At 39.1% G+C, this 57,671-nt stretch carries 55 protein-coding genes, 1 pseudogene, 2 riboswitches and 1 other annotated feature (1 of these 59 running past the window's edge); of the genes and pseudogenes, 42 read left to right on the plus strand and 14 right to left on the minus strand.

Annotated features, from left to right (window positions below):
- From PI85_RS22250 to PI85_RS22285, 9 genes are all read left to right on the plus strand, one after another.
- The coding region (locus PI85_RS22250; RefSeq protein WP_039392472.1) for a baseplate J/gp47 family protein at positions 1 to 891 on the plus strand (891 nt) is incomplete at its 5' end.
- A complete protein-coding gene (locus PI85_RS22255) occupies positions 884 to 1,525 on the plus strand; it encodes a DUF2612 domain-containing protein (RefSeq protein ID WP_036126179.1) in 642 nt (213 codons plus the stop codon). The genes PI85_RS22250 and PI85_RS22255, both read left to right, overlap by 8 nt.
- Before the next feature lie 11 nt (positions 1,526 to 1,536).
- Complete coding sequence (locus PI85_RS22260) at positions 1,537 to 1,734, plus strand: hypothetical protein (protein ID WP_036126177.1); 198 nt, start codon at positions 1,537 to 1,539, stop codon at positions 1,732 to 1,734.
- 83 nt (positions 1,735 to 1,817) lie between these two features.
- On the plus strand, positions 1,818 to 1,991 hold the full coding sequence (locus tag PI85_RS24485; RefSeq protein WP_158499491.1) for a hypothetical protein: 174 nt from the start codon (positions 1,818 to 1,820) through the stop codon (positions 1,989 to 1,991).
- A 141-nt stretch (positions 1,992 to 2,132) separates the two neighbouring features.
- Positions 2,133 to 2,381 carry a hypothetical protein gene (locus tag PI85_RS22265; RefSeq protein WP_036126176.1) on the plus strand — a complete coding sequence of 83 codons (249 nt, stop codon included), beginning with the start codon at positions 2,133 to 2,135 and terminating at the stop codon, positions 2,379 to 2,381.
- A 12-nt stretch (positions 2,382 to 2,393) separates the two neighbouring features.
- Complete coding sequence (locus tag PI85_RS22270; RefSeq protein WP_036126175.1) at positions 2,394 to 2,648, plus strand: phage holin; 255 nt, start codon at positions 2,394 to 2,396, stop codon at positions 2,646 to 2,648.
- Complete coding sequence (locus tag PI85_RS22275; RefSeq protein ID WP_052323603.1) at positions 2,648 to 3,346, plus strand: N-acetylmuramoyl-L-alanine amidase family protein; 699 nt, start codon at positions 2,648 to 2,650, stop codon at positions 3,344 to 3,346. The genes PI85_RS22270 and PI85_RS22275 overlap by 1 nt, the downstream gene beginning before the upstream one ends.
- Positions 3,347 to 3,514: 168 nt before the next feature.
- Complete coding sequence (locus PI85_RS22280) at positions 3,515 to 3,808, plus strand: hypothetical protein (RefSeq protein ID WP_036126174.1); 294 nt, start codon at positions 3,515 to 3,517, stop codon at positions 3,806 to 3,808.
- 278 nt (positions 3,809 to 4,086) lie between these two features.
- Entirely contained in the window at positions 4,087 to 4,953 is an 867-nt protein-coding gene (locus PI85_RS22285) for a serine protease (protein WP_082011626.1), read from the plus strand.
- Positions 4,954 to 5,093: 140 nt separating this feature from the next.
- Here the strand turns inward: PI85_RS22285 and PI85_RS22290 are convergent, their stop codons facing one another.
- Complete coding sequence (locus tag PI85_RS22290; protein ID WP_036126172.1) at positions 5,094 to 5,756, minus strand: hypothetical protein; 663 nt, start codon at positions 5,754 to 5,756, stop codon at positions 5,094 to 5,096.
- 551 nt (positions 5,757 to 6,307) lie between these two features.
- Between PI85_RS22290 and acnA the strand changes: the two genes are divergently transcribed.
- Both acnA and PI85_RS22300 read left to right on the plus strand, forming a co-directional pair.
- Positions 6,308 to 9,013 (plus strand): aconitate hydratase AcnA, encoded by a 2,706-nt coding sequence (gene acnA / locus PI85_RS22295; protein ID WP_008178676.1) that lies wholly within the window; start codon positions 6,308 to 6,310, stop codon positions 9,011 to 9,013.
- 276 nt (positions 9,014 to 9,289) lie between these two features.
- A complete protein-coding gene (locus PI85_RS22300; RefSeq protein ID WP_036126170.1) occupies positions 9,290 to 10,750 on the plus strand; it encodes an S-layer homology domain-containing protein in 1,461 nt (486 codons plus the stop codon).
- A gap of 57 nt (positions 10,751 to 10,807) precedes the next feature.
- Here the strand turns inward: PI85_RS22300 and PI85_RS22305 are convergent, their stop codons facing one another.
- Complete coding sequence (locus tag PI85_RS22305) at positions 10,808 to 11,392, minus strand: DJ-1/PfpI family protein (RefSeq protein ID WP_036126169.1); 585 nt, start codon at positions 11,390 to 11,392, stop codon at positions 10,808 to 10,810.
- 139 nt (positions 11,393 to 11,531) lie between these two features.
- Here PI85_RS22305 and PI85_RS22310 point away from each other — a divergent pair, with 139 nt between their 5' ends.
- Both PI85_RS22310 and ileS read left to right on the plus strand, forming a co-directional pair.
- Positions 11,532 to 11,978 (plus strand): Lrp/AsnC family transcriptional regulator, encoded by a 447-nt coding sequence (locus tag PI85_RS22310; RefSeq protein WP_036127985.1) that lies wholly within the window; start codon positions 11,532 to 11,534, stop codon positions 11,976 to 11,978.
- A gap of 206 nt (positions 11,979 to 12,184) precedes the next feature.
- Positions 12,185 to 12,423: a binding site (T-box leader), on the plus strand.
- Between the two features lie 61 nt (positions 12,424 to 12,484).
- Positions 12,485 to 15,577, plus strand: coding sequence for an isoleucine--tRNA ligase (gene ileS / locus PI85_RS22315; protein ID WP_036126167.1), 3,093 nt, complete (start codon positions 12,485 to 12,487; stop codon positions 15,575 to 15,577).
- 41 nt (positions 15,578 to 15,618) lie between these two features.
- Here ileS and PI85_RS22320 read toward each other — a convergent pair whose 3' ends face one another.
- Entirely contained in the window at positions 15,619 to 16,221 is a 603-nt protein-coding gene (locus PI85_RS22320; RefSeq protein ID WP_036126165.1) for a LysE/ArgO family amino acid transporter, read from the minus strand.
- 107 nt (positions 16,222 to 16,328) lie between these two features.
- Here PI85_RS22320 and PI85_RS22325 point away from each other — a divergent pair, with 107 nt between their 5' ends.
- The gene (locus PI85_RS22325) at positions 16,329 to 17,765 is read left to right on the plus strand and encodes a PLP-dependent aminotransferase family protein (RefSeq protein WP_036126164.1); all 1,437 of its coding nucleotides are present in this window, start codon (positions 16,329 to 16,331) and stop codon (positions 17,763 to 17,765) included.
- A 188-nt stretch (positions 17,766 to 17,953) separates the two neighbouring features.
- Positions 17,954 to 19,129 (plus strand): oxalate decarboxylase family bicupin, encoded by a 1,176-nt coding sequence (locus tag PI85_RS22330; RefSeq protein ID WP_150907462.1) that lies wholly within the window; start codon positions 17,954 to 17,956, stop codon positions 19,127 to 19,129.
- A 37-nt stretch (positions 19,130 to 19,166) separates the two neighbouring features.
- Here the strand turns inward: PI85_RS22330 and PI85_RS22335 are convergent, their stop codons facing one another.
- Complete coding sequence (locus PI85_RS22335; protein ID WP_036126160.1) at positions 19,167 to 20,318, minus strand: MFS transporter; 1,152 nt, start codon at positions 20,316 to 20,318, stop codon at positions 19,167 to 19,169.
- 98 nt (positions 20,319 to 20,416) lie between these two features.
- Between PI85_RS22335 and yeiL the strand changes: the two genes are divergently transcribed.
- Positions 20,417 to 21,079, plus strand: coding sequence for a transcriptional regulator YeiL (gene yeiL, locus PI85_RS22340; RefSeq protein ID WP_008178698.1), 663 nt, complete (start codon positions 20,417 to 20,419; stop codon positions 21,077 to 21,079).
- 58 nt (positions 21,080 to 21,137) lie between these two features.
- Here yeiL and PI85_RS22345 read toward each other — a convergent pair whose 3' ends face one another.
- Positions 21,138 to 21,452: a hypothetical protein gene (locus tag PI85_RS22345; protein WP_036126158.1), complete on the minus strand. Its 315-nt coding sequence runs from the start codon at positions 21,450 to 21,452 to the stop codon at positions 21,138 to 21,140.
- 283 nt (positions 21,453 to 21,735) lie between these two features.
- Between PI85_RS22345 and PI85_RS22350 the strand changes: the two genes are divergently transcribed.
- From PI85_RS22350 to PI85_RS22420, 15 genes and pseudogenes are all read left to right on the plus strand, one after another.
- Positions 21,736 to 22,716: a diaminopimelate dehydrogenase gene (locus PI85_RS22350; RefSeq protein ID WP_036126156.1), complete on the plus strand. Its 981-nt coding sequence runs from the start codon at positions 21,736 to 21,738 to the stop codon at positions 22,714 to 22,716.
- A 143-nt stretch (positions 22,717 to 22,859) separates the two neighbouring features.
- The gene (locus PI85_RS22355; protein ID WP_036126155.1) at positions 22,860 to 26,048 is read left to right on the plus strand and encodes a BTAD domain-containing putative transcriptional regulator; all 3,189 of its coding nucleotides are present in this window, start codon (positions 22,860 to 22,862) and stop codon (positions 26,046 to 26,048) included.
- An 83-nt stretch (positions 26,049 to 26,131) separates the two neighbouring features.
- Complete coding sequence (locus tag PI85_RS22360; protein ID WP_036126153.1) at positions 26,132 to 26,968, plus strand: alpha/beta fold hydrolase; 837 nt, start codon at positions 26,132 to 26,134, stop codon at positions 26,966 to 26,968.
- On the plus strand, positions 26,961 to 27,518 hold the full coding sequence (locus PI85_RS22365) for a GNAT family N-acetyltransferase (protein ID WP_036126151.1): 558 nt from the start codon (positions 26,961 to 26,963) through the stop codon (positions 27,516 to 27,518). Before PI85_RS22360 ends, PI85_RS22365 begins: the two co-directional genes overlap by 8 nt.
- A 59-nt stretch (positions 27,519 to 27,577) precedes the next feature.
- Positions 27,578 to 27,766 (plus strand): hypothetical protein, encoded by a 189-nt coding sequence (locus PI85_RS22370; protein WP_369794275.1) that lies wholly within the window; start codon positions 27,578 to 27,580, stop codon positions 27,764 to 27,766.
- Positions 27,767 to 28,495: 729 nt separating this feature from the next.
- Positions 28,496 to 29,735, plus strand: a pseudogene (locus PI85_RS22375) (substrate-binding domain-containing protein).
- 59 nt (positions 29,736 to 29,794) lie between these two features.
- Complete coding sequence (locus PI85_RS22380) at positions 29,795 to 30,571, plus strand: ABC transporter ATP-binding protein (RefSeq protein WP_036126150.1); 777 nt, start codon at positions 29,795 to 29,797, stop codon at positions 30,569 to 30,571.
- Positions 30,546 to 31,253 carry an ABC transporter ATP-binding protein gene (locus PI85_RS22385; protein WP_036126148.1) on the plus strand — a complete coding sequence of 236 codons (708 nt, stop codon included), beginning with the start codon at positions 30,546 to 30,548 and terminating at the stop codon, positions 31,251 to 31,253. Before PI85_RS22380 ends, PI85_RS22385 begins: the two co-directional genes overlap by 26 nt.
- A gap of 15 nt (positions 31,254 to 31,268) precedes the next feature.
- Positions 31,269 to 32,141, plus strand: coding sequence for a branched-chain amino acid ABC transporter permease (locus tag PI85_RS22390; protein ID WP_036126145.1), 873 nt, complete (start codon positions 31,269 to 31,271; stop codon positions 32,139 to 32,141).
- Positions 32,138 to 33,154 (plus strand): branched-chain amino acid ABC transporter permease, encoded by a 1,017-nt coding sequence (locus PI85_RS22395; RefSeq protein ID WP_036126143.1) that lies wholly within the window; start codon positions 32,138 to 32,140, stop codon positions 33,152 to 33,154. Before PI85_RS22390 ends, PI85_RS22395 begins: the two co-directional genes overlap by 4 nt.
- On the plus strand, positions 33,151 to 34,155 hold the full coding sequence (locus tag PI85_RS22400) for a 3-oxoacyl-ACP synthase (protein ID WP_036126141.1): 1,005 nt from the start codon (positions 33,151 to 33,153) through the stop codon (positions 34,153 to 34,155). The genes PI85_RS22395 and PI85_RS22400 overlap by 4 nt, the downstream gene beginning before the upstream one ends.
- 12 nt (positions 34,156 to 34,167) lie before the next feature.
- The gene (locus tag PI85_RS22405) at positions 34,168 to 35,079 is read left to right on the plus strand and encodes an alpha/beta fold hydrolase (protein ID WP_036126138.1); all 912 of its coding nucleotides are present in this window, start codon (positions 34,168 to 34,170) and stop codon (positions 35,077 to 35,079) included.
- Positions 35,063 to 35,794, plus strand: a complete 732-nt coding sequence (gene fabG, locus PI85_RS22410) for a 3-oxoacyl-ACP reductase FabG (protein WP_036126136.1) — start codon at positions 35,063 to 35,065, stop codon at positions 35,792 to 35,794. Before PI85_RS22405 ends, fabG begins: the two co-directional genes overlap by 17 nt.
- Positions 35,795 to 35,809: 15 nt before the next feature.
- Positions 35,810 to 37,288: a class I adenylate-forming enzyme family protein gene (locus PI85_RS22415; protein WP_036126133.1), complete on the plus strand. Its 1,479-nt coding sequence runs from the start codon at positions 35,810 to 35,812 to the stop codon at positions 37,286 to 37,288.
- 17 nt (positions 37,289 to 37,305) lie between these two features.
- A complete protein-coding gene (locus tag PI85_RS22420; RefSeq protein ID WP_036126130.1) occupies positions 37,306 to 37,866 on the plus strand; it encodes a short-chain dehydrogenase in 561 nt (186 codons plus the stop codon).
- Between the two features lie 101 nt (positions 37,867 to 37,967).
- Here PI85_RS22420 and PI85_RS23680 read toward each other — a convergent pair whose 3' ends face one another.
- On the minus strand, positions 37,968 to 38,576 hold the full coding sequence (locus tag PI85_RS23680; protein ID WP_052323604.1) for a DUF6241 domain-containing protein: 609 nt from the start codon (positions 38,574 to 38,576) through the stop codon (positions 37,968 to 37,970).
- Between the two features lie 166 nt (positions 38,577 to 38,742).
- On the opposite strand from PI85_RS23680, the gene PI85_RS22430 reads away from it, so the two are divergent.
- Both PI85_RS22430 and panF read left to right on the plus strand, forming a co-directional pair.
- Positions 38,743 to 39,006: a YhdT family protein gene (locus tag PI85_RS22430; protein ID WP_036126127.1), complete on the plus strand. Its 264-nt coding sequence runs from the start codon at positions 38,743 to 38,745 to the stop codon at positions 39,004 to 39,006.
- Positions 39,006 to 40,451, plus strand: coding sequence for a sodium/pantothenate symporter (panF, locus tag PI85_RS22435; RefSeq protein WP_036126126.1), 1,446 nt, complete (start codon positions 39,006 to 39,008; stop codon positions 40,449 to 40,451). The genes PI85_RS22430 and panF overlap by 1 nt, the downstream gene beginning before the upstream one ends.
- A 45-nt stretch (positions 40,452 to 40,496) precedes the next feature.
- Here panF and PI85_RS22440 read toward each other — a convergent pair whose 3' ends face one another.
- Positions 40,497 to 41,267 carry a TSUP family transporter gene (locus PI85_RS22440; protein ID WP_036126123.1) on the minus strand — a complete coding sequence of 257 codons (771 nt, stop codon included), beginning with the start codon at positions 41,265 to 41,267 and terminating at the stop codon, positions 40,497 to 40,499.
- A 126-nt stretch (positions 41,268 to 41,393) separates the two neighbouring features.
- Here PI85_RS22440 and PI85_RS22445 point away from each other — a divergent pair, with 126 nt between their 5' ends.
- Both PI85_RS22445 and PI85_RS22450 read left to right on the plus strand, forming a co-directional pair.
- Positions 41,394 to 42,176, plus strand: coding sequence for a TrmB family transcriptional regulator (locus tag PI85_RS22445; protein WP_036126120.1), 783 nt, complete (start codon positions 41,394 to 41,396; stop codon positions 42,174 to 42,176).
- A gap of 45 nt (positions 42,177 to 42,221) precedes the next feature.
- Positions 42,222 to 42,584: a hypothetical protein gene (locus PI85_RS22450; RefSeq protein WP_235318530.1), complete on the plus strand. Its 363-nt coding sequence runs from the start codon at positions 42,222 to 42,224 to the stop codon at positions 42,582 to 42,584.
- 47 nt (positions 42,585 to 42,631) lie between these two features.
- On the opposite strand, the gene PI85_RS22455 is transcribed toward PI85_RS22450, so the two are convergent.
- Complete coding sequence (locus PI85_RS22455; protein WP_025116318.1) at positions 42,632 to 43,003, minus strand: nucleotide excision repair endonuclease; 372 nt, start codon at positions 43,001 to 43,003, stop codon at positions 42,632 to 42,634.
- Between the two features lie 202 nt (positions 43,004 to 43,205).
- Positions 43,206 to 43,315, plus strand: a riboswitch (SAM riboswitch).
- Positions 43,316 to 43,414: 99 nt separating this feature from the next.
- Here PI85_RS22455 and metA point away from each other — a divergent pair.
- On the plus strand, positions 43,415 to 44,350 hold the full coding sequence (metA, locus tag PI85_RS22460; RefSeq protein ID WP_025116317.1) for a homoserine O-succinyltransferase: 936 nt from the start codon (positions 43,415 to 43,417) through the stop codon (positions 44,348 to 44,350).
- Between the two features lie 55 nt (positions 44,351 to 44,405).
- Here metA and PI85_RS22465 read toward each other — a convergent pair whose 3' ends face one another.
- The 6 genes from PI85_RS22465 to plsY form a co-directional block, all read right to left on the minus strand.
- A complete protein-coding gene (locus PI85_RS22465; RefSeq protein WP_036126118.1) occupies positions 44,406 to 45,950 on the minus strand; it encodes an endospore germination permease in 1,545 nt (514 codons plus the stop codon).
- A gap of 33 nt (positions 45,951 to 45,983) precedes the next feature.
- Positions 45,984 to 46,217, minus strand: coding sequence for a hypothetical protein (locus PI85_RS22470; RefSeq protein WP_036126116.1), 234 nt, complete (start codon positions 46,215 to 46,217; stop codon positions 45,984 to 45,986).
- Positions 46,218 to 46,221: 4 nt separating this feature from the next.
- Complete coding sequence (locus tag PI85_RS22475) at positions 46,222 to 47,421, minus strand: Ger(x)C family spore germination protein (RefSeq protein WP_036126113.1); 1,200 nt, start codon at positions 47,419 to 47,421, stop codon at positions 46,222 to 46,224.
- Positions 47,422 to 47,448: 27 nt separating this feature from the next.
- Positions 47,449 to 48,993: a spore germination protein gene (locus tag PI85_RS22480; RefSeq protein ID WP_036126111.1), complete on the minus strand. Its 1,545-nt coding sequence runs from the start codon at positions 48,991 to 48,993 to the stop codon at positions 47,449 to 47,451.
- A 147-nt stretch (positions 48,994 to 49,140) separates the two neighbouring features.
- The gene (locus PI85_RS22485; RefSeq protein ID WP_036126109.1) at positions 49,141 to 49,431 is read right to left on the minus strand and encodes a HesB/YadR/YfhF family protein; all 291 of its coding nucleotides are present in this window, start codon (positions 49,429 to 49,431) and stop codon (positions 49,141 to 49,143) included.
- A 19-nt stretch (positions 49,432 to 49,450) separates the two neighbouring features.
- Positions 49,451 to 50,053: a glycerol-3-phosphate 1-O-acyltransferase PlsY gene (plsY, locus tag PI85_RS22490; protein ID WP_025116311.1), complete on the minus strand. Its 603-nt coding sequence runs from the start codon at positions 50,051 to 50,053 to the stop codon at positions 49,451 to 49,453.
- A gap of 543 nt (positions 50,054 to 50,596) precedes the next feature.
- Between plsY and parE the strand changes: the two genes are divergently transcribed.
- The 6 genes from parE to PI85_RS22520 form a co-directional block, all read left to right on the plus strand.
- Positions 50,597 to 52,573, plus strand: coding sequence for a DNA topoisomerase IV subunit B (gene parE, locus PI85_RS22495; protein WP_025116310.1), 1,977 nt, complete (start codon positions 50,597 to 50,599; stop codon positions 52,571 to 52,573).
- The gene (parC, locus tag PI85_RS22500; protein ID WP_036126105.1) at positions 52,570 to 55,008 is read left to right on the plus strand and encodes a DNA topoisomerase IV subunit A; all 2,439 of its coding nucleotides are present in this window, start codon (positions 52,570 to 52,572) and stop codon (positions 55,006 to 55,008) included. The genes parE and parC overlap by 4 nt, the downstream gene beginning before the upstream one ends.
- Positions 55,009 to 55,132: 124 nt before the next feature.
- Positions 55,133 to 55,243, plus strand: a riboswitch (TPP riboswitch).
- A gap of 155 nt (positions 55,244 to 55,398) precedes the next feature.
- Positions 55,399 to 56,394, plus strand: coding sequence for an ABC transporter substrate-binding protein (locus PI85_RS22505; RefSeq protein WP_036126103.1), 996 nt, complete (start codon positions 55,399 to 55,401; stop codon positions 56,392 to 56,394).
- Between the two features lies 1 nt (position 56,395).
- The gene (locus tag PI85_RS22510; protein ID WP_036126102.1) at positions 56,396 to 56,689 is read left to right on the plus strand and encodes a thiamine-binding protein; all 294 of its coding nucleotides are present in this window, start codon (positions 56,396 to 56,398) and stop codon (positions 56,687 to 56,689) included.
- The gene (locus PI85_RS22515) at positions 56,686 to 57,459 is read left to right on the plus strand and encodes an ABC transporter permease (protein ID WP_036126100.1); all 774 of its coding nucleotides are present in this window, start codon (positions 56,686 to 56,688) and stop codon (positions 57,457 to 57,459) included. The genes PI85_RS22510 and PI85_RS22515 overlap by 4 nt, the downstream gene beginning before the upstream one ends.
- Positions 57,434 to 57,671, plus strand: partial view of an ABC transporter ATP-binding protein gene (locus PI85_RS22520; protein WP_036126098.1) — the 5' end (the start) only. It continues 512 nt past the right edge of the window; 238 of the gene's 750 nt are visible here — the first part of the coding sequence; its start codon is at positions 57,434 to 57,436; its stop codon lies beyond the right edge, outside the window. Before PI85_RS22515 ends, PI85_RS22520 begins: the two co-directional genes overlap by 26 nt.

The following is a 57,671-nucleotide window of genomic DNA, read 5'->3' on the forward strand; positions in this document are numbered from 1 at the left end:
AACAATTGGGGTGCAGTTCACTTCATAGAAAGTGGTTTTTTAGTGTCCACAAATAGCAACGTATTCTTTGAAACAATTTACGATTTTACACTCAATACAGAAGGTAAAGGAACAGTCGAAATTGTAGCATTAGATGTTGGGGCTATTGGTAATGTAGGAGCAAATACAATTACAGAAATAGTGAATCCTGATGCCGATGTTATCAGTGTAAATAATCCATTAAAAACTAGTGGTGGCCGTGAAAAAGAAACGGATGTCGAAGCTCGAGAAAGAGCTGATATTACTGTAGAAGGTATTGGTTCAGCTACAACAGCGGTAATACGTACAAATCTATTGAAAATTTCTAGCATTCGAGCAGCAAAGGTAATTGAAAATTTTAAAGATGAAATAGACCAATATGGTACGCCGCCTAGGTCCATTCAAGCATTCGTTTTAGGTGGCAGCGATGAAGAAGTATCTAAAGCGATTCATGAAAAGAAAGCTGGAGGGATACAACCTTACGGAACAACTTATGTAGATGTACTTGATTTAAGTGGTGATGTAAAACAAATCGGATTCACTAGGGCAAAAGAGGTAAATATTTCTATAAAAGTAAATGTCACAACCAATACATCATTTACATTTGACGGCGTTAATCAAATCAAAACGGCACTGATTAGATATGTTGGAGGTACAGATTCTAACAACAATGCTTACTCAGGTTTAAACATGGGTGAGGATGTGGTAGTAGCTCGCCTGAATGCTATAACTTTTAGTGTAGATGGGATTGAAGATGTAAAGGTAGAGGTTTCAAAAGATGGTGTGAAATACGATGATTCAAACGTAGTAATAGCTTTACAAGAAGTTGCTCAGACGCATTTCAAAGACATAGAGGTGATACTCCATGTTTAGTACAAAATCAATTGTAAAACGATTTTCCGATTACTTTGACAAGACACCGGATTCTAATATTTCTAAGTTGATGAGTATCTTTTCTGCAGAAGCGCAAAAAATAAAAGAAACGAATGATCGTATAAGACAATGGAGAAACATTGATGACGCTGAAGGTGTTGGTCTTGATTTGATTGGGCAAAATGTGAATCAGTCTCGTGGTGTTGCAAATGATGAAGTATATAGGATCTTATTAAAGTCTAAAATAGCCCGGAATTTAAGTGACGGAACAATTGATATGATAATTCAGGTCCTAGCTATAGCGTTATCTATTGACCCTAAAATGATAAAAATTAAAGAGAAGTGGAATGATCAGGAAGAACCAGAACCAGCAGCTATCAAGGTTATTGAGCTCCCTTTAACAAAGTTAAATGAGGCAGGTTTAGACCCAACGAATTTTGTGCGAATAGTACAACGTACAGTGGCGGCTGGTGTAAAAGTTGGCGTAATTGAGCTTACAGGGACATTTGAGTTTGGTGATCTAACTAACTCTATTGATAACACAAAAGGCTTTGGTGACATCAACGACGATACCATTGGAGGTTACCTTGGTGCAGCTTATGCGCCTAGTCAAGATAACGAATTACCGATATAGGAGGAATAAAGATGCCAGAACAATTACCAGAGTGGAATGCAACTGGTGTTGAACCGCCACAGTCTTTGAAAGATAGTGGTTGGCAACCAGGTATGAAACCATCTGCACAGCATATGAACTGGTTATTAAACAGAGCTTTTAAATGTATTGAGGAATTACAGCAAGCTGGTGTGAATGTTGACGATTTAACTCAAGCTGTAGCAGCATAAGCTAGCGTTATTTTTTTTGTCTGAATTAAGAGGTAAACACCCCCTTTTGTCGAAATAATTAAGAATGAAAGGGGATGTTAATAATGGTAGAAGTAAATTATAGAGACTTGCAGATTCATAGAGATGGTTCGGTGATATGTGATGAAAAGTTTGATGAGGATATGTCAGAGGAAGAAATTACGAAAATCTTCAAACCTTTAGTAACAAACTATTTGGGACATTCGAAATTTAGAATTAACAGTGTAAGTGAAATTTGATATCTAGCCTTCCACGCTACAAAGTGGAGGGCTTTTATTATGAGCTATGAGAGCAATCGAGATGGGCAACGGTACACCATACTGAATCTCGATGCTTCTCATGACTTTTTATTTTAAATAGGTCAAAGGATTGGTGATGCAATGGATATGGTATCCGTAGTAACAGCAGCAAGTCATATAGCAAATTCACAGGTCGTGTGGTCAATCTTGTGTATTTGCTTAGTCATTTATGTATTTTTGAATTCTAATAAGCGAGAAGAACGATTGCTAAAAAATTTAGAAAGATTAACAGCAGCACAAGGAAAACAAGCCAATACAATGGGGGATATCAGCAAAAGCTTAACGTCACTTGAGGGTCGTATGGATCGCATGGAAAAACACATATTTTAGGAGGAACTATACATGAAAATCAACTGGAAAGTACGTTTAAAACACAAACCATTTTTAGTGGGAGCATTTGCATTGATGCTACTAATCATTCAACAAATCGGGGCTCTATTTGGCTACGACACAACGATTTATAACGAGCGAGTTACAGAGTTATTTAACACTGTGCTCGCTTTTTTAGTTCTGATTGGTGTGGTTGTTGATCCTACTACTCCAGGTACAAATGATAGCGAAAGAGCCATGGGATATGACCGAAAGGGTGATGAATAATGGTGTTAATCAGACGACATTTAGTATCTGTAGCCGTTGCTATTAAAGTAACAGGAGGACGTAAAAACAGTCGTAAAAAAGTATGTATCCATGAAACTGACAATATCAAGAAAGGTAGTGGAGCAGACAACCATGCAAGATTGCAAGCTAATGGCAATAGTCGTCAAGCAAGTTGGCATTGGTCTGTGGATGACAAAGAAGCTGTACAATCATTTACTCACGATTGGCAATGTTGGGCGGCAGGTAGTACACAAGGGAATAACGAAGCAATCCAAGTTGAAATGTGTGTAAATAGTGATGGTGACTATGTTAGAACTATACAAAATACAGCAGCATTAGTTGCAAGAATTTTAAAAGAAGAAAAACTAACAATCAATGATGTTGTGCAACACAACTATTACAGTGGAAAAAATTGTCCTAGCAAGATGCGTTCCTCAAGCGCACCTATTCCGTGGAGCAGTTTTTTACAAATGGTTAAAGCAAATATGCAACCTAAACCTCCAAATAATATTACAAAGGATGATGACATAATGAAATTTACTAATGAAACACTTAGAGTTGCGGTACGTGATTACATCAATCAGGCGGTTGATAAAAAGATTATTGATAAGTCGCACCTAGACAAATTCGACGCTGATACATTAACTGGCGGAGATTTCGAAGGACTAAAAATTATCATTGCACAACGTACAAAATAAGTAAGCGCAAGGAGGTTTAATTGCGCATCTGTAAATGATGGTCATATTCAAGATTCACCTTTGAAGGATTTACATGTTGAGCAATAATAACAGATTGCTTTTTATATCTGTATAAATGTTTATCTTTTCAGGAACACTAATGAATATAAAATGAAAGGATGTGTAAAATTGAATTTACAAAATGATGATTACGTAGTGGGCTCTCAACTACCTGAAATGAAGGGTAAACTTTTAAAAACAATAAAGATCCCTGCTAATGGAGGCGTTGCTGGAGATAATTTATCATATGGTAATAAGCAAATTTTAAGTATTGTTTTTCGCGTAAAAGATAACAGTGGAAAAAAAGTGGTTTGTACAAAGGCTTGGCCCCTTGATGCTTCTCTGTTTACCTGGGAGGTAGAATTTGCTAATTTTGAAACAGCAGAGTATGAAGTAATTGTAGAGGGAATAGTTCCACAATAAAAATCAACAAAATAAAGTCATTTTTTATTTTAATGGAAAATACAATGTTTGAATAATTTTAAATACAGAAAAAAGAATGTTTGTTCTGTTTTGATTGTAAACGAATATCCTTAACAAAGGAGTTTGGAGAATGAAAGAGCAACTGATTAAGGCTTTGAAGCGAAATCAATTGATCATCATAATGTCAGTTTATTTTTGAATAGTAAAAGTAATAGTTTCAAAGAATAGCGAATATTGTTGTAATATTTTTGAAAAATAATAACGAGGTGTAATATTAAATGAACAAAGATGAAAACTCTCTTATCGTCTATAATGTAGAAGCTGAAAGTACAGACGTTTATGTATCCGAAGGGAACGTGGGAGGACAGGCTTTACAAACATCGCTAAATTTTGCTGGTACGAAAAATAATAAAATTGTAAATACGGCGTATATAAGTAGTTTACCTACCATTGAACAGCTTGAAGGTCTGATACCTGAAACTATTTGTGGTTCAGATGAGCGTTCTCCTATTCTAAACACAAAAATATACCCTTGGAGAGCTATATGTCAACTAATTATTACACGTGCTGACGGTGCTAGAGCTCGAGCTACTGGTTGGTTAAATGGTAAAGGTACAGTCATAACTGCGGGACATTGTGTATATAGCACAGACTTAAACAAATGGAATACATCTATAACTGTTGTGTTGGGAAGAAACGGTAATGAAGAACCTTACGGAGAGATAACTAGCACAAATCTATCTTCTGTTAAAGGTTGGACAGAACAACATGACCCTAATTATGATTATGGTGCAATAATATTGCCAACTCATATTGGAGATGTAACTGGATATTTTGGTTTTGCAGCATACCAAGATTCTCAGTTGAAAAATGTAAAAGCTAATTTATCAGGTTATCCGGGAGATAAGCCTAATACTCAATGGTTTATGTATGATACAATAACAAATGTTGCTAACAGAAAAATTTATTACGATATTGATACCGTGGGGGGGCATAGCGGTAGTCCTTTGTGGATTGATGCACCTGATGGGCAACATTATGCTGTAGGAATTCATGCATATGGTGGATGTCCGAATTCAGCAACTAGAATTAATCAAGATGTTTTTAACAATTTATTAATTTGGAAACAACGTGGCGATCAATAAAGTAATTATAAATCGAGCGAGTCGTAAGAACACAAAGTAATTCAATATACAAATAAAGGATTTAGTTTCGATAAGGCTACTACAAGAAGTGTCCTAAACTAAGAAAGTCACTCATTAAAAATGAGTGACTTTCTTTAATTTTATTTTAATATAGCATCATTTATCATAACATTAAATTCGTCAATTTTGCCTTCGTCTGAATAGTCTTTTCTTAGAACGTAGTTTGCAATGGTTCCTTCGACTGTTATTTGTTGTCCAGCAGTTAAATCTGCTTCTTGATCCAAATCGATTATTGCGAAATTAGTTATTTCTTCAGGATAAGTGCCTAAGAAAAATTCGTCTTTATTCTTATTTTTATCATAGAGCTCATCGTAATCAATAAACTTGAAGTTTTCAATGTCTTTATTGCCCATATAGATGATAAACTTATCTGCACGCACAGCAGTAGTTGAACCTTCTCTTCTTCTTTTTTGACCAATATTAGAACTTTCGAATACAAATTCTGTGATTACACCAGTGGCCGTTGCTTTTCTACCAAGAATATCAAAATCATCTTTAAATTGTTGTCCGTTTTTATGGCCAAGTATGATCATATCTATCAATTTTTCAACTTCTACAGTTAATAATTTATTTGTAAAATCTACGATTGTTTTACCTTCTAAATTTTCATCTATAAATTTTTTGCTTTTTTCTTCTAATGATACTTTCTTTACAGTTTCTTTTGGTTTTGAGGAATCACTTTCACCGCATCCAGTTAGGGCAAGTGTAAAAATAAGTGATGCGCTTAAAATGAGTTTCTTCATATATTATTTGCTCCTTGTATGAGTTGTATTAATAAAGTATCAATAAATGGAAGGTGTTGTCAGTATTATAAATATAGATTAAAATTGTATTTAAATAGCCATAGGATGGTTCTTTTTGTTTAATTGCGAAGAAGTTAATTATATTTCTAAAAGTAGAAGTATTTCTACATAATTTTTTTGTTATGATTTCTACTATATAAATAAACCTGTCTGGGTGAAGAATTTTTTTATTATTTTCTTATGGGGTACAATTTTTAGAAAAAATTCATGTACCCCAATTTGTACCCCACATCGTACCCCAGTTAAATACATTTAAATACACTTAGTTAGATAGGTATAGAAACCCTTATAAAAACAAACCCTTTTTATTATGCACATCAAAAAATTAAAAACATCAGGATAGCAACCAAGGTCATAAGTTATGCTTATCAAAAAAGATAATATTAATGTAATTTACTTATGAATATAAATACGTTATCATGGGTATTGGAGAAAAGATGCTACACTTTTATAAAGCCTTTTCAAAAAGATATATTTAGGGGGATCCGCAAATGGCACAAGGTAATTTACACAACAGCCGCGCATCATTCGAAGTAAATGGTAAAACTTACAATTACTATGACTTAGCTGCGATTGAAAAAGCTGGCGTTGCAAAAGTTTCAAACCTTCCTTACTCAATTAAAGTTTTATTAGAATCTGTTTTACGTCAATATGATGCATATGTAATTAAAGAAGAGCACGTAAACGAATTAGCAAAATGGGGCAATGGTGCTGATCCAGAAGCAGAAGTACCATTCAAGCCTTCTCGCGTTGTATTACAAGACTTTACTGGTGTTCCAGTAGTTGTTGACCTTGCATCTCTTCGTTCAGCAATGAAGGAAATGGGCGGCGACCCAAGCAAAATCAACCCTGCTATTCCAGTTGACCTTGTAATTGACCACTCAGTACAAGTTGACAAATACGGTAATGCATCTGCATTACAAGCAAACATGGACCTAGAATTTGAACGTAACGCTGAGCGTTATAACTTCTTAAAATGGGCTCAAACTGCTTACAATAACTTCCGTGCTGTACCACCAGCAACAGGTATCGTTCACCAAGTAAACTTAGAGTACTTAGCTCCAGTTGTACACGTAAACGAAAATGCTGACGGCACATTCGAAACATTCCCAGATTCAGTAGTAGGTACTGACTCTCATACAACAATGATCAACGGTATTGGCGTTCTTGGATGGGGCGTAGGTGGTATCGAAGCTGAAGCAGGTATGCTTGGTCAACCTTCATACTTCCCAATTCCAGAAGTTATCGGTGTTAAATTAGTGGGCGACCTTCCAAACGGAACTACTGCTACTGACTTAGCATTAAAAGTAACACAAGTATTACGTCAACGTGGCGTAGTTGGTAAATTCGTTGAGTTCTTCGGACCTGGCGTATCTAAATTACCACTAGCTGACCGTGCGACAATCTCTAACATGGCTCCTGAATATGGTGCTACATGTGGTTACTTCGCAATTGACGAAGAATCATTAAACTACATGCGTTTAACTGGTCGTGACGAAGAGCACATCGCGGTTGTAGAATCTTACTTAAAGTCTAACCACATGTTCTTCGATCCAACTTTAGAGCCAGTTTACACTGACGTATTAGAAGTAAACTTAGCTGAAATCGAACCAAACCTTTCTGGTCCAAAACGTCCACAAGACTTAATTCCACTATCTCAAATGCGTTCTCGTTACAAAGAAGCAGTAGTGGCACCTCAAGGTACACAAGGTTTCGGTTTAACAGAAGATGAATTCGCAAAAACATCTGTAGCAAAATTCGCTGAAGGCGATGTAGAAATTCCAACAGGTGCTGTTGCAATCGCTGCGATCACTTCTTGTACAAATACATCTAACCCATACGTATTAATTGCTGCGGGCTTAGTAGCGAAAAAAGCTGTAGAAAAAGGTCTAACAGTACCTAAATGGGTTAAAACTTCTTTAGCACCAGGTTCTAAAGTTGTAACTGGTTACCTTGAAGATTCAGGTTTACAAACTTACCTTGACCAAATCGGTTTCAACACTGTAGGTTACGGTTGTACAACATGTATCGGTAACTCAGGTCCATTATTACCTGAAATCGAAGATGCAATTAAAGAAAATGACTTATTCGTAACATCAGTTCTTTCTGGTAACCGTAACTTCGAAGGTCGTGTACACCCACTTGTAAAAGCTAACTACTTAGCTTCTCCACCACTTGTTGTTGCTTATGCACTTGCAGGTACAGTGGATGTTGACCTACAAAAAGATTCATTCGGTAAAGACAAAGATGGCAACGAAGTATTCTTCGCTGATATCTGGCCTTCAACTGAAGAAGTTAACGCAGTATTAGGTACTGTAGTTAACCGTGAATTATTCCAAAAAGAATACGAAACTGTATTCACAGCGAACGAAAAATGGAATGCAATTGAAACATCAACTGAGTCTCTATACACATTTGATGACAAATCAACTTACATCCAAAACCCACCATTCTTCCAAGGTCTTGCAAAAGAGCCAGAAGCTATTAAAGGCTTAGATGGCTTACGCATTATGGCGAAGTTCGGTGACTCAATCACAACTGACCATATTTCTCCAGCTGGTGCGATCGGTAAAGATACACCTGCAGGTAAATATTTAATTGAAAACGGTGTTGCAATCCGTGACTTCAACTCTTATGGTTCTCGTCGTGGTAACCACGAAGTAATGATGCGTGGTACATTTGCAAACATCCGTATCCGTAACCAAGTTGCTCCAGGTACAGAAGGTGGATTCACTACTTACTGGCCAACAGGCGACGTAGAGTACATCTATGACGCATGTATGAAATACCAAGAGCAAGGTACTGGCTTAGTCGTACTTGCTGGTAACGACTACGGTATGGGTTCTTCTCGTGACTGGGCTGCGAAAGGTACATTCCTACTTGGCGTGAAAACTGTTATCGCACAATCTTACGAGCGTATCCACCGTTCTAACTTAGTAATGATGGGTGTTCTTCCACTTCAATTCATGCCAGGTGAATCTGCTGAAACTCTAGGCTTAACTGGTAAAGAAGAAATCTCTGTAAACATTACTGATAACGTGAAACCACGTGAAATCTTAACAGTAACTGCTAAATCTGAAGACGGCACAGTTAAAACTTTCCAAGCTTTAGCTCGTTTCGACTCAGAAGTAGAAGTAGACTACTACCGTCATGGTGGTATCCTACAAATGGTTCTACGCGCAAAAGCTGCTGAGTAATCATAACATTCACAAGCCGATCTCTTAGGAGGTCGGCTTTTTTGTTTGCACTTGTTATGAGGTCATGGAGATAAAAGGAGAGAACAGCTAAAGTGACGGATAAAACGGAGAAAGTGACGGATAGCGAGGCAAAAGTGACGGCTAAAGCGCTAAATGTGACAGAGCGAAAAAACCAAGAAGCTTGAAAATTTCCAAATACATAGCATTTTCCCAAATGTTTATATAAAATTAAAGGGTAAGCCTTTAAATTTTTACATAAATGGGGGAAGAATGATCATGACAAAGAAAAAAAGTAAGTTTTTTATGGCGGCAACTTCGGCGGTAGCCATTACGGCTGTAGCTGTTGTACCTGCATCGGCAGCTAGTCCATTTAAAGATGTAAGTGAAGATTATGCACATTATAAAAGTATTTCAACATTACATGCAGCTGATATAATTAATGGTTTTCCTGATGGAACATTTAAACCAACACAGGATGTAACACGCGGACAAGCAGTGAAGATGATTGCGGGGGCTTTCGATCTTACAACAACAGATGATGAAAATCCGAATTTCAAGGATGTCGATTCAAATAGTCCATACTATAAGGCGATTGTTACATTGGTTAATTTAGGTGCTGTAAATGGCTATGAGGATGATACTTTCCGCCCTGATGAGACGATTACGCGTGGTCAGATGGCAGTTATGGTGGCACAGGCAACAGGCTTAACAGCAGAAGGAAAAAGTCCATTTACGGATGTACCTCAAACTAGTCCGTTTGCAGATGCTGTAACGGCATTGTATGAAGCAGGAATTGCGAAGGGCGTGACGGCAACAGAATTCGGGGTGGATAAAAATGTAACACGTGGTCAGTTAGCGACATTTATTGTTAACGCCTTAGGCTTAGATCAGCCTTCAACTGGGGAAGATGAGGAGCCGGTAACAGAAGAAAAACCTGAAGCAAACGATCATGCTTTGCTAGAAGAAGTGTTCACGAAAGCATTAGCTAAGCAAAAAGAATTAAAAAGCATGAAAGCTACAATGACAATATCTCAATCAGTAGAAGCAAAAGATGGTCAGGAAACCATGAAAATGGATTCTAAAGGCAATATGAAGATGGAGATTGTTACAGAACCGATGCAATTCTTTGCAGATGGTACGATGTCATTAACAGAGCCAACAAGTGGTGAAGCGATTAATTTGCCAATTAAAATGTATATGACGGCTAAAGATGGTATGTATATGTATGAGGCAGACCAGAAGGCTTGGGTAAAATTCCCGAAACAATTATTTGAAGATGTTCTCAGCCAAACAGGCATGCAGCCAGATGCAGCGGAGCAATTAGAGATGCTTCAATCATTTGCTGAGGATTTCACTTTAAAGGAAACAGCAGACCGTTATGAATTAACCTTGAAAGGTGCTGGTGATAAATTCACAGAGTTGGTGAAGCAACAGATTGGTGACATGGATTTAGGAATGGATGCTGATTTGGATGGACAATTAGGCAATATGTCTTTTGATAGCCTTACTTACAAATTAGTGATTAATAAAAAGACATTTGATGTTGAAGAAATTGCTATGGATATGTCATTAAGCATGAAAGTAGAAGGCAATACGATCAAAACAAAACAGCAAATGACTATCAAATATCATGATTTCAATGCTGTGACGACAATTACAATTCCAAAAGATGTACTAGACAATGCGAAGGAAATAGATTTAAGCACAACTGAAACAGTGCCACCAGTAAGCAAATAAGAGTGAAGTTAAAAGTAGGTTACGCCAAATACATAGTGTAGCCTACTTTTTTATCAATTAATGAAAACCCATTAAGTCTTTTACTCTTGCTGTATTTGTGGTAGATGTCAGTGTTTCTAGTAAGCGAAAGGCTACATCAAAGGCAGTTCCTGGATTGGAGGAAGTAATAATATGATCTGTTTGCACAATTCGCTCATTGACAATAGTCGCACCGTAGCTTTCTAACTGTGCTAATCGTTTACTAGTTGGATGGTTATAGGTTGTCGCCTTACGATTGTGGAGTATACCGCTATGTCCCAATATTATGGAAGCTACACAGATCGTTGCAATTGGCTTTTGCTGATCATGAAAATGCCGGACAACCATTTGAAATTCCTCGCTAAAGGCATCCTCATAAAAGCCCGCTTCCTCAAAGCCACCTGGAATAGCCAAAGCATCAAATTCTGCTAAATCAATGTCATGGAGTAATTTTTCAGGAGCGACCTTAAAATTCCATGTGCATTGAAGCTGTGTATGTAATCCTACAGTGACAACCTCTGTTGATCCATCACCTTCCCATTTATTCCAACCAAGTACATCTGTAAAAACACTTGCTTCCACAGCCTCAAAGCCATTTGCTAAAAGTAACATTATTTTTTTCATTTGTTTCTGCCTCCTTTATGCTTTTATTGTAATCAAAGAAGCCAACTGAAAACAGAAGCTGTATAATGTATTTTAGATAAATCTCCTTATTAAAACAGGAATTATATGAAAAAAAGTTGATTAAGAAAGGTGATTAATGGTGGATCAAATTGATACTCAAATTTTACAGCAGTTACAGCAGAATGCCAAAATCTCGATGAAGGAATTAGCCGCTATCGTTCATTTATCTTCTCCTGCGGTAATCGAACGCGTCAAAAAACTCGAGGAACAAGGTGTAATTGAAGGATATCACGCTAAAGTGAACATCAAAAAAATGAAACGTACCATTCAGGCGATTATTTTATTTAAATCCATCGATTGTAAAAGTCTATCTGCTTTTTGTAATAGCCACCCGGATGTTCTTGAATGCTATCGTGTAGCAGGGGAGATCAGCTATATTGTTAAACTAGCAACCTATTCAGTGGAAACATTAGAACAATTTATTGATGCGACCATGCCCTATGGTACCCCCTCTACGAATATCGTATTATCTTCAAATGAAAAAAAGATGATCACACCATTTACGGGTCTAAACGATAATATGTAAGTTTCATGAGACATCGGCTGTTTTGAGAAGGGTGATCGAGTGAAGGTGCCCTATAGCGATATGCTTGGCAAAGCAGTATCGACTAACAATTTTCAATAAGGGAGTCTGTTGTAAAGTATTGTCACTTGTCTAAACGAAATAAATTGAGGTTGTCCATCGTTGACAGACAATTGGTAATTTGATAAGATGAGTGACAATAAAAGCATACAACTTCGTTGATGAGAAAAAGTAATGTTTCATTTTGTTCTACAGAGAGCCGACATTTGGTGGAAGTCGGTGTGCAGGTGTTACATGAAAATCCTCTCTGAGAAGGTTAGCTGAAAATAGTAAGCTAACCCGGGTGTCTACCGTTAAAAAGAACACGTATGATAGTACGTTGCTGAGTGCTATTGACTAAGGTGTCAATAGAATTAGGGTGGTATTCGCGGTTAACCCCGTCCCTTACCTTGGGACGGGGTTTTTTGTATGCCTTTTATACAAAATAATATTGTATAGGAGGAAATAAAATGAAAGCAGAACAAAAGAAGGAAACGACGCTTGAACGAGAAAATCGGATACGGGCATTATGGGAGCAAGAGGGAACGTTTTTAGCTTCCGTTACAAATAGAGCTGGACAGCAACCCTTTGTATTTTATGAGGGACCACCCACAGCAAATGGTTTACCCCATGTCGGGCATGCCTTTGGAAGAACAATAAAAGATGTAGTGGCCCGCTATAAAACTATGCAAGGCTATTTAGTTGAGCGAAAAGCAGGCTGGGATACACATGGTTTACCTGTAGAACTAGGAGTAGAAAAGGCATTAGGTATATCTGGGAAGCAGGAGATTGAAAATTATGGAGTGGAGCGTTTTATTCAAGCATGTAAAAATAGTGTTTTTACCTACGAACAAAAATGGCGTTCCTTTACAGAGCAGCTTGGTTATTGGCTGGATATGGATGATCCATATCTTACATTAAGTAATGACTATATAGAATCAGTGTGGCATATTTTAAGCCATGTTCATAAGGAACAACTTTTATATAAAGGGCATCGAGTTTCACCATATTGCCCCAGTTGTCAAACATCCTTAAGCTCACATGAGGTAGCACAGGGCTATAAGGATGTGAAAGATTTATCTGCCACAGCCATGTTTAAGCTTGCTGATCGTGATGAATACTTCTTAGGCTGGACAACAACACCATGGACATTACCTGCCAATGTGGCATTAGCGATGAATCCATCTCTACAATATGTACGGGTAAAGCAAGGGGATCAAGTATTTATTCTAGCTAAATCATTGGTTTCTAAGGTTTTCACTGAAGCTGTGGAAATTTTAAGTGAGCATACTGGGCAGGAATTTGCTGGTGTGTCTTATCAGCCACCATTTTCATTTGTAACGGTTCATCAAGGTCATGTTGTCGTGATGGCTGATTATGTCACGGAGAATAGCGGTACAGGGATTGTGCATATTGCTCCAGCATATGGGGAGGACGATTATAAAACGGTTCAACAGCATGGCTTGTCCTTTGTCAATGTAGTGGATCTGAAAGGCTGTTACACAGAAGAGGTGCCAGAGCTTGTCGGACGATTTGTAAAAGATTGTGATGTGGACATTATAAAAATGCTTGCGAAAAAGGAGCTCTTATTTCGTAAAGAAAAATATGAGCATAGCTACCCGCATTGCTGGCGCTGTGATTCTCCATTATTGTACTATGCAACGGATAGCTGGTTTATCAAAATGACCGCTTTAAAAGAGCAATTATTACAAAACAATCAGCAAGTGACTTGGTATCCTAATCATATTAAGGACGGTCGATTTGGCCATTTTCTCGAACAGATAGTGGATTGGAATATAAGCCGTAACCGCTATTGGGGCACACCGTTGAATGTCTGGATTTGTCAGGATTGCGGGCATGAGGAGGCTCCAAACAGTATCGAGGCGTTAAGAAAATTAGCCAAGGGAGATGTCGATCAACAAATCGAGCTTCATAAACCATTTATTGATGAAATTGTTTGTACTTGTCCTACTTGTCAAGGGGATATGACACGTACACCAGAGGTAATTGATGTATGGTTTGACAGCGGCTCAATGCCTTTTGCCCAGCAACATTATCCTTTCGAAGATGTTAAAACTTTTCACAATCAGTTTCCGGCAGATGTTGTAATTGAGGGGATCGACCAAACTCGAGGTTTTTTCTATAGCTTATTAGCGGTATCGACGTTATTTACAGGAAAGCCAGCTTATAAACAGGTGTTATCGTTAGGGCATGTGTTAGATGAACATGGACAAAAGATGTCAAAAAGTAAAGGCAATGCTATAGAGCCTGTAGAGTTAATAGAGCAATATGGAGCGGATGCATTACGTTGGGCGTTTTTAGTTGATAGCTCCCCTTGGAATCCAAAGCGTTTTTCCAAAAAGATTGTGGTGGATGCTAAATCAAAGCTAGTAGATACATTGGATAATACCTTTAAATTTTATCAGCTCTATGCCAACATTGATGAATTTAAGTATGATGCTATAAATACTGGTACACGAACACCTTTAGATCAGTGGATATTGTCCCGATTGCATCATACAATCCAGCTTGTGACAGCAGCTATGGAGGAATATCAATTTACACATGCAACAAGGGAAATAGCACAATTAATGGAGGAGCTAAGTAATTGGTACATTCGTCGATCACGTGCCAGATTTTGGGCACATGGGCTGACAGCGGATAAACGGGGCGCATTTAGTACCCTTTATGAGGTTTTAACGAACATTTGCCGATTACTTGCACCATTTACACCCTTTATCACAGAGGATATTTACCGACAATTAACAGGCAAGAGTGTGCATATTGAAGACTATCCACTCTACGACGAAAAACTAGTGAATCGCCAGCTTGAACAAGAAATGGCTACGGTTTTAACAGTTGTAGAGCTTGGCAGGAGTATTCGTAATAGTCAGGGGATGAAGGTTAAACAGCCCTTAAGTGAGCTTATTGTGGCTCTTTCTGGAGAGCTGACTGATTATCAAGCCTATAGCGAGCTAATTCAAGAAGAATTAAACATGAAAGCTTGCAAATGGACACATGATTTCTCTGCATATGAAAGCATCCAATATAAGCTTAATTTTAAAACAGCTGGTGCCGCATTTGGCTCAAAGGTCAATCAAGTAAAGTCGTATATGATGACGTTAACGGATCAAGAGAAAGAACAGCTACAGCGAAATGCGGAATTACCAATCATGTTAGAAGGGCAGCAGCTAAATTTGTTATCAAGCCATGTCATAGCTGAAGCAATTGTCAAAGACCACTATATTTTAGCTGAAGATAACACTTGCCGTGTATTGATGAATGTTCAACTAACCGAGAGTTTGCTACAAGAGGGGCAAATGCGAGAATTAATTCGGTTCATCCAAGATTCTCGTAAAAAGTGGCAGCTGCCTGTTGAACAATATATATCAATTGCCTTTCGCGGTAGTGAAGAGGTACTTTCCATCATTCAGCAGCATGAAGCGCTATTACAAGCCAATGTATTAGTCAAATCAATACATTATGGCGAAGAATGGCCAGAGGGGAGATCGGCAGAAACAGAGCTGTTTGATGAAAAGCTCATGGTTTTTGTCTCCTTATAAAAGAAATGCTCAGGAGAAATCCTGAGCATTTTCTATGTAGGTTACAGTAAGCCAAAAGCGAGATAACAAGCTGTTGCCCAAATAAAAATGGCTGAGCATTTATTAAAAATTCTCATCAGATTACCAGAGCTATCTATCTTTTGGAAAGAGGCTCCGGTCAAAGTAAGGCCGAAAAACCATAGCCATGAAATGAGGACACATGCTGTAGTGAAAATAATTTGCTCTGTACCACTATATTTTAAGGCACTTGTGCCAATAACCCCAATCGTATCTAATATGGCATGTGGATTCAGAAGTGACACAGAAAGTGCAAAAAGAATTTGTTTTTTTACGGGAAGTGCTTCACTCTGATCGGCAGTTGCTGGACTAGAGCGCCAAATCGTATAGCCCATATAAAGTAAGAACAATATACCAACCGACATCAAGGTAATACGTAACCATTCAAATTGTAGGACGATTAATGATAGACCAAAAACTGCCAGTAAAATTAGCATTGTGTCGCAAATAGCAGCTGTCACACTTGCTGGCAGAGCGCGCCATATAGTTGGCTGTGTAGCACCTTGTGAAAAAACAAAAACATTTTGTACGCCTAGTGGCAAAATGAGACCGAATGCTAAAATGATGCCATGAAAAAATGCTTCCAACGATCAATCCCTCCTTTCCTTATTCATTTTAGCTATGGTATAACTAAAAGAAAACGACCAATTGGATGGTTTTTTATCCACCCAATTTTATATGGAAGGTGATGATTATGAGCTGGCAGCCAAATAGACAAAGTGACAGCACATTACAACAACAAATTGTTCAATGGGTAACTGCACAAGTCGAAAGAGGTGATTGGGCAGCAGGGACCAAACTACCTACTCAAAGACAGTTGGCCATGCAATTTGGCGTGAATCGCAGTACAGTTCAACAGGCTTTAGAGGAATTAAAGGCGATGGGCATTCTTGAAGCAACGGTAGGCTCAGGAGTTTATGTCACTCGCAATTCCTGGCATGCTCTCCTTCAACAAACACAGCCAAATTGGCAAAACTATATTGAAACGAGCCTGCATAAGCCAAATTATCATACGATCCAATTAATTAACGAATATGAGCAGAGAGATGATGTGATTCGATTAGGAACAGGAGAACTAGCACCGAGTCTGTTACCAACAGTGGAAATTGAAGCTTCACTAAGGGAGCTTTCATTGCAGCCCAAAACATTAGGCTACTCATCCCCACAGGGTAATGAAGAACTCCGGGCAGCTATTTGTGATTATGTACAAAAACGAGGCATCGAAGCGGAGCCTCAGAACGTTTGTATTGTCTCTGGCGCACTACAAGCTTTACAGTTAATTGCCGTTGGTTTATTAGAGCAAGGGTCCATCGTTTTTCAGGAACCAACCTCCTATTTGAATTCTGTTCATCCATTTCAATCGGTTGGGATGCAAATGATTGGGATACAACGTGATGAACAGCTTGCTCAGACGCTATCTCAAAGGAAGCGAAAAAAACAAGCCGTGTTTTATGCCATTCCTACCTTGCATAATCCAACCAACCATGTATGGACTTCTTTGGAAAAAAAGCAGCTCTATGAGGTTTGCCAAGCAGAACGCATTCCTATAATTGAGGATGATGTTTACCATGAATTGCTTTTTGAGGACCCATTACCACCGATAAAGGCAATGGATAGTAGTGGACAGGTTCTTTATATTGGTAGTGTCTCGAAAACCTTAAGCCCTGGATTACGCATTGGGTGGCTAATTGGACCAACGACAGTTATTGAACGATTGGCGGATATAAAAATGCAAACAGACTATGGCTCCAGTGCTATTTCACAAGAAATTGTGCTGCACTGGCTGCGGTCAGGAAAATATCAAAAACATTTAATACGTTTACGTCAACAATTACAGAATCGTGCTGATTTTACGGAACGAATTTTACAAGAGAAATTTAGAGGGGTGGCTGACTGGCATAAGCCAAAGGGGGGCTTTTACATTTGGCTTAAGTTCCACAAGCCTGTTGTGGATAAGGATTTCTTTCTCAAGCTATTACAGCGTCGTGTTTTAATTAATCCAGGCTATATTTACGATCTTCAGGATCAGCATCATGTTCGATTATCCTATGCCTACGCAACCTACGAGGAATTGGAGGAAGGATTAGACATTTTGCATGAATGTGTGATGGAGGCTACGGATATTTTGTAACGCCCGTACATGATGGCTGTACAGTTTGCAAGAAGTAAAAGGAGCATTCAAAATAGGTGAAACGAAATGATAGGTGAAAACCGTCCCTGAAAGTAAAGTGCATAATCCAAGCTGTATACCCATACATTTTAGAGAATCATAGCATTTTAGTTCGATTTCTAACATAAAGAGGTGAATAATTGGAAAATATGTCGTCAGGTTATTTTCAGGTGCCTCAGCCTATGCGTAGTGATGGGGCAGGAGGCATAGATAAAGGGCCACGCGATATTATGCGAGATTTAGAAAATCCAGATATGCTCGTGCCGCCGACAACAGATGCAGGTTTGATTCCAAACCTACGATTTTCATTTTCAGACACGCATATGACCTTGAATCAAGGGGGCTGGTCGCGCGAAATTACGGTCCGTGAATTACCAATTGCGACAACAATGGCAGGTGTTAATATGAGTTTGACACCGGGGGGCGTACGTGAGCTACACTGGCATCAGCAGGCAGAGTGGTCATATATGCTATTGGGGCATGCGCGTATTACGGCAGTCGATCAAAATGGCTGTAACTTTATTGCGGATGTAGGTCCAGGGGATTTGTGGTATTTCCCACCAGGAATTCCTCATTCCATACAAGGATTAGCGGGTGGCTGTGAATTTTTATTAGTCTTTGATGATGGGAATTTTTCTGATCTCAATACACTTTCAATTTCAGATTGGTTTGCTCATACACCAAAGGAAGTGCTGTCAGCGAACTTTGGTGTACCGATTAGTGCCTTTGATGATATTCCGAGTGAACAGGTGTATATTTATCAAGACACTGTTCCTGGATCGATTGACTCGCAAAAAATTCAATCTCCCTATGGTAAGGTGCCACAAACCTTTAAGCACCGTTTGCTAGCTCAGCCACCCTTGAAAACACCAGGTGGAAGTGTGCGTATTGTTGATTCGACCAATTTCCCAATCTCTAAAAATATTGCGGCAGCATTAGTGGAGATTGAGCCTGGGGCAATGCGGGAGCTGCATTGGCATCCGAATAATGATGAATGGCAATATTATCTACAAGGAAAAGGGCGTATGACGGTTTTCACTGGGGATGGAACTGCACGAACATTCGATTATCGTGCAGGAGATGTCGGCTATGTGCCGTTTGCGACCGGACACTACATTGAAAATACGGGTACGGAGCCATTATGGTTTTTAGAAATGTTTAAAAGTGACCGTTTCCAGGACGTCTCTTTAAATCAATGGATGGCGCTAACACCAACCGAACTAGTACAAAGCAATCTACATGTTGGCCCGGAGCTAATACAAGCGCTAAGAAAAGAAAAGTGGCCTGTGGTGAAATATCCTGGATTTTCCTATTATCCGAAATGAAAAACGCAGGTGAAGTCATTCTCACCTGCGTTTCATATTAATATTGATATTTGCGTCGTGTCATGAGCACTATAGCGATGGCTGGAACAGTACAAATTAACATAGCTGCAAAGGACAAACCAGGCGATATTTCGTATAAATAGCCTCCCAAAAATGTCAGGATGGCCGTACTTAACCCCATCGCTAATGCAGAATATATACCCTGTGCGTTTGGAATTTGCTCCTTTGGTAGGGTTTGCGTTAGATAACGAATAAAAGCAAAATGTGCCAGGGCAAAGGATAACGCATGCAAAGTTTGAGAGGCAATAAATACCCAAACATTTGGGAACATAAATATTAGTAACCAACGTAAAGAAGACCCGCTAGCTGCTAACAGTAATAAAGAAGAAGAACGCCATTTCGTAAATAATGTATCGGCCTTCATAAAGTATAAAATTTCACAAATAACTGCGATGTTAATAATCATGCCCATATAAAATGGATCTACATGTAAGTCTTCCAAGTATATATAACCGTAGCTATAATAGGAGGCATGTGCCCCTTGCAATAAAATAACAATGAATAACACAATTGGGAAGCCTTTAATATTCCATAGTGTTTTCATGGACAATGATTTTGCACGTTGCTCTTTTGTCGGTACAATAAGCAATTCCTTTGGTGTAGCGAATTGCTGCATCAGCAGCATGCCAACTAAACCAACGATCATGCTCCAAAAGATAATATTTTTACCGAATACTCCTGTTAGCATACTAATAATTAATACGGCAATAACAAAGCCAAAGGAACCATAGGAGCGGCTTTTACCATAATGAATGTTGCCGTATTGGACAAGCGTTGCGGCACTACTTTCTACAGCTGGTAACAGTGCTGGGTAAAAAATACTAAATAAAATAGTTACAACTAATAATGCGCTAAAGCCCGAACTAGGTATGTACAGCAGTGCTGTCAGAAGAGCACCGACTGCTAAAATGGTAATGAGTCGTTTATTGTTTACATATTTAGCAAGCGTAGGGAAGAAGAAAAGATTAGACGTGGCACGGGCGAGTAACCCACAGCCCATTACAACGCTTGCCTGCGACACAGTCAGATGTTTAGCATCCACAAGCCACCCTGTCCAGTAGGGTAAGAATATGCCCCAAGTAATAAAAAATGTAAAGAAATTTTGAGAAAGCCATCGTTGATTATTCATAAATTTACCGTACCTCCATTTAACTATGTTGAATAATAGCACGTTCATCGTTACAATAATGTGAGATATCTCATATTTTTCAGAGGAGAGAGTAAAAAATGCATATTCTAACAGCAGAAAATCGCACCCATTATCTCGAAAAATATCCGATCCATGATTTTTTCTCATTCGATATTGATCCCTATTTAGAAGTTTGTGAATTCGATAAAGGAGAATGGATTTTCCAGGAAGGCTCCTTTCCAGAAACATTGTATTACATGATTGAGGGCAAGGCGAAGCTTTATATGACACATAAGAATGGCAAGGTATCGCTTATCGAATATTTAGAGGGACCTTTATTTATGGGAGAAATAGAATTACTAAATGAGGCAAGATATACGAAGGGAATTCAAACAGTAACGAAGACAATTTGTTACTCCATTACTCAGTCATGTAAGGAAAAGTTACTTGCTGATGTATTATTTTTACGCCGACTTTGCGTATTTTTAGGGGAGAAGGCAACAAAAATGACCTCTAAATATACACAAAATCAGGCATATCCTTTTGAAAGTCGTTTAGCCGCATTTATCCAATTATCGGCTGATCAGGGTGTCTATAAGGAAAAACATACAGAAATCTGTGAGTATTTAGGGGTTTCCTATCGCCATTTATTATATGTATTGGCTCAGTTTTGTGAGGAGAAGATTTTAGAGAAACGTAAGACGGGCTACCATATTATTGATGAAAAGCGCCTTGCACAATTGGCTCAGGAGATTCAGTAGTTGGGGAATTAAAAATAGGAGGAGTTGATCTAGGCTCGATAATACTGTTCTTCAGACTTCAAGTTAAGAAGTCATGGCCAGATTTGTTGTATTCACTTTTTTTTATGAGCCAGCGAGCAATTTCCTTACTGCTATTATAAAAGTCGACTTCATTAACCCTGTTCTTTTGGATGGATTTGTCTAAGGTGCCTTCCATAACGTCAAAAGGTAGAACACCGATACATAAATGTTTGTTTGGTGAAAAACTTTCAAGTGGCTTCCTTACAGTTTGAATCGCTTCACTGTTGTGATCCACAGAATTTTGTGTCATATGGAATGCAAGTAGTTCTCCTTGTGCCGTTGTTGTGCTTAATGAGTAACCAGTACTTTTCATTCAACATGCCCCCTTTTGTCGTTACATTTATTGTACAAGACTGGTTTGAAAAATAGCCGTCATTTACAAGGCTTTAACGAAAACTTAAAGGTTCATGGAATATTTAGTAATTTGTAACCGTATTCATACCATCATTGGATAAAAATCATAGAAAACTGATATATATTCTTTCAAAAAAACTCATACTCAAACTATTGTGAATTTTTCTAACACGAAGTATTATTGTAGTTAGATTTAACGTGAAGGTTTTCACAAAGTCGCGTAATCGTGAGGAGGAATTTTAATGAGTGCAATTCGAGTAGGTATTGTAGGTTATGGAAATTTAGGTCGTGGTGTGGAGTATGCTATATCACAAAATCCAGATATGGAAGTAGTAGCGGTGTTCACACGTCGAGACCCTTCAACAGTAAACGTAGCTAGCAATGCGAGCGTATATTTAGTAGAGGACGCTGAAAAATTCCAAAATGACATTGATGTTATGATTTTATGTGGGGGCTCGGCAACAGATTTACCAGAGCAAGGTCCACATTTTGCTCAATGGTTTAATACAATTGATAGCTTCGATACACATGCGAAAATTCCTGAATTTTTCGATGCGGTTGATGCAGCAGCTCAAAAGTCTGGCAAAGTATCTGTCATCTCAGTTGGTTGGGATCCAGGTTTATTCTCATTAAATCGTCTATTAGGTGAATCTGTATTACCAGTTGGTACAACGTATACTTTCTGGGGAGATGGTCTAAGTCAAGGTCACTCAGATGCGGTTCGTCGTATCGAAGGCGTTAAAAATGCTGTACAATACACTTTACCTATTAAAGAAGCAGTAGATCGTGTACGTAATGGTGAAAATCCAGAGCTAACAACACGTGAGAAACATGCTCGTGAATGCTGGGTTGTACTAGAAGACGGCGCTGATGCGGCAAAAGTTGAACAAGAAATTGTGACAATGCCTAACTACTTCGATGAATATAACACAACTGTAAACTTCATTTCTGAAGAAGAATTTACAGCAAACCACACAGGTATGCCACATGGTGGTTTTGTGATCCGCAGTGGTGATAGTGGTGCAAACGATAAACAAATTCTTGAATTCTCATTAAAATTAGAAAGTAATCCAAACTTCACGTCTAGTGTTTTAGTCGCTTATGCGCGTGCAGCACACCGTCTAAGCCAAGCTGGTGATAAAGGGGCGAAAACAGTATTTGATATCCCATTCAGCCTGCTTTCACCAAAATCAGCTGCAGAATTACGTAAAGAATTACTATAATCATAGAACAAAAGCCCGATTATCATTATTTGATAGTCGGGTTTTTTATTTATTTCCATCAAAGCTATTAAAATATGGTAAACTGTCAATAATTTAATAATCCGAATTTTTGTAACCTTACACAAATGGAGGTTATCGTTTCCATGACAGATATTATCATACAATCCAAATGTATAGCACCAAATCCATCCAATCATTGTATTAATCGAGCGTCACTAATGAGAACATTAAAAAAAAGTCATCAGCATACATGCACACTTATTCATAGTGGGGCAGGGTATGGCAAGACGACTACCCTCACTCAATTTCTTTACCACGAATCTCGACGTTTTTCCTGGTACAGTGTTTCTGATGAAGATGATACGATTTTACCCTTTTTAACGCACCTTTTTTTCAGTGTACAACGAATTGTGCCTAATTTTGGTCAGACATTTGATACATGGGACCAATTATCTCGCTTTCCGAAAATGGAGGAGCTCAATCGCTGGTATAAGCTGTTTGTCAATTGCTTATGTAACATCGATGAGACGCTCCTAATTGTTATAGATGACTATCATCTCGTCGATCATGTATTTCACATAAATTATTTAATGGAGAAAATCATTGAGTTTGCGCCGCCAACTGTTCATTTCATTATCGCCTCTAGAACATTACCTAATTGGGATATCACGAGGAAATTAAAGCTACAAAAAAGATTACTAGTTATTACAGAGAAGGAGCTAGCATTTTCAAACGAGGAAATTGCTGTATTTTTTGAAGATTATGTCGATGTGCATTTATCAAGCTCTGAAGTCGCAAAAATTTTGGAAATAACAGAAGGTTGGGCTATTAGCATTTCTTTACTAGCAGAGCAATGGCATCATGCTCCTTTAGATCATTGGCTAACCATCCCGACAAATGATCTCTTCCGCTATTTGTCGGAAGAAGTTTATAGTACGATGACATCCACTGAGCAAGAAATTATCTTAAAATTGGCGATTTTTCCAAACTTTTCAGCAAAATTATTAGAGGATTTTTATGGCTCTGAACTTGCACAAATGTTGAATCCATTCACGCAACGCCATGTTTTTATTCAGCCCGCCACAACAGATGGCATATATCGATTCCATGCGTTGTTTAGTCGTTTTTTAGAAATAAAATGGCAACAGTATCCGCAGCAATATAATGACCTTCATCAACAAGCAGCGTTGTTTTATGCGAATCAACATAATGTTCAAGCTGCCCTTTATCATGCCTTTAAAACGAATGATCCCAATTTTTGCGGAGAGCTCTTACAGCTCCATGCAGAGTCATTAATTCGAGCTGGTCAATTTGAATGGTTATTAGAAAAAATCAATCGCTTTACCGTACAAGAAAAAACAAAGTTTTATAAATTATATTATTTTGAGGGAGAATGCCATCGCTACCGTGCTTTTTATGAAAAAGCTAAGCAATCCTATGAGAAATGTGCAACCATTGCACAGCGGCAGCTGGATGATGTTTATGTGACAAAAGCACAAGCAGGATTAGCTCATATCTATTTAGACACGATTCAACCAGCATTGGCAGAACCTCATTTAGAAAAAGCTTTAGAGCTCGCCAAATATACGCCCTTACCGAAGACGGAATTAGTAGAGCTCCAGCGTCAATACGCTGAAAATTTAGTGAATTTAGGAAAGGCAAAGGGGGCACAATTATTTATCGAAGATGTGGCTTTACCAGAGGATGTTGTACAACGAGCCAATGTCGATGTACGTGTCTTACTGCGCACAGGGCAGTTGCAAGAGGCAAAGGAATTATTAGGAAAACGGCTTGAATTACCACCTCAGCTCGTCGCAACTCATCGTGAAAGTGAATTGTTAGCAGCTTTTGTCTATACATTGTTAGGGGAAGGAAAGGATGCTTGGTATGCGGCCCAGCATGGTATTCAGAGAGGTTTACGTGAAAAGTCTGTCTTCATTGAGGCCGTTGGCTATATTCGAAAAGCTCATGCATTGTTATTAATGGAGTACCCAGATTATCAAGGTGCCTGTCACGCCTATGAAAAAGCATTGACATTAATGAATACGATCAATATCTCACGGGTTAAGGCAGAACCATATATGGGACTGGCCATTGTCAAACATATGCTAGGGGATATGGAAGCTGCTAAGAAATATTTAGCGCTTGGCTTACAGGAAACGGAACAGGTCCAGGATGCTTGGATGACGGCGCTAATTCTCATAGCAGAGGTGAAAATCATTGTTTCCCAGCATGAAACGGCACAGGCGAAGGAGCTGTTAATAAAAGCCCAGCAACTGTTTCAAGAATGTGGTGATCGTAATGGGCTGATGCATGTTTTATTTTATCAATCCGTGATTGCCTTTCAAGAGAAGTCAATCGAACAATTTCAATCTTCATTTCAACAGTTCGCCCAAATGTGCATGACAAATGGCTATCATTATTTTCTGCAAAAGAAAATGATACTTGGCCCAAGCAATCAAATGATTTTTTATGAGCTATTGCAATACAATCAACAATGCGGTAGTGAAGAGCATGCAGCCATCGTTGGGTTGCGACAATTTTTACAGGCGGAAGATAGTATGAGCTACTCGCATGACGAAATTCAGCTCCATCTTTTTGGGAGTGTAAGCCTAATAAGGGGACAACGAAAGCTTGAAGATAAAGAGTGGCAGCGTGATAAGGCAAAGGAGTTATTCGTGTATTTGTATTGTCATCGGCATCGCTTTACACCGAAGGAAGAAATTGCTCAAGCATTATGGCCTGAACGGAGCGTTGAGTCCTTGGATCGAGATTTTAAAGTGGTTTTGAATACCTTACTAAAAGTACTGGAACCACAAAGACATGCCAGACAGGATAGCCTTTTTATTCAGCGAAAAAATAATATGTATCAGTTACAGCATATCTCTTTTCTTCAAATTGACGTAGAACGCTTTCATTATTACTTCCATTTAGGCATGGAGGAATTTGATCCAGAGCTATCCAATGAATGGCTACAAATAGCTCTCGCGAGTTATACGGACGTATTATACGCAGAAAAAAAACAACTAGACTGGCTGACACAGGATCGCGAAAAACTACAGTATTTATATATTGAGGTACTTGAACGCCTCGCCCAAAATGCTACAAGACAGCAACAGTATAAAAAGACTATTAGCTACGCAGAGAGGATGCTTCGAGAGGACCCGTTATGGGAGGAAGGGTATCGTCTGCTTATGTATAGTCATTACCAACTTCAAAACCGTTCACTAGCCTTGAAATGGTATGAAAAATGCGTCCAACAATTACAGCAGGAATTGAACACTCCCCCAATGGAATCAACAATGGCTGTTTATGATTTGATTATGGGGTAGAGAATGTTTATTCATTGTTGGGGACTAATGATTCAAACGAGAAAGAGAACTTTATTTTAGACCATATATTCGGAGGTACAACAATGCCATTTTGTCAGACTAGTAAAGCAAATATTTACTTTGAAATAATCGGAACAGGAATACCTATTATTATGCTACACGGTTTTACGCCTGATCATCGGTTAATGAAGGGCTGTATGGAGCCGATTTTTTTAGAGCAAGAGGGATGGAAACGTATCTATTTTGACCTTCCTGGGATGGGAAAGACTACGAACTATTCATCGATTCAGAACTCAGATGAAATGTTAGAAGTGGTCAATGAATTTATTCAAGCGCTGATTCCCGATGAATCCTATTTGCTGGTGGGTGAATCTTATGGAGGCTATTTAGCGCGTGGTATTATGCGAAAGTCAGCGGAGCGGCTTTTAGGGGCTGCCTTTATTTGTCCTCTTATTATTCCAGAAAAGGAGCAACGTACAGTGCCAGAACATTGTATTGTGACATCAGATCATGCCTTTTTAGCAACATTAAGCCAGCAGGAGCTAGAAGATTTCAAGTCGAATCAAGTTGTTCTGGATGCTTATAATTGGAAGCGATATACAGCAGAGGTTCTAGTAGGATGTAGTATAGCAGATCATGCATTTTTAGAAAAAATTCAGCAAAGTTACGGCTTCTCTTTTGCTGTGGATGAACAGTCCTTTGCTAAACCATCCCTTTTCCTATTAGGCAAACAGGATTCCGTTGTTGGCTATGAGGATGCCTTTACGATTTTAAAAAAATTCCCTAGAGCAACCTTCGCAATAGTAGATAGTGCTGGTCATAATTTGCAAATTGAACAACCTGAATTGTTTACTAATTTAATGAGTGAATGGTTGAATCGAGTAGAGGCGGAACAAGGGGAGGATAATCAAAATGATTAAAAATAATGACTTAATACTAGCAAGTGACAGGGTCATTTTACGAGAATTCATGGAACATGACTGGGCAGATGTTCATCAATATGCCTCACAAGAAATTGTTTGTCAATATCAAATATGGGGGCCGAATACAGATGAGGATTCTAAAGAGTTTATTCATGAAGTACTGGAAGAAGCAAAGCTGACGCCAAGAGAAAGATTTGTGTTTGCCATTATTTTTCAAGGAAAGCTAATAGGTGCGGTAGAGATTATGATGAGGGATTTTACAAACAAGGTCGGAGAAATTGGGTACATCGTAAACCCCGATTACTGGGGGAAAGGTATAGCTACGGAAAGTGCTAAGTTAGTCATAACTTTCGGTTTTGAAACATTAAACCTCCACCGCATCTATGCAACATGCGACCCAAGAAATATTGGATCATCCAAAGTGTTAGAAAAAATAGGAATGACAAAAGAAGGGATACTGCGCGAAAATTTGTTAATGAAGGATGGTGTTTGGCGAGATTCATTATTGTATAGTTTATTAAAACAGGAATGGTCAACAAATGGCTAGTAAACTATCGATCGGCCCACCAACGCACCTCAAGTTTTTGGAAAATAGTAGCGAAGTTGTTGTGGCTTGATGAACAATTCAATCAAATAGTTGGATTTATAACAGCCATTAGTGATGGAGTTCTATCTGCCTATATACCATTTCTTGAAGTGTTTCCTGCCTATAAAAGTAAAGGTAATAGCAAGGAATTAAACAATGGTATGCTCATTAGAAATGACGGTATGCTGTCGGGAGTATCGAATGAATAGCTCCTAAATATAAAAGACAAAAATGTTGTACTTTCAATGTTTTTGTCGTCTTTTTTTATCTGATTGAATTTAGAACGTGGCGCTCGTTCGTGCACCTCAGTTCTCAAAACATTAATTTCAACATTTTTCTATATAAGACTGTTTCTACTTTTGAAAGGTCTTTTGCATGAATAAAGTAGTCATTATAAAAAGTAATCTTTGGAAGGCTCTCTCTGGAATACTTTCGATTAAATGATGGGTGGCAAAAGTGATATATCATTTGCTTGTAATTGAACGGCAAAGCGTGTGAAATTTTACTAATCGTAAAATTTCACACGCTTTTTAATTTAGAGGTGAGTTTTGACCTGCCTTTACGCTATGCTTCACTTTTGGGACAGAAAAAGGCTCTTCACTTTTCGTGCAGATAAAACCCGGTTTGTCCCTGCCGTTACGTTTCACTTCACAATCGGGACAGAAAAATACTCTGCCTTTAAGGTAGATGAAAACCCGTTTTGTCCCTGCCGTTACGCTATGCTTCACTTTCGGGACAGAAAAATACTCTGCACTTTTCGTGCAGATAAACCTGTTTTGTCCCTGCCGTTGCGTTTCACTTCACTTTCGGGACAGAAAAATGATCCGGCCCTCTTGCCGGATCATTTTTTGTAACTAATTTGTAACTGGTCTTTTATATAGTGAGGTCATAGCAACGAAAGCGCTTTCTTGGGAGAGAATTTTGAAGGGGGATATGGGATGAGGAAGCATTGGTATTGGTTTCTTTTAGTGATGGTAGCTGTGCTGTTAGTGGCTTGTAGCGAAAAAGATACGAAGGAAGAGGCTGCAGATGCAGAGACTTCTGATGGTGAGACGAAGGCTGTTACGGCCGAGGGGGGGAACAATTAGGATTGGGGTGCTTGCTTCGTTAACAGGGGCACTTGAGTCTTATGGGAAACAAACGCAGCGTGGATTTGATTTAGGGATAGAGTATGCCACTGGCGGTACGATGGAGGTCAATGGAAAAAAAATTGAGATTATTTATGAGGATACAGAGACGAAGCCTGAGGTGGCTGTACAAAAGGCCACAAAGCTATTAGAGGATGATCAGGTTGATTTTCTAGTAGGTTCGTCAAGCTCTGGTGATACGCTGGCTGTCCTTCCACTAGCAGAGGAATATGAAAAAATTATGGTCGTGGAGCCTGCGGTAGCAGATAGTATTACAGGATCAGAATTTAATGAATATATTTTCCGTACAGGACGTAATTCATCACAGGATGCGTATGCTGCGGCGGCAGCTATTGCGGGAGAAGGTGTGAAGATTGCAACGTTTGCGCCAGATTATTCATTTGGCTGGGACGGTGTGAATGCATTTAAGACAGCTGCAGAGAAGTTGGGAGCAGAGATTGTGCTAGAGGAGTATGCAGATCCAGCCGCAACAGACTTTACGTCGAATCTGCAAAAGGTGATGGATGCCAAGCCGGATTATTTATTTGTCGTATGGGCAGGGGCAAATTCTCCTTGGAATCAAATTGCTGATCTTAAAATTCAAGAAAAAGGCATTAAAATTTCTACGGGTGCGCCTGATATTATTGCGCTTCAATTTATGAATCCATTAGTTGGTATGGAAGGCTTCTCCGTGTATTATCATACGTTACCTCAAAATGATGTGAATAAATGGTTAGTGGAGGAGCATCAAAAACGTTTTAATGAGGTACCGGATTTATTTACACCTGGAGGTATGTCCGCAGCCATTTCGATTGTAGAGGCATTAAAGAAATCGGATGGGGATGCCGATGCCAATAAGCTAATTGATGTGATGGAAGGCATGTCATTTGAGACACCAAAAGGTACGATGACCTTCCGTGAAGAGGATCACCAAGCCCTTCAATCTATGTATTCCATTCGATTAGAAAAACAAGAGGGTGTGGATTACCCAGTACCAGTCCTTATTCGTGAGCTGAGTCCTGAGGAAACAGCTCCACCTGTTATGAATTAGCATATGGGAGGCAGAAATTCTGTCTCTCTACATAACTAGTAGAAGGGAAGGGAGTAGAGATGGAGCCTATATTACACACTGATAATTTAACAATCCGTTTTGGAGGGCATACAGCGGTGGATGGTGTCAATTTTCAAATGCCTGAAAAGCATCTGAAGTCCATTATTGGACCGAATGGTGCAGGTAAAACAACGTTCTTTAATTTAATTAGTGGTGAATTAAAGCCAACTGCGGGTGATGTTTATTTTAAGGGGCAATCATTGGCACAAAAGTCGGCCATAGAAAGAACACGTATGGGTTTAGGTCGATCCTTTCAAATTACGAATGTTTTTCCAAACTTAACGGTTTTAGAAAATGTTCGTTTAGCTGTGCAGTCTAAGGAGAAAATCCGTTATCAGCTATTTCGACACTATAAAAGCTATAAGACGATCACTGAAAAAGCGGAAGAGCTATTAGCACTTGTGTTACTAGATAATAAACGCGATGCCCTTACAACGATGCTCTCACATGGGGAGAAAAGGAAGCTTGAGATTGCGATGCTGCTTGCGTTAGATACGGAAATTCTGTTACTGGATGAACCAACTGCTGGTATGTCTTTAGAGGAAGTACCAACCATTTTAGAAGTGATTCGCACAATAAAACAGCAAGGAAATAAAACCATTTTGCTTATTGAACACAAAATGGATATGATTTTAGATTTATCGGATTCGATAATGGTGTTGTTTAATGGTCAATTATTAGCAGACGGAACACCTGAGGAAATCATGAATAATGACACCGTACAACATGCATATTTGGGGGGAATGTACGATGAACACCTTACTGACACTAAATGAGGTTCATACGCATATCGGCCAATATCACATCTTACAGGGCGTAAATTTTGAAGCGAAGGAGGGGCAGGTGACAGTATTGCTAGGTCGGAATGGTGCAGGTAAAACGACTACGCTGAAAACGATTATGGGCTTAACACCTGCCACAAAGGGAGAAATCGCCTTTCGCTCCCACTCTATTAAAAAAAGCCCTACTTACAAGGTGGCCAAATTAGGGATAGGCTATGTTCCAGAAAATCAAGGGATTTTTGCTGATTTATCGGTAGAGGAGAATATGAAGGTAGCAATGCGTAAGGAGGATACAGCTTCGTTAGAGCGACAGCGATATGTGCTTGAGCTTTTTCCCGACCTAAAGAAGTTTTGGAAGAAGGCTGGCGGCCATTTATCGGGGGGCCAAAAGCAAATGCTGTCAATGGCAAGAGCTTTTATCAATGATAGCCCGTTAATTTTGATTGATGAACCGTCGAAAGGGCTAGCTCCAATAGTCGTTGAAAAGGTGATGGAAGCCATTGTGGAAATGAAAAAGAAAACGTCCATTGTGCTTGTGGAACAAAACTTTATGATGGCTAGCCGAATCGGTGATACTTATACATTAATTGATGATGGCAGAACTGTACATTCAGGCAATATGCAGGACCTTATTGATAATGAAGAACTAAAACGCAAGTATTTAGGAATTGGATAAAGGGGGTGACCATCATTGGAGCTGTTCGTCAATTTAATTATTAATGGATTGGCAACAGGCATGCTGATATTTTTACTAGCGGCAGGCTTGACGTTAATTTTCGGCTTAATGGATGTGTTAAATTTCGCGCATGGTGGGTTATTCGTTTGGGGGGCTTATGCCGGAATCTTCACCTATATGTATACGGAAAGTTTCATTATAGGGATTATTGGTGCCATTTTAACGGGGGCATTACTAGGATTAATCACAGAGAAATTAATTATCACACCTGTTTACGGCAATCATATTCAGCAAATCTTAATAACGTTAGGATTGATGCTTGTTTTGCAGGAGCTAATTAAAGTAGTCTTTGGCCCGAATGGTGTTGCCGTGAAAACACCAAGTTACTTAGCTGGTAGCTGGGAAATTGGAGACGTTATTATCATCAAATATCGTTTATTTATTATTGTTATTGGATTTGTGCTTTTTGGGATTTTTCAATATATGCTGAAGCGCACGAAGATTGGTTTAATTGTTCGGGCAGGCGTTCAAGACAAGGAAATGGCTCAGGCTCTTGGTATTCATATTAAACGCGTGTTTTTATATGTTTTCATGATTGGTGCGGCACTTGCAGCACTAAGTGGGATGTTGATGGCTCCCTATTCAGGTGTAATCTATGCAGAAATGGGTATGGAATACGCTATTTTAGGCTTTATTGTGGTAGTCATTGGTGGAATGGGCAGTTTTTCTGGCTCGTTGCTGGCGGCTATTTTAGTAGGACTTGCAGGTAGCTTTATGGCTTATTATGTGCCTGTGCTATCACTAGCAGTCAATATGATATTAATGGCGATTGTATTAATTTTCCGCCCTCAAGGACTGTTTGCGTTGCGAAAGGAGCGAACAACATGAAGCCAAAAATTGCCTTACGCCATATCGCATTTTTCCTCTTATTTGCGGTATTTCTCATTCTTCCTTTCGTCAATGATTCAAGGACATTACTTATTTTATTAACGCAAATTTTCATTTTTGGGATACTAGCAATGAGCTATGATATTTTACTAGGTTATACAGGAATCGTGTCGTTTGGGCATGCCATGTTTTTTGGTATTGGTGCCTATACAACAGCGGTTATGCTCAAGCAGATGGAAAATACTATGGTTATTTTTGTCCTGTCCATCGTGATTGGCATGCTGTTAGCAGGACTCGTTAGCTTCTTAGTAGGACTACTGACACTTCGTTTGAAAAGTCATTTCTTTGCTATGCTGACATTAGCCTTTTCAGGATTATTTCTAGTACTAGCTGAAAAATGGCGCACGATTACTTTCGGCAATGATGGCTTTACATTTCGGGCACCAGATATGTTTAGAGATCGTATGACGTTCTATTTTTTTGTACTCGGGAGCCTAGTTTTAATCTTTTTAGCCCTTTATCGCTTCGTTAATTCTCCGACAGGGCGAATTTTAATTGCTGTTCGTGAAAATGAACAACGGACGAAATCATTAGGCTTTAACACCTTGCATTACAAAGTCATTGCTTCAGTTGTGGCAGGCATTGTTGCGAGCTTCGCAGGTTCTTTATATGCCGTATCCTTACGCTTCGTTAATACAAGTGTAATGACGATGGATATTACACTCGATGCTTTATTAATGACGATTATAGGAGGAGTCGGCACTTTAGTGGGACCATTATTAGGCGCAGCAGTCATTGAATATGCTCAGCACACATTATCTGGATTGGCACGGGATTATCCTATTTTTGAACGTTGGATTATTTTCTTTGGCATTCTTTATATTTTAGCGGTGATCTTTTTCCCGAAGGGCATTATTGGTACACTTCGCTTGCTCATATGGAAATGGCGAGGAAAAGTAAAGAACCGAAAAACACAGGTTGCCCTGCCGCAGGAAAAGGAGCGATTTGAATGACAGTAGGGATTGTCAGTACAGGTATTTATCTACCACAAAACAGATTGTCATCGAGTGAAATTGCTGGTCTTTCCAATATTCCAGAGGATATTATCCGTCAAAAAATGGGCATTCATGAAAAACCGATTCCGGGAGAGCATGATCATACTGTGCAAATGGGGATATGGGCAGCACAGGATGCCCTTAAAAAAGCACATATAGAGCCGAAAGATATTGATGTTGTTATTTATATGGGAGAGGAGCATAAGGAATATCCTCTATGGACAGCCTCCATCAAAATGCAGGAAGAGATTGGTGCAGTCAATGCGTGGGCATTTGATGTGCAATTACGTTGTGGCACGACGATTATGGCGCTGAAGGTCGCCAAAAGCTTAATGGCCTCCGACGACACGATCAACACAATTCTCATCGCTGGTGGTTATCGCAATGTTGATTTTATCAATTATAGCAATCCACGAACACGCTTTATGTACAATTTGGCTGCTGGTGGAGGCGCTATGCTGTTACAAAAAAACTATCCAAAAAATCAGCTTTTAGAGGCAGATATCATGACAGATGGCACCTTTTCTGAGGATGTCGTCGTTCCTGTTGGTGGCACCAAAACCCCATTAACACCCTTTCATTTAACAGAACATTTATATCAGTTGGATGTTCTAGATCCGATTGGCATGAAAGAACGGTTAGAACAGAAATCTTTAAGTAACTTTTTGAAGGTCATTCGTAGCTCTTTATCGAAAAGTGGATATAGTGAAGAGCAATTAAATTATTTAGCGATGCTGCATATGAAAAGGTCCGCGCATGATTATATTTTAACGGAGCTTGGTCTACAGCCCGAGCAATCTATTTATTTACAAGACTATGGGCATATTGGTCAGATTGATCAAATATTGTCCTTACAGCTTGCCTTTGAACAAAATCGAATACAAGCTGGCGATATTGTTACATTGGTTAGTGCAGGCATTGGCTATGTTTGGGGGGCTATTACAATACGCTGGGGATAAGGGGGAAATAGAATGTTAAAAACGGTTCAGTTAGCAAATGGGGAAACGATGGCCTATCGAAAACGTTCGGGTGGAGGGCATCCTTTAGTGTTGGTTCATGGGAATATGACCTCCTCTAAGCATTGGGACTTACTAATAGATGCCTTAGATGACAAATTTACGATTTATGCCATTGATTTACGTGGTTTTGGTGGTTCTTCTTACCATCAGCCTATTTCGTCTATCAGAGATTTTAGTGAGGATGTCAAGTTATTTGTGGATGCTTTGCAATTACAAACCTTTGATATGATTGGTTGGTCAACAGGTGGAGCAATCTGTCTACAGTTTGCCGCCAATTATTCAGGCTATTGTCAGCGACTGATTTTACTAGCATCTGCTTCCACACGGGGCTATCCATTTTACACGGATTTAGGAACGGGCAATCCTGCCTCATTTAAGAGAGCGTATAGCTATGAGGAGGTACTTGTGGATACATCGAAAACGAAGCTTGTACAGGGTTTCTATCATACGAAAAATAGAGAAGGCTTACAGTCACTGTGGAATTCTTTAATTTATACCCATCACCAGCCGAGCAAGGAAAAGTATGAAGAATATGTTGAGGATATGCTGACACAGCGAAATTTAGCGGAAGTTTATCATGCACTGAATACTTTTAATATAAGTGTAGTTGATCATGAGGTGGCTAAAGGGTCGCACGAAGCCCTCCTTCTTAATATGCCCATTTTAGTATTAAGAGGAGATCGTGATTTAGTCATTACGGAAGAAATGAATGCAGAATTACTTCAGGATTTGGGCAAGCAGGCTCAATTTGTGAGCTTAGAAGATTGTGGGCACTCGCCATTAGTGGATGATGTCGCACAGCTGACAGCTGAAATTGAAACCTTTTTAGAAATTGGAGGGAGAAATTATGCGCTTAAACAATAAAGTCGCCATTATTACAGGTGCCGCCAATGGTATTGGTTATGCGGCGGCTGAGCGTTTTATCGAAGAAGGGGCAGTTGTTTTTATTGCTGACTATGATAACGATGCGGGGAATGCTGCAGCACAACATTTAGGTGAAAAGGCGACATTTATACAAGTGGATGTAGCGAATCGCGAGAGCGTAAAACAATTAGTGGCAACCGTCATTGAACAGGTAGGATGTATCGATATTCTAGTGAATAATGCAGGGATTACAAGAGACGCTATGCTAACTAAGATGACGGAGGATCAATTTCAACAAGTGTTAGATGTCAACTTGACAGGTGTTTTTCACTGTACACAGGAAGTGATTCCTCATATGGTTGCGGCTGGGAGTGGCAAAATTATTAATACATCCTCTGTAAGTGGTGTTTATGGCAATATTGGTCAAACGAATTATGCAGCCACAAAAGCTGCGATTGTAGGAATGACTAAAACATGGGCAAAGGAATTAGGGCGGAAAGGGATCAATGTCAATGCGGTTGCTCCTGGCTTTACAGAAACCGATATGGTAAAGAAAATGCCTGAAAATATCCTTACTCAAATGCGATTGATCGTCCCATTGCAGCGTTTGGGCACACCTCGCGATATTGCTAATGCTTACTTGTTTTTAGCATCTGATGAAGCCTCCTACGTCCATGGTCATACGCTTCATGTGGATGGCGCCATTATGATGTGACGGGAGGTTTTCTACATGTTTGTTGAGCAAGGATGGATTTTAAAACGAGCTGCATTAACACCTCACCACATCGCATTGATTAATCTTGCTACAGCAGAGCAATGGACGTATCAGCAATTAAGTGAGGAAATCAGTAAATGGTGTCAATTTTTCGAGCGTCAGCAGCTATTGAAGGGAAGTAGAGTCGCGGTTTTTGCCAAAAATCATATCCAACTTTTTGCTATTCTCTTTGCCTGTGGGCTGCGTGGGCTTATTTATGTGCCGTTAAATTGGCGTTTGAGTAAAGAGGAAATAACCCGAATTTTGGAAGATGCTACCCCTTCAATCCTCTTGTATGAAGAGGAGGAAACTTGTCCAGTCGTGTTAGACAAAATGTTTTCGCTTCATAGTATCCAGCAAGAGAAGAAAGGGAGCGTTAATAAGCAACCTATGGAAGTAGATGATCCCTGGCTCATGATTTATACAGGGGGGACAACAGGTCGACCAAAGGGGGTCGTGTTATCCTTTGAGTCAGTCAATTGGAATGCCGTGAATACAATTATTAGCTGGGGTTTGCATGACAAAGATCGTACTTTAAATTATATGCCCATGTTTCATACAGGTGGCTTAAATGCGCTTTGTATCCCCTTACTGATGGCTGGTGGGACAGTTATTATTGGGGATAAATTCGAAGCGGAGGCAGCACTGCGAGCTACCAACCAATATGAAACAACAATCTCACTTTTTGTCCCAACGATGTATCAAGCAATGATTGCCACGAAATATTTTCAGGAAAATCAATTTCCTTCGATGAAAGTATTTTTATCAGGTGGTGCCCCATGTCCTCATCCAATTTACGATGCATTTTATAGGAAGGGGTTATTTTTTAAAGAAGGCTACGGCTTGACGGAGGCAGGACCTAATAACTTTTTCATTGCTCGCGAGGATGCCTATGCCAAAAAAGGAGCTGTTGGAAAAAGCATGCAGTTCATTGAAGCTAAAATCATCAAACCGACTGGACATAATTGTGGACCTCGTGAAGTGGGGGAGCTATTAGTAAGAGGCAAGCATATATTTCGTTTCTATTGGAATAACAAGCAGGAAACAGCCAATATTATGCAAGATGGTTGGTTAAAAACGGGCGATTTAGCTATGATGGATGAGGATGGCGATTTCTTTATTGTTGGACGTAGAAAAGAAATGATCATCTCCGGTGGTGAAAATGTGTATCCTCAGGAAGTCGAACAGTGTATGTCACAGCATCCTGATGTACAGGAGGTTGCCGTAATTGGCGTAGCTGACGACTATTGGGGAGAGGTCGTGACAGCTTTCATTGTCTGTCACAATCAAGTAGCGACCATTTTAGATGAACTCCACGACCTGTGTCATCAACAGCTAGGTCGGTTTAAAATCCCTAAACAAATCCTTTTCTTAGAGGAGTTACCGAAGACAAGCGTCGGTAAAATTGATAAAAAGGCTTTGCATATGCTTGTAGATGCTACGCCATGTGAATAAAAGTGAGGGTTATATGAATGGTACACGCATTAGTAATTGGTGGGACAGGGATGTTAGCAAACACATCTCTTTGGTTAGTTGGTCAAGGTTTTCATGTTTCTGTGATTGGACGGAACGAATTTCGGATGGAAAGTGTCATTCATCAATCATCAGATTCATCACAGATAACGCCAATCATAGTTGATTATTGTAATATTCCCTTATTACAGACGAAACTAAGGGCAACAATCGAACAAAATGGACCCATTGATTTAGTCATTGCGTGGATTCATTCATATGCTGGAAGGACTTTAGAGAGTATAGTTAGTGAAGTTTCATCTTGCAGGAATCGACCATGGAAATTATTTCATATCTTAGGTAGTAGTGCGAATCTAAGTGGAATCCAAGAAAATTTAAATTTGCCTAATTCGGCTCTATACTACCAAATACAGCTAGGTTTTATCATTGAAAATGGTCATTCTAGGTGGCTTACCAATGAGGAAATCTCCCAGGGTGTTATTGATTCAATTCGACAAAATCGTCTTATCACTATTGTGGGCACATTACAGCCTTGGGAAAAGCGGCCGTCATCATCATAGAGGCAATTAACCTTCGTCTAACTATTTGTAGACGGGGGTTACTGTATTTTATAGGCTAAACCTTCACCATTAGTAGAATTTACAATACAGAAGCTAGTTGCTTAGTTCGTATGAATGGAACTCTCAAACACTTCTACTACCTCTTTAGCGAAGACTCGAAAAATATAATCGATTTCTTGTTCTTTTGTTGCAATCCCATAAGCTATCCCATCTTGCTTTGATCCTTGAAGAAACCATAGATCATTATGATCTTGGTCTACAGATGAAAAATCACCTAATTTCCAACGATTTAATACATCCAAATATTGTTCACGGTGTTCATAAACATCTTTATTTTCCTCTACCATTTGCAGCAATGTGTCAATTCTTTCAGGTGTAATCATGATGGAGGATTCTTTTTCATCAGCAATTATTTTTTGGTGCGACATTTGTTGAAGTACTTCTTCTACTAAATTGTCAACAAATGGTTCATCTCCACTTTTCCATTCATCAATCCTCCTAGAGAATACGGGATTTTCCCAACCAAATTGAGTATCTACTGTCGATACAAATTCTTCCTTGGCCTCCATTTTTGGACTGTTTTCTAATTCACTGTCAGTATCTTTATTAGAGGCTTCTTGTTTATAATTCTTGTCCAAGACAAAATATGTTCCGCTTATACTTAACAGCGCAGTTAAAACCACAATTCCTACAACATGTATCCATCTCATTTATTATCCCCTCCTTTTACAATTACTACCAACATGGCATGTGTAATGAAATGTGTAAATATATTGATGATTAAAGTGTCGTGAAGTCAAAAACGCTTATTTTTTCACATCTCTTCCCATCAGACCAACATATCAGTAAAATAGAGTAGGTTAGGGGGATTGTCTTGTGAAAGATCAACGCTTTAAAATTGCGCATCGGGAGGCGCTTATTGGAATTGGACTAGTCCTTGTCAATTTTGCGATTTGGTTTGGCTTTGCTTATGGACTAGGTTCAGGGGATCCTGCAAATTATTCGTATGTTTTGGGCTTTCCTGCTTGGTTTTTCTATAGCTGTATCGCAGGGACAGGCTTTATGATCCTGCTCATCTGGATTGTTATGAAGCTCTTCTTTAAAGAGGTTCCATTTGAAGATGAGGAGGAGGAGCGCTAATGCATTGGCAAGTTGTATTTCCATTGCTATTATTTTTAATTATTATTTTTGGAATTGGTTTATGGGCCAATAAACATGTCCGCTCTTCTAACTCGTTTCTACAGGAGTATTTCCTTGGTGGTCGAGAAATGGGTGGATTTATCCTAGCGATGACAATGATAGCTACATATGGTAGTGCGAGTAGCTTTATCGGAGGGCCAGGAGTAGCTTATACGAAGGGGCTCGGCTGGGTGCTGCTCGCCATGGCACAGCTACCTGCGGGGTATTTTGTCCTGATGATTTTAGGGAAAAAATTTGCAATTATTGCTCGTCGTTACCAAGCTATTACGCTTATCGACTTTTTACGAGAACGCTATAAAAGCCATGTCATTGTCATTCTGTCTGCTATTAGTATTATTGTCTTTTTATTTTCAGCGATGATGGCACAGTGGGTAGGAGGAGCCCGTTTAATTGAGTCTTTAACTGGCTTAAGCTACACAGCAGCATTGTTTATATTTGCGATTTCAGTGTTAGTGTATGTGATTATTGGTGGATTCCGTGCAGTTGCTTTAACGGATACTGTACAGGGCTCGATCATGGTTATCGGGACTGTCATTTTATTAATCGGTACTATTATTGCGGGTGGAGGCATCGATAAAATTATGACCTCGCTGGTTGCAGAAAATCCCAATTTCGTATCTCCATTTGGAGCAGAAGGGGATTTAACACCTCTGTATGTTTCAACGTTTTGGATATTAATTGGTGTAGGTGTGGTCGGACTTCCGCAAATCGCCGTACGTGCAATGAGCTATAAGGATTCTAAAAGTATGCACTTAGCGATTATTATAGGCACGATTGCCATCGGGACGATCATGTTTGGGATGCATCTAATTGGTGTGTTAGCACGACCTGTCCTACCGGGCATCGATATTGGTGATAAAGTTATGCCACTCTTAACATTAAAGGTACTGCCACCATTTTTAGCTGGGATTGTTTTAGCAGCACCAATGGCCGCAACCATGTCTACTGTCAATGCACTGCTCATGCTAGTAAGCTCTACGGTTGTCAAAGACATCTATTTAAATTACATGAAGCCACAGGCAAGTGATGCAGAGATTAAGCGTGCCAGTTTTATAGTGACAGCGGTAATTGGCTTAGCGGTTGTCCTCTTTGCACTCCATCCACCTGATTTATTAGTGTGGTTAAATTTATTTGCATTTGGTGGACTTGAGGCAGTCTTTATTTGGACGGTAGTTCTCGGGTTATACTGGAGGAAAGCAAACAAATATGGCGCTATTTCGTCAATGATTTCAGGTATGGCTTTGTATATTTTCATCGATCGGTTCTATCCGACCGCTTTTGGTATGCATACCGTGACGATTCCTATTGTAGCTTCCTTCATTATTTTTGTAATCGTCAGTCTTGCTACTAGTCATAAATTTAAGGACGAGCATTTCCTCATATAATGTAAAACAACGCCGCAGATTTTTGACTGTGGCGTTGTTTTTATTTTAATGAATCATATAATCGTAGGCATTTTTTGCAAGGAGCGTCATCGTCACAATGATAAAAAGCGTACGGACAAAGCCACTTCCTTTTTGAATGGCCATGCGAGAGCCAAGCATAGCCCCACCAATTTGAGCAACCCCCATGACTAAACCATATACATAATGGATTTGACCTAAGTAAGCAAACATACAAACACCTGCCACATTACTCGCCAAATTTAAAAATTTCGCATTTCCTGCAGCCTTTAAAAAATCAAAGCCAACAAGCAAGAAGCTAAAGATTAAAAAAGAGCCCGTTCCAGGACCAAGAAACCCGTCATAAAACCCAATCGCAAATAAAAGTATCATAAATAAAAATAAGTGCGTTTTAGATAGATTTTTAACGGTTGAGACAGCGCCCCAATTCTTTTTAAAGATCGTATATACCCCAACAGCCGCCAGCATGAAAAGCATTAATGGTTTTAATAGGGCTGGGTTAATTAAATGAACAGTCCATGCACCACATAATGATCCAATGAAGGCGAGAGGGAAATATTTCAGGACAGATCGAATTTCAAGCTGACCAGAACGGTAAAAGGAAATGGTCGATGTGAGTGAGCCCATCGCGCCAGCTAATTTATTGGTTGCTACTGCAGCAGCGGGATTTAAGCCAACAAACAATAAGGCTGGTAAGGAAATTAAACCACCACCTCCAACGACAGAATCGATAAATGCTGCTAAAAATCCAAAGGAAATTAATAGTATTAAAATATGTACATCCACATCAAAGACCATGCTTACACCTCTTCTTAATTAGTTACTACTGAAATAGTAACTAATTTATTCAGTGCTGTAAAGCCTAATTTTTTCATTGGCAAATGTTCACAACAGTAGCCTATAATAAAAATATGGAGGGATGATATGAATGAATTAATCGCCCAATTAAAAGAACTGGGATTGACAGAATATGAGGCAAAGGCCTATACAGCACTCGTACAAAATAGTCATGTCAGTGCCTACCAAGTTAGCAAAAACTCTGGAATACCAAGAGCTAGAATCTATGACATATTAAATGGTCTTGTTGAAAAGGGATTCGTACTGAAAGAGGAAACGGCGGATCAAACGACGTATTCTTCTATTCCTGTCGAAATGTTTTTGCAGCAAATTCAACAGCGCTGGCAATCAAATTTTACGTCGATTAGTGATCAATTAGAAAAATTAGAAACGAAAGAACAGGAAGCGGAACCTAAAGTGTTAATGCTAAAAGGGAAGCAGACAATCATCAATTATTGTCAAAACTTATTAAAAAAAGCAGAGACAAAAATTATCCTATCGATGTGGGAAGATATGTACGATGCCTTACGCGAGGATATCGAAGGGGTATCACAGCATGTGAAGGTGCATGGCATTACCTTATATGTCGGGGAACATCTGGCATCTATCGATCAGCACAGAGCCACACACTATACGAGAAAGACTTCTACACCCCACTGGTTTATTTTATCGGTTGATGGACAAGAAATGATTTATGGTCACTCGCCGTCGAATCAAGAAACCGCTTTTATAACGAATGATCCAGTGCATATATATTTATTAGAGGATTATGTTTGGCATGATGTTCTTATCAATCGACTAGTGAAGCGTGATGATAAAGAGCTTGAGGACTGGATTGCTAAAGAGCGTAAAGCATTTTTTTTAGAGTAGCTATAAGGGAAGGGGAGCATCTTGAAAAAATGGATGTTGCCAGTATTGTTTTATGTCTTATGGATGGGCGGATGTGATTCTGCACCGCCGCTGCCAGTTCCACCTAAGATTCAGGAGCTAACCATCGTTCCTGACCATATCCAACAGCATATTATAGCTAAAGACAGAATTCAGTTATTGTATGAAGATGACGTGACGTACTATCTTGTCATGTTTTCGAAAGGAAATGTGCTAGCAAGTGTGGCAGCAAATGAAGATCGGTTAGTCATTCATTTCAAGGAAGGAAGCGAGCAAAAGAAAGAAGCTCAACCGTATGTCTATGCTATCAACAAAAGCCCAGAGTTGACAATTATTGAACTATATATTAACGGAAAAAGCATGCCGATAGATCGCATGACTAGGATGTAATAAAAAACCGAAATCCCTAAAAAAAGAGATTTCGGTTTTTGTTGATATTAATAAAATACTTTATCTACATTGTATTTGGAGCGGAACGTATTAATCGCATACGTTTCATAAATTTCACGTTCCATAGGATCTTCTACTTCATAGACTTCAATTTTGAAGACCTCGTCACGATAGTTTTTCATCGGAGATACATTGTCTTCAAAATGTTTTTTAATGCGTTGGCGAATTTTACGTGCTTTACCGACAAATAATAGCTCATTCTTTTCATTATAAAATAAGAAAATGCCGCCTTTATCACGTGTGATCTTGTGGAAGTCGATGAAACCAAAGTATGGTGTAATTGGGACATCACCTGGTTTTACATCTTGTTCGCGTTGGCGAATGACTACATCTGGTTTTGGAAATTCAATATTAATCAAAGTATTCACGTTCCTCTCTATTACTAAAGATATATGGTAACATAATAGCGGCATGTTTACCATAAAATTTCATGTAGAATAACCATATACAGCAAGCTTAGTGTTTATCAAATGATGGGAGAACATGCATAGGAATAACAAAATATTCTATGAATTATTGATATTCTAACTAGTCCATGTTACAATTCAAGATAATTAAATAATCTTATCAAGAGAAGCAGAGGGATTTGGCCCGATGACGCTTCAGCAACCTCTAACAAATGTTAGAAAGGTGCTAATTCCAGCAAAGGTTTTTCCTTTGAGAGATAAGAGTGAACGTGAAAAAAATCCTTCTCATTCTATCTCATATGGAATGTGGAGGATTTTTTAATTTTTTCGAAAAAGGAGCAAAAAAAGAGAGGGGAACGCAAGATGCCAATTAATATTCCGAAAAATTTACCTGCTGGAGAACATTTACGTGAGGAAAAAATCTTCGTGATGGAAGAGGACCGTGCGAGAACACAGCAAATACGTCCATTAAATATATTAATCTTAAATTTGATGCCCGAAAAAGAAAAAACGGAGCTACAATTACTACGATTACTAGGAAATACGCCATTACAGGTGAATATTACTTTTTTAAACACGGCTACTCATGAATCTAAAAATGTCAGTAAATCTCATTTGCAATTATTCTACACAACGTTTAACCAAATTCGTCATCGACGCTATGATGGTATGATTATTACGGGTGCGCCTGTAGAAAAAATGCCGTTTGAAGAGGTTAACTATTGGCAGGAAATTGCTGAAATTATGGATTGGTCTAAAAAGAATGTGACATCCGTGCTACATATATGTTGGGGGGCACAGGCTGCGCTATATCATCATTATGGGATTGGAAAGGTCGAGCTTTCTGCTAAATGCTCCGGGGTTTATTCTCATGTGATTACTGATTTAACAGTAGATTTAGTACGAGGCTTTAGTGATTTATTTACTGCCCCTCATTCTCGCTATACATCTGTCTCGATTGACGAGGTTCGCAATCATCAAGAGTTACGCTTATTATCCTATTCAGAGGATGCGGGTGTGTTTATCGTGCAATCTAAAGATAATAAAAACATTATGATTACTGGACATTTAGAATATGATGCGACAACATTAGCCGATGAATACAGTCGCGATGTTGCCAAGGGTATCCATATAGACGTTCCAGTAAACTACTTCCCAAATGATGATCCAGCAAAGGCACCGATGAATACATGGCGTGCCCATACGCATTTATTGTTCTCCAACTGGTTGAACTACTACGTATACCAAGAGACACCATATGAATGGGACTTTGTAGACGAAATTGAATATCATATTTAAATAACACTGAAAAAGTCTAATTTCTTCACTAAGCAGCTGAAGGAATTAGACTTTGTTATTCTAGATTTTTCTTATCAGAACTCGTTTTATCCGGAGTCGCCTGATCGTCCTGTTTGGATGTAGCGTTGCCAGCTTCAGACTGAATCACTTGGCTGGAATTCGACGTAGCAGATTTATCTTGATTGTCTTGAGTAGAAACTGGATTATCTGTTTTTTCTTGATTATCCTGATTGTCTTGAGTGCTATCTGTATTAGCATCGTTAGTCTGAATATCCTGATTGGAATTCATAGTAGCAGGTTTCGTCTGAATATCCTGATTGGAATCCATAGTAGCGGGTTTCGTCTGAATATCCTGATTGGAATTCATATTATTAGGTTTCGCCTGATTCTCCTGATGGGAATCCGTATTATCAGGTTTCGTCTGATTCACTTGATTAGAAACCGCATTACTCGCATCAGTCATTTGCCCCTCATTAGAATCCGCATGACCCATTTCAGTTGAATTACCTAGTGATTTTCGGTTACGAATAACAGCTACAATGAGGAGAAGTATGGGTAATAATATGGTGCAAACAAATGCATAAATTGGCCAAATCTCATCATTATAAATGTTGGAATGGACGATGTCTGGGTGAACAATTTGCGAAAGTCCGACCATAATAATACCCATTGGTAGGATTAGTGGGCGGTGATCCTTCAATTTCATAATTTGTGCAATTCCAACAACAGTTGTATAGAAGTACATAAACGTTCGAATAAAAATGGATACAATCCACATAAAAGCCATGATTATTTCAATGCGCTGTAAAAAATTTCCGATAGAGATTCTTTGTGCTAGGGCATAGCTAGGGAAAGTTCGCGAAGCCGTGTTGGCTGGCCCTAATACTAAAATGGATAGAGTAATTAATGTTACTAGTACAAATCCACCGAGAAGCATGCCTATGTAAAATCCTTTTTTTGAGGATTGCTGGACATTGACACTCGCAGGGTAAATCATTAATAACATAACTAACGAAAAAGAAAAGACACTTATAAAGCGGATGATACTATATAAGATGGATGTTTTGGATGCTTCCATAATCGGTTGTATATATTCAAACTTAATTTGTGGGGTGATACTGACAACAAAGAAAATAAAAATTAAGACAAACATAGGGAAAAGTATTTCTGCTGAACGAGCAAAGTTTTCTATCCCTAAATAGGTAGCATACATAATTATAATAATAAACAACAAGGCAAATGCCATAGTAGGCGTCTCCGGCATTACCTCTGTTTTCATAAAAGCACCAATAAAATACAGTAATTCTCCTCCCGCAAATAGGGTAAGAGAAAGGAAGCACACCACTGTGATTTTTCCAAAAAAGCGCCCGAGTAGTTTTTCATTTGCTTCAATAAAATTCAGTGTCGGTGTTTGGTCGCCTAACGTCACAAATAATTTCACAACAAGCAAACTAATGACAACACCAATACTTGCAGCAATCCACGCATCTTGCTTACTAGAGCTTGCAATACTTGAAGGGATGATTAAGATGGCAGTACCGATAGAAAGGAGGAATGTGATAATTGTAAATTGTCTTGAACTAATTACTTCTTTTTCCATATAATTGTCCTCCATTTCATGACGATGTATCTACTATTTTGTGAGTGAAACGATAAAATCTTTAATTGGTGTAAAAATAAAGGTTATAAAATCTAGAGGACTCGGGATATTTATTTTGAGAGCAATGCCCATATTAAGCGCTGTTCCAATTAGTAATAGGATTGAAAAAACAAGAATGGTTTTGGTCTCTTGTTGCTTTTTGAGTTTCGGGATATATAGTAACGCAATAATGATTGAAATGATTAAGATGGCTATTGCTAGTACCAATCCACTATCCCTCCTTTGGCTTTTTTAATAATGAGTTTTGCATTGTGCCTAAACCTTGTGTTGTCACTTTTACATGAACATGGATTGGTAGATCAGGAAAGATAGTTGGCCAATCGTTTTTGATTTTTTTCCATTGTTTAGCATCTGCACGATGTAGGGCATCACCATAGCCTAAGACATCCACTTGGTATTGCTGCTGAATTTTTTCTAATGTTTTTTCAATACGTTCATCGATGCCCTGTGCTGTCTTTTTATTGATATAATCCACCGTTTTATTTTTCGTTAGATTGATATCACATTCGACCTCTCCTACATTTTGTTCCACATTTATTTGGACATCAATTTGCGGTTTCCCATTTTTAAATGACCCCTTTACTTTTGTGGAGGATTTCGTAATCTCGGTCGAGAGTGTACCTTGCTTTGGACAGGTGACGATTTCGATCGTACTTTGTATTTTGTCACTAAGGAAACTAATGCTTTTACTTTCACCCTCTGAAAGTAAACCAATGTATCGATCACCTTTAAAGACGGCTAACCCTGCATATTTTAACAACACGGGTGTTTTAACACGTTGGACGTTTGTTTGATCGGCACCTAACCGTTTATCCCCATGAACTTCAATCGCAGAAATCAAAACCCCATTATCCTTTTCACTGAGCCTTGTGACCAATTCGTCTATATTAATAGCAATCGTAGAGCCCCAAACTTTTTCAGAAACATTGAGGGAGTTTAAAATTTTATTAGCAGGCACTTTTTCGATAGGTGTTAGCACATTTAACACTTCTTTAGCTGTAGCTTCATAAGACATAATGACATCGAAATCCTTTCTAAACTCATGGTCTCGTGAAATTAAATCTAATGAGTCACTGATTCCCTCTTTAGCGAGGTCTTCACCTAAAACGACTACCTGTAGATGGGCAAAATATGGTTTTCGTGCAGCAATGGTCGTCATTTTGCGGATGGCTTCAAAAATAGTTTCCCCTCTAGAATGGTAGCTAATAACAGGGGAGCGCTGAGTGGAAGCTTGTCGCATGGAAACCTCACTAGGATCAACTATTTGAACGGTAATCTCATACTCATCATCCACTTTGTCTATACCAAGCGCTACAACAATGGCTAATTCATTTAATTCACGCTTACTCCAGCAACCACTTAACAGTAAAGTGAGGATGCATAGTAAGTAAATTGCTTTTACTTTTGCCATATTTCATTCCTCATTTGTTCAGTAGTTTTATTTCCGGCCTGTTCTTGGGACATATTTATGCCCTCTAACAATGTTTTTCTGATTCACTAAACGTGGACGTGTTAATAAACGTCTACGAGGGAGCAATAAAAATGCATCTTTTTGATCCTGTATAATTAAAGGAGCAAACGGGCTTAAATACGGTACACCAAATGAACGAATGCTACATAGATGGAGAATAATGACCATAATACCGAACATTACGCCAAATAGTCCGAACATAGCAGCTAAAATCATTAATGGAAAGCGCAGTACACGAATCGTATTGGACAAACCATAAGCAGGGAATAAAAAACTACAAATGGCCGTTAATGCCACTATAATAACCATAACAGCCGAGACAACACCGGCATCTACCGCTGCCTGGCCAATTACCAAGGTTCCTACGATGGACACCGCTGGACCGATTGTTCGCGGCATTCGAAGCCCTGCCTCTCGTAGTATCTCAAAGGCAAGCTCCATAATAAGTGCTTCCACTACAGCAGGGAAGGGCACGCCTTCTCGTTGTGAGGCAATACTAATTAGCATGGCCGTCGGTAGCATTTCTTGATGAAAAGTCGTAATCGCAACATAGAGAGAAGGTGCTACCAATGCCAAACTAATACCAAAGAAACGTAAAATACGAATGAGGGAACTAATCATCCAATGTTGATAGTAGTCTTCAGCAGATTGCAAAAAGGAAGTAAATAATGCAGGCACCACTAATACAAAGGGGGTACCATCTACTAGAATCGCCACTTTACCATCTAATAATTCACCAGCAATAACATCTGGCCGTTCTGAGTTGTAAATGGTTGGAAACATGGTATTTTTAGAATCTTGAATAAAATCCTCGATATATCCACTTTCTAAAATGCCATCGATATTAATGCGATCTAACCGCGCTAACACCTCCGCAACAATTTTGTCACTGGCGATACCATGTATATACATTACGGCAACATCTGTTTGTGTCACTTCACCTATGACACGGGACTTGATCCAAAGATTTGGACTTTTTATTTTGCGCCGAATGAGCGCGGTATTCGTTCGCAATGTTTCAGTAAAGGACTCTCGAGGCCCCCTAATGACGGATTCCGTTGAAGGCTCTGTAACGGCTCTATCTTTTGCGCTTTTCGTGCTTGTTACGATGCCTTCCGCAAAGCCATCTAATAAAATGACGGTTTCACCATTCAATATGGCATGATAAAGAGGGGTAAAATGCTCGATATTCATCACATCACCGACAGTTAAATAAGAACTTCGCACATATTGATTGATAGTTGTAATTTCAATTTCCTGTTCTTCCTCAATATTCGCCATTAATTTATCAATGACAGAATCCGAAATCATTGTTTTATCAGATAAGCCGTCAATCGAAATAATAGCGAGCCGATGGGGTTCATCTTCACCAATCGTTATTTCTCGAATAATAATGTCATTGCTATGACCGAGAGTGTTTTGAATGACCTTTATATTTTTGGCAAGGGAAGTATTGAGTAAATCGTCCGTTGTAAGGGATGGGGAGGGATTGATCTTGTTTGATATGGACATGCGTTTTCCTCCTCAAATGGATGTTCATTATTTATAGAATGGACAACTTTGTGCGGAGATAAACGAAAAAAGGAATGAAATTCTAGCTACTATTTTTCAAATAAAAAAACAGTATTTCCTTTCAGATACTGAAAGGAAAATACTGCTTTATGTACGATACTCGTATTGTAATTCATCTAAACTAGCATCCACGTCTACATGTAGATTGTGATCGTTAAAGAACCATAAATCTTTTTCATCGATGTAATAGGTTACGCCATCAATGACTGCTTCTGCTCCAATGGCAATGGGTTCTTCTCGCGTCATGCCTAGTGAAAAGCCTTCGTGAAAAGGACTTGAACCACCATAGCGTGCGTAAAAGCGAATCGTATCGCCTGGTTCTACTTCCATCTCATGTTTGAACCATTTTAGGGCTTCATCTGTCAGTGCAATTTTCATAGCGAATGCTCCTCTCTTCTTACAGCCACTTTACCTTTGGCTCGGTGCCATTTTTAATACGTGCAATATTGGCACGATGACGATAAATAATAAAGGTAAATAAAAAGGCTACCAAGATGCTTAATGCAAAGTCACCTGTAACAAAATAATAAACGATTGAATAGATAAGTGCTACTAAAGCGGCTATCATAGATGTTAAGCTGACGATTTTTGTGATTTTCAATGTCACAAGAAAGGCAATTAGAAGCAAGACAAACAAAGGCCATGAATAGCCTAATAAAACACCTGCTGATGTGGCAACTGCTTTTCCACCACGGAAATTGGCGAAGATCGGAAACATATGACCAATCACGGCAACAAGACCTAGGATTAAGGAATGGATAGAGCTGTCTGAGAATATTGGAAGTGCAGCTAGTAAGACAGCGGCAGTCCCTTTTAGAACATCCATCACAGTCACAACAATACCAGCTTTTTTTCCTAACGTTCGGAACGTATTAGTTGCTCCTAGATTACCGCTTCCATGTTCTCGTATATCGGTATTATAAAAAATTTTACCTATCCATAGCCCTGAAGGTATAGAGCCGATTAGATAAGCACATAAAATAATAAGTCCATTGATCATAGTTGGACTCCTTTCATTCATAGTCCATCACTTGGTACTAATAGTTTGTAACAAGTATTTTACACTTTTTCTTGCTAATCTACAATGTTATGAAGGAGATTTCGTAAGGAGTCTTGAATTCAATACAAAAGAAACTAAAGTAAGCTGGAGATAGGCTTTTAGACATGATTGATGAAGGAACGAAAAAATTCTTTATTAAAATATAGGCAAAATGGCAATTTTGTCATTCGTTCATTCCTTTGGTAGAATAGAAGTCTAACTTTATTCATTTACATGACAATGACGTATTAAAACATCAACTATATTGCAACTAAATAAGCTACGATGCGTCAGGTGTTTACGGATACTAGTGGTAGTCTGTCTTGCTTAAATTCCAATTTTAAGCAACTGTTGAAGATGTTTACTATTAAAATGTATATTAAAACTGTGAGCAATTTTTAAAAATTTAATTGGACCTGTCGCTAACTATTGACAGGAAATGCTATTATTATTAGGATGAGAACATAAATAGAACAAGTGTTTGTTTTTTGGAGGGGAATTTTTTTGACGAATAAACAGTCACCTAGCGTCTATAATGATGACGCTATACAAGTATTAGAAGGATTAGAAGCGGTGCGCAAACGACCAGGCATGTATATCGGTTCCACAGATGGCCGTGGACTTCATCACCTTGTGTATGAAATCGTTGATAATGCGGTGGATGAAGCATTGGCTGGCTTTGGATCTCATATTATTGTCAAGATTCACAAAGACCAGAGTATTAGCGTACGCGACTTTGGCCGTGGAATGCCAACTGGTATGCATAAGATGGGTAAACCTACTCCTGAAATTATTTTTACCGTCCTTCATGCAGGTGGTAAGTTTGGACAAGGCGGATATAAAACGAGTGGCGGCTTGCACGGTGTAGGTTCTTCTGTCGTGAATGCGCTATCAACATTTTTAGAAGTAACCATCCATCGTGATGGCAAAAAATATCGCCAGCGCTTCGAGCATGGTGGACATCCAGTGACAACACTTGAAGAAATTGGTCAAACGAAGCAGACAGGTACGCTTGTTCATTTCCTACCTGATGAAACGATTTTCTCTGTTACAAAATATAATTATGATACGTTAGCAGAACGTTTAAGGGAGTCAGCTTTTTTATTAAAGGGCTTAAAAATTGAATTAATTGATGAGCGCGAGGAAGGCAAAAATGATGTGTTCTTTTATGAGAACGGCATTGAAGCTTTCGTTGCGTATTTGAATGAAGAGAAAGATGTTCTTCATCCTGTGAAGTATGTGGAAGGTATTCAAGATGATATTGAAGTAGAGTTTGCTTTCCAATATAACGACGGTTATTCTGAAACGATTTTGTCGTTTGTTAATAATGTACGAACACGAGATGGTGGTACCCATGAAACAGGTGCAAAAGCAGCTCTGACGCGTGTCTTTAATGAATACGCAAGAAAAATTGGCTTATTAAAGGATAAGGATAAAAACTTAGAAGGAACGGATATTCGAGAGGGCTTAGCTGCTATCGTATCTGTCCGTATTCCAGAACACTTATTACAATTTGAAGGACAAACAAAGGGCAAGCTTGGTACAAGTGAGGCTCGTTCAGCAGTAGATAGTGTGGTGTCTGAGCAAATTTTATATGTGCTAGAGGAAAATGCTGAATTGTCTGCTTCTCTTGTGCGTAAAGCAATTCGTGCGCAGCAAGTACGTGAAGCGGCTCGTAAAGCTCGTGAGGATGCGCGAAATGGTAAGAAAAACAAAAAGGGTAGTACGATTCTGTCAGGTAAATTAACACCTGCACAGTCACGTAATGCGGCGAAAAATGAATTATATTTAGTCGAAGGTGATTCAGCGGGTGGATCTGCAAAACAAGGTCGCGATCGTACATTCCAGGCGATATTACCACTGCGCGGGAAAGTGATTAACACGGAAAAAGCAAAACTCCAGGATATTATGAAAAACGAAGAGATTTCAACGATTATTCATGCGATTGGTGCAGGTGTTGGAACAGATTTTGCAGTAGAGGATTCAGCCTACAATAAAGTAGTCATAATGACTGATGCTGATACGGATGGCGCTCATATTCAAGTATTGCTATTAACGTTCTTCTACCGTTATATGCGTCCGCTCATAGAGGCTGGTAAAGTCTTTATTGCATTACCGCCACTATATAAAGTTTCTAAAGGGACTGGCAAAAAAGAAGTAATTGAATATGCTTGGACAGAAAACGATTTACAAAAGGCCATCAAACAAGTTGGAAAGGGTTACATATTACAGCGCTATAAAGGTCTTGGTGAGATGAATGCAGACCAGCTATGGGATACAACAATGAACCCTGACACACGTACATTAATTCGTGTCACAATCGAGGATGGTGCACGTGCAGAGAGACGTGTCACGACATTAATGGGCGATAAGGTAGAGCCGCGTCGTAAATGGATCGAAGCCAATGTAGACTTCGGTATGGAGGATGATGCTAACATTTTAGAAAATGAATTCATCCAACAAGAGGAGGGCCAAGCATGAGTAGCACAGAAAAGTTTCAAGATTTACCTTTAGAAGAAGTAATGGGTGACCGTTTTGGTCGCTATAGTAAATATATTATTCAAGACCGCGCGTTGCCAGATGCACGTGACGGTCTTAAACCTGTACAGCGTCGTATTTTATATGCGATGTTTACAGAAGGCAATACACACGAAAAACCTTTCCGTAAATCAGCTAAAACAGTCGGTAATGTAATCGGTAATTACCATCCACACGGAGATAGCTCTGTCTATGAGGCGATGGTACGTATGAGTCAGGATTGGAAAGCTCGTCATATGCTCATTGAAATGCATGGGAATAATGGTTCAGTTGATGGAGATCCGCCAGCTGCCATGCGTTATACTGAGGCAAGATTATCTGCGATTGCGGGTGAAATGTTACGAGATATCGGGAAGAAAACGGTTGAATTCGTACCAAACTTCGATGATCAGGATATGGAGCCAACTGTTTTACCAGCACGTTTCCCTAATTTACTAGTCAACGGCTCTACAGGGATATCTGCGGGTTATGCAACAGATATTCCACCTCATGCACTAGATGAAGTGCTGGATGCTGTATTGATGCGCTTAGACAAGCCTACTGCAACAGTGGATGAATTAATGACAGTACTCAAAGGTCCAGATTTCCCAACAGGCGGTATTATTCAAGGTGTGGACGGCATTAAAAAGGCATATGAAACAGGGCGCGGTAAAATTATAGTTCGTGCGCAGGCTGTGGTGGAACCTATTAAGGGTGGCAAAGAGCAAATCGTTGTTACCGAATTACCATACGATGTGAATAAAGCGAATCTTGTAAAAAAAATTGATGAGCAGCGTGTAGATAAACGCCTTGAAGGGATTGCTGAAATTCGTGATGAATCTGACCGTACAGGGTTACGTGTCGTAATCGAGCTGAAAAAGGATGTTCCTGGACAAGGGATTTTACAGTACTTATTTAAAACAACAGATTTACAAGTAGCTTACAATTTTAATATGATTGCGATTCATAATCGTCGCCCAACGATGATGACATTGCCATTATTATTGGATGCCTATATTACTCACCAAAAAGAAGTGGTCACAAATCGTTCTATATATGATTTACAAAAGGCTAAGGATCGTTCCCATATTGTAGATGGATTAATTAAAGCATTGTCTATTTTAGATGAAGTCATTGCGACAATTCGTTCTTCTAATGATAAGAAGGATGCCAAGCTTAATTTACAGGCAAAGTTCGATTTTACCGAGGTACAAGCAGAGGCGATTGTGAGCCTGCAATTATATCGTTTAACGAATACCGATATTACAGAGCTCCGCCAAGAACAGGATGATTTAAATAAATTGATTGCCAAGCTAGAAGGAATTTTACAAAGCGAGGCCAAGCTTGTACGTGTCATTAAACAAGAATTACTAGATATTAAAAAACGCTTCACAGAGCCGCGTCGCTCGAGAATTGAACAAGAAATAGAAGAAATTAAAATTACATTAGATGTCCTTGTTCCAAGTGAAGAGGTTGTGGTGACTGTCACGAAAGATGGCTATATTAAACGTACTTCTACACGATCCCATGCCGCTTCCAATGGTCAAGATTTTGCGATGAAGGATTCCGATTATTTATTGTATGAAGCAAACTTAAATACGCAGCATCATCTATTGTTATTTACAAATAGAGGGAATTATATTTATCAGCCAGTTCACGAATTGCCTGATATTCGTTGGAAGGACCTTGGTCAGCATATTTCTAGTATTGTGCCAACAAGTGAAGATGAATCAATTATTGCCGTCTATGGCTTTGAAACATTTGAACAACCAAATACGTATATTTTAACTGCTACGAAAGATGGACAAATTAAACGTTCACCGCTCGCAGATTATGCAGTGACGCGTTACTCGAAGCCGATTAAAACAATGAATGTTAAAGCGGGCGATGCAATGATTTATGCATCATTTATGACGGATGATGTGGAATTGCTCTTAACAACTGATACGGCGTATGCTATTCGATTCCCTATCGAGGAATTACCGGTTACTGGTGTGAAAACAGGTGGCGTTAAAGGGATTACGTTAAAAGATGGAGAAGCTTTAGTTGGGGTCAATGTTCTACAGCCAGATGAAACACAATATGTCGTTATTGTGACACAACGAGGGGCTGTCAAGAAAATGAATGTCGCAGAGGTAGAAGTAGCAGGTCGTGCCAAACGCGGCCTTAAAGTCCTAACAGAATTAAAAGCAAATCCTCACCGAATTGTCGCTGTTATTCAAGCGACAGACGATGAACAGGTTGTGATTGAAACTGAAAAAGGCGTCCAAGAATTTATTGATGTTCATGCATTGACGCGTGCTGATCGCCATTCTAATGGTTCATTTAAAGTGGATATTGCAACAGATGGAGCCATTTCCCATGTCTTAACGGCCAAAAAAGAACAAAAACCAAGCTAAAACCATGCCCAGTTTCTATCTAGTAGAGCTGGGCTATTTGGTTGGAGTGGAACAACTATCTAAAAATAGCATCTTGTCATTTTAGATCAACTATGGGTATAATAATCATCGAAAAGTTCATAGCGAAAGAATGTAGGGGGGCTAGTTATGGCTAGCTGAGATTGTGTCCGATAGACACTGACCCTTTGAACCTGATTTGGCTCGTACCAGCGTAGGGAACATCTATTCAAAAAAGCAAAAGTTTTGGAGATTGATTGCAATACGTCTGGGAGGAATCCTAGGCGTTTTTTTGTTTTCCAAGCAATATCTTACCAACCGTATATTACGCTTTCTTCTGGTGACAACATTCATTCATGAACACTTTCATATTACAAACTGGGAGGACTTAGCATGAAAAAATGGTTATTTATTCTATTAGCGGCACTATTGATGTTAGTGGGCTGTAGCGACAAGGAGGACAAGCAAGCTGCTGATACAAAGAAAAAGGTGTCAGTGGTTCTCGATTGGACACCAAATACGAATCATACAGGATTGTATGTTGCGAAAAAGCTCGGTTATTTTGAAGATCAGGGCTTAGATGTTGAGATTATTATGCCAGGAGAGGCAGGAGCCGATCAGCTCGTAGCTTCTGGTAAGGCAGAATTTGGCGTGAGCTATCAGGAGGGCATTACACAGGCTCGTGTTCAGGCTGTGCCACTTGTCTCAATAGCGGCCATCATCCAGCATAATACATCTGGATTTGCTTCTGTAGCATCAAAGGGTATTACATCTCCAAAGGACTTTGAAGGAAAAACATATGGTGGTTGGGGAGCGCCACTCGAACAAGCCGTATTACAATCATTAATGCAAAAAGAAAACGCTGATATAAATAAATTAGATATTGTCAATGCGGGAGATTTAGATTTCTTCACGATGATGAAAAAAGACATCGACTTTGCTTGGATTTATTATGCTTGGACAGGGATTGAGGCAGAGCTTCGTGGGGAAAAGATTAATATGCTGTATTTAACAGACTACAGTAATCAGTTAGATTACTATACACCTGTTTTAGCAACTAATGAAAAAATGATTCAAAACAATCCAGACATCGTCAAAGCTTTTGTTGCAGCTGCATCGAAGGGCTATGAATATGCGATCGAACATCCAAATGAAGCGGCTGATATTTTACTAGAAGCGGCACCTGACTTAGATAAGGAGTTAGTGCATAAAAGCCAAGAGTGGTTGGCTGATAAATATCAGGACGATGCTAAACAATGGGGAGAGCAAAAGCTTTCAGTGTGGGAAAACTATGCTAAATGGATGTCGAGCAACAAAGTATTAGAAGGCGAATTTGATGCTAAACAAGCGTTTACGAATGAGTTTTTACCAAAAAAGGAGGCCAATTAACATGGCAAATTCATTGATCAGTGTCCAAATCATTCCAAAGACAGAAAAGTATGAGGATGTCATCCCTTATGTAGATGCGGCCATTGCAGTTATTGATGCATCTGGTGTGAAGTATGAGGTTCATCCACTTGAAACAACGATGGAGGGTGAGCTTCCAGTGCTTCTTCAAATCATTGAGAAAATGAATGTTAAGATGGTCGAGCTAGGAGCCATTAATGTCATTACACAAGTAAAAATTTTATATCAACCAAACGGGATTACAATGGCTACATTAACGGAGAAATATCAATCATGAAACGGGCATTACAAAAAGGAAGGACGATAATTTTTATCGCCTTCCTCTTATTCATATGGGAGCTTGTTGTGCATATAGCTGATGTTCCTCCTTGGCTCCTTCCAGCACCAAGCATAATTGTAGTAGAAGGCTTTCAATCGTATCAGACGTTCCTGCCACATGCTCTGGCTACCGTGCAATTAGCTTTACTAGGACTTGCTATTGGGGTTGGCTGTGGTCTAACAGTGGCAATTGTTTTGCATCGTTTTACTTTTATTCGGTCATTATTTTATCCGATTCTCATTATGTCGCAAAACATACCGATTCTTGTGTTAGCACCGCTCCTTATTATTTGGTTTGGCTTTGGCTTATTACCAAAGCTTATCATTATTTGTCTCGTTTGCTTTTTCCCTATTGTCATTGCGGCAATGGACGGTTTTCGCCAAACAGCACCCGAGTTAAAGCATTACTTTGAAATGATTGGTGCAACGAAGGCTCAAACGTTTTGGAAACTAGAATGGTCACATGCCTACCCAGCAATTTTTTCGGGTGTGAAAATTGCTGCAACGTATAGCGTAATGGGGGCAGTCATTGCGGAGTGGCTTGGTGCGAAAAAGGGAATTGGTGTATACATGACCTTAGCACAATCCTCCTTCCGTACAGATCGAGTGTTTGTCGCAATTTTTGCGATTGTCTTGTTAAGCTTATTGTTATTTAGTAGTATTCGTTTGCTTGAAAAATTAATGGTAAAGGGGAGAGGTTATCATGCTCAGCATTCAAAACATCGCTAAGTCCTTTAACAGTCTACATGTTCTTGATGATATTTCCTTTGATGTCAAGGATGGTGAGTTTGTGGCCATTGTAGGTCCATCCGGCAGTGGTAAAAGTACCCTTTTTCAATTAATTGGTGGGGTCTCTTCGGTTGATCAAGGGGCGATTTTATTAAATGGAGAGGAAATCCAACGAAAAAGAGGAACAATTGGCTATATGCCACAGCAGCCCT

The sequence above is a fragment of the Lysinibacillus sp. A1 genome, from assembly GCF_000801965.1.
Taxonomy (GTDB): Bacteria; Bacillota; Bacilli; order Bacillales_A; family Planococcaceae; genus Lysinibacillus; species Lysinibacillus fusiformis.

Bases quoted from the DNA above. Each gene is read 5' to 3' on its own strand.
- PI85_RS22255 (WP_036126179.1), top strand. From the start codon at position 884: ATGTTTAGTACAAAATCAATTGTAAAACGATTTTCCGATTACTTTGAC.
- PI85_RS22260 (WP_036126177.1), top strand. From the start codon at position 1,537: ATGCCAGAACAATTACCAGAGTGGAATGCAACTGGTGTTGAACCGCCA.
- PI85_RS24485 (WP_158499491.1), top strand. From the start codon at position 1,818: ATGGTAGAAGTAAATTATAGAGACTTGCAGATTCATAGAGATGGTTCG.
- PI85_RS22265 (WP_036126176.1), top strand. From the start codon at position 2,133: ATGGATATGGTATCCGTAGTAACAGCAGCAAGTCATATAGCAAATTCA.
- PI85_RS22270 (WP_036126175.1), top strand. From the start codon at position 2,394: ATGAAAATCAACTGGAAAGTACGTTTAAAACACAAACCATTTTTAGTG.
- PI85_RS22275 (WP_052323603.1), top strand. From the start codon at position 2,648: ATGGTGTTAATCAGACGACATTTAGTATCTGTAGCCGTTGCTATTAAA.
- PI85_RS22285 (WP_082011626.1), top strand. From the start codon at position 4,087: ATGAACAAAGATGAAAACTCTCTTATCGTCTATAATGTAGAAGCTGAA.
- PI85_RS22290 (WP_036126172.1), bottom strand. From the start codon at position 5,756: ATGAAGAAACTCATTTTAAGCGCATCACTTATTTTTACACTTGCCCTA.
- acnA (WP_008178676.1), top strand. From the start codon at position 6,308: ATGGCACAAGGTAATTTACACAACAGCCGCGCATCATTCGAAGTAAAT.
- PI85_RS22300 (WP_036126170.1), top strand. From the start codon at position 9,290: ATGACAAAGAAAAAAAGTAAGTTTTTTATGGCGGCAACTTCGGCGGTA.
- PI85_RS22305 (WP_036126169.1), bottom strand. From the start codon at position 11,392: ATGAAAAAAATAATGTTACTTTTAGCAAATGGCTTTGAGGCTGTGGAA.
- ileS (WP_036126167.1), top strand. From the start codon at position 12,485: ATGAAAGCAGAACAAAAGAAGGAAACGACGCTTGAACGAGAAAATCGG.
- PI85_RS22325 (WP_036126164.1), top strand. From the start codon at position 16,329: ATGAGCTGGCAGCCAAATAGACAAAGTGACAGCACATTACAACAACAA.
- PI85_RS22330 (WP_150907462.1), top strand. From the start codon at position 17,954: ATGTCGTCAGGTTATTTTCAGGTGCCTCAGCCTATGCGTAGTGATGGG.
- PI85_RS22335 (WP_036126160.1), bottom strand. From the start codon at position 20,318: ATGAATAATCAACGATGGCTTTCTCAAAATTTCTTTACATTTTTTATT.
- yeiL (WP_008178698.1), top strand. From the start codon at position 20,417: ATGCATATTCTAACAGCAGAAAATCGCACCCATTATCTCGAAAAATAT.
- PI85_RS22345 (WP_036126158.1), bottom strand. From the start codon at position 21,452: ATGAAAAGTACTGGTTACTCATTAAGCACAACAACGGCACAAGGAGAA.
- PI85_RS22350 (WP_036126156.1), top strand. From the start codon at position 21,736: ATGAGTGCAATTCGAGTAGGTATTGTAGGTTATGGAAATTTAGGTCGT.
- PI85_RS22355 (WP_036126155.1), top strand. From the start codon at position 22,860: ATGACAGATATTATCATACAATCCAAATGTATAGCACCAAATCCATCC.
- PI85_RS22360 (WP_036126153.1), top strand. From the start codon at position 26,132: ATGCCATTTTGTCAGACTAGTAAAGCAAATATTTACTTTGAAATAATC.
- PI85_RS22365 (WP_036126151.1), top strand. From the start codon at position 26,961: ATGATTAAAAATAATGACTTAATACTAGCAAGTGACAGGGTCATTTTA.
- PI85_RS22380 (WP_036126150.1), top strand. From the start codon at position 29,795: ATGGAGCCTATATTACACACTGATAATTTAACAATCCGTTTTGGAGGG.
- PI85_RS22385 (WP_036126148.1), top strand. From the start codon at position 30,546: ATGAACACCTTACTGACACTAAATGAGGTTCATACGCATATCGGCCAA.
- PI85_RS22395 (WP_036126143.1), top strand. From the start codon at position 32,138: ATGAAGCCAAAAATTGCCTTACGCCATATCGCATTTTTCCTCTTATTT.
- PI85_RS22400 (WP_036126141.1), top strand. From the start codon at position 33,151: ATGACAGTAGGGATTGTCAGTACAGGTATTTATCTACCACAAAACAGA.
- PI85_RS22405 (WP_036126138.1), top strand. From the start codon at position 34,168: ATGTTAAAAACGGTTCAGTTAGCAAATGGGGAAACGATGGCCTATCGA.
- fabG (WP_036126136.1), top strand. From the start codon at position 35,063: ATGCGCTTAAACAATAAAGTCGCCATTATTACAGGTGCCGCCAATGGT.
- PI85_RS22415 (WP_036126133.1), top strand. From the start codon at position 35,810: ATGTTTGTTGAGCAAGGATGGATTTTAAAACGAGCTGCATTAACACCT.
- PI85_RS22420 (WP_036126130.1), top strand. From the start codon at position 37,306: ATGGTACACGCATTAGTAATTGGTGGGACAGGGATGTTAGCAAACACA.
- PI85_RS23680 (WP_052323604.1), bottom strand. From the start codon at position 38,576: ATGAGATGGATACATGTTGTAGGAATTGTGGTTTTAACTGCGCTGTTA.
- panF (WP_036126126.1), top strand. From the start codon at position 39,006: ATGCATTGGCAAGTTGTATTTCCATTGCTATTATTTTTAATTATTATT.
- PI85_RS22440 (WP_036126123.1), bottom strand. From the start codon at position 41,267: ATGGTCTTTGATGTGGATGTACATATTTTAATACTATTAATTTCCTTT.
- PI85_RS22445 (WP_036126120.1), top strand. From the start codon at position 41,394: ATGAATGAATTAATCGCCCAATTAAAAGAACTGGGATTGACAGAATAT.
- metA (WP_025116317.1), top strand. From the start codon at position 43,415: ATGCCAATTAATATTCCGAAAAATTTACCTGCTGGAGAACATTTACGT.
- PI85_RS22465 (WP_036126118.1), bottom strand. From the start codon at position 45,950: ATGGAAAAAGAAGTAATTAGTTCAAGACAATTTACAATTATCACATTC.
- PI85_RS22475 (WP_036126113.1), bottom strand. From the start codon at position 47,421: ATGGCAAAAGTAAAAGCAATTTACTTACTATGCATCCTCACTTTACTG.
- PI85_RS22480 (WP_036126111.1), bottom strand. From the start codon at position 48,993: ATGTCCATATCAAACAAGATCAATCCCTCCCCATCCCTTACAACGGAC.
- PI85_RS22485 (WP_036126109.1), bottom strand. From the start codon at position 49,431: ATGAAAATTGCACTGACAGATGAAGCCCTAAAATGGTTCAAACATGAG.
- plsY (WP_025116311.1), bottom strand. From the start codon at position 50,053: ATGATCAATGGACTTATTATTTTATGTGCTTATCTAATCGGCTCTATA.
- parC (WP_036126105.1), top strand. From the start codon at position 52,570: ATGAGTAGCACAGAAAAGTTTCAAGATTTACCTTTAGAAGAAGTAATG.
- PI85_RS22505 (WP_036126103.1), top strand. From the start codon at position 55,399: ATGAAAAAATGGTTATTTATTCTATTAGCGGCACTATTGATGTTAGTG.
- PI85_RS22510 (WP_036126102.1), top strand. From the start codon at position 56,396: ATGGCAAATTCATTGATCAGTGTCCAAATCATTCCAAAGACAGAAAAG.
- PI85_RS22515 (WP_036126100.1), top strand. From the start codon at position 56,686: ATGAAACGGGCATTACAAAAAGGAAGGACGATAATTTTTATCGCCTTC.